The organism is Paenibacillus marchantiophytorum (assembly GCF_014640555.1).
Lineage (GTDB): Bacteria > Bacillota > Bacilli > Paenibacillales > NBRC-103111 > Paenibacillus_E > Paenibacillus_E marchantiophytorum.
The window spans coordinates 1-57,671 of the sequence record NZ_BMHE01000023.1 but is presented as its reverse complement, the minus strand read 5'-3'; the positions used below and the strand labels follow the sequence as shown (position 1 = coordinate 57,671).

The following is a 57,671-nucleotide window of genomic DNA, read 5'->3' as shown; positions in this document are numbered from 1 at the left end:
GCACCGTTTGGCATTCTCCTTTTTGATCAGTTGTTTGCCATACTCTCATGTGTTTTCCTAACAAGTACTCCTTCATGAAAGAGTCGCAGGGTCTCCCAGGTTCCCGTGCAATCATTGTGTAGCATGCCTGGCTCTATGACCCCGGGGAAGCTTGATTACGCTAACCACTTTTTTTTTTTTTCGCTAAATCAAGTGTTGCCTTCCAGTGTACGCAAACTGTCGGCCTTCCCATTGCAACTATTTTCGAGGCTCCATCACTTTCAGGCCTACTACCTAACTGTCTACGCTTAGCACCCGACATTACTGGCGGTAGCCCAAGACTCGTTATTGGTGGCATGGCTTTTGCCTTTCCAAGCAGGAGTTCCACCTGCTAAATTACACGACTTTACCGCGGTCGCTCGCGGACTGTAGTTCCCTCAACCTCGCTATATTGACACTTTTGGCTAGAATAGCGCCCTGTAGTTCCCTTCCGTCCGCGCGAGGCAGCTGTAGCAACTCCGCATTCACTCCAAAACTCTTAGATTTATTCGTACAAATAAGCACCTTCAGCTACATTCAGCTGCCTGATTTGCTGCCTTGCCGCATCTTATCAAGAAAGACGGGCACAATCGATCGGATCGCCTCCCATGATTAACGTGTCTCACGATGCAGCGTATGACGCTTCAAACGGGGACAATATTTGCGCAGTTCCAACCTTGCCGGTTGGTTTCTTTTATTCTTGGTTGTTGTGTAATTCCGATCGCCGGTTTCTGTACACGCCAAGGTCACGACAACTCTCATGGCATTCACCTCCTTGGGGTTATTAACCTGCTTCTACTTCCATGATTGCGTTAGGCAGCACGTCCTCGTACTGCGCCCAGTCTTCCAGCATTTCCGCCTCGTTCAATAAACAAGCATCCAAAGATTCGGTAATTTCAGTCCGGTCCATGTCCATCCCGATAAAAACAACTTTGTTGATGCGGTCTCCATGATGCTTATCCCAGTGCGTAAGCTGCTCAGCGTCCTCCATGAGAATCGCTTCCTGCTCTTCTTCCGGAAGTGCTGCGACCCAGTATCCGGTCGGACCGAAGCGAACGGAGGGGCCTGCTTGACTTATGCTTTGGGCAAAATCATTGCGTGTTGACAGCCACATGATCCCTTTGGCTCTGACGATTTCAGCTGGCCAGTCTCTCATCCAACGCATTAAGCGCTCAGGATGAAACGGCTTAGCCCGTTCGTAGGCAAAGGAAGCGATGCCGTACTCCTCTGTTTCCGGCGTGTGCGACTCTTTGGCCATTTCCTTCATCCAGCCGGCTGAGGTACTCGCCTCATCGAAGTTAAACAGATGCGTATTCAGAATGTCCGCGGGAGCAACAGCCCCATGCTCTGCGCGAATGAATTTGGCTCTAGGCTGCAGTGTACGAAGCACGCCTTCCAATTCTTCCAGATCCGCTTCGCTAACCCGGTCGCATTTATTCAGAATCAGGACATCGCAGAATTCGATTTGATCAATGAGAAGATCTACGACATCACGGGTGTCGGTCTCATCTACCGCTTGGCTGCGATCCAGAAGCGTCTCTCCGGAAGCATAATCGTGCCAGAAGCGATAAGCGTCAACGACCGTTACCATGCAGTCAAGACGGCAAAATTGCGTTAAGTCTACGCCTTGTTCCTCGTCAATGTAAGTGAAAGTCTGCGCTACCGGCAGAGGCTCACCAACGCCTGTCGATTCAATAAGGATATAATCAAACCTATTTTCTTTGGCAAGCTTCTCCACCTCCTTGAGCAAATCGTCCCGCAGGGTGCAGCAGATACAGCCGTTCGACATCTCCACTAGCGTCTCGCTCGTCCGCGAAATGCCGCCGCCGTCACGGATCAGCTCCGCATCGATATTCACTTCGCTCAGATCGTTCACGATAACCGCAACACGCAAGCCTTCACGATTATGTAAAATATGATTCAGTACAGTCGTTTTCCCTGCCCCAAGGTATCCGCTCAAAACAGTAACAGGAATTTTCTTATCAGTTGACTTCATATCAGGTTTCAGATCTCCTTAAAACGTAATTTTTACGATTTTATCCTTCGCTTAATGCTTTCTTCAGAGCTTTCAGGTTATTTTGCATAATGCCGATATAATCGAGATTATTCTTCTTATCTTCGTCTGTTAGTCCTTCTAGCGGATTAAGCACATCCGTTTTTGCGCCAATTTCCTTGGCAATCGTATTCGCAATTTTGGGATCGACCAAGGTTTCAAAAAAGATCGTTTTCACTTGGTTTTCCTTGGCAAATTGAATGACCTTAGCCATTTTCTCTGGTGAAGGCTCCTCTTCCGGCGACAGGCCGGCAATCGGCACTTGTTTTAATCCATAATCTTTGGCCAAATAGCCAAACGCTGCGTGCTGGGTAACGAACTCTTTGCGTTTACTATCTTTCAGTTCGGATCGGAACGATTCATCCAGCTTTTTGAGCTTCGCGATGTAGGCGTCCGCATTCTTCTGATAGTCATCCTTGTGCGCCGGATCAGCTTGCGACAAGCCAGCTTGGATGGCAGCAACTTCTTGCTGTGCGAGAACAGGGTCCAGCCAAACGTGGGGATCCAGAATTTTGCCCCCATCCGCTTTCTCATGATCATGGTGCTCACCCTCTTCTTCCTCTTCCGGCAAACCTTCCATCAGTTGAATCCCTTTGCTTGCTTCTACAACTACACGTTTGTCGTTAGCTGCGCTCTCCAATGCTTTCTTCGCCCAGCCTTCCACAATGCCATTATAGACAAATAAATTAGCTTCCTTTACTTGTACCATATCCTTGGCGCTCGGCTCCCAATCATGAGGTTCAGCCCCTGCAGGAATAAGGGCGACAACATTGGCATGCTCGCCTGCCACTTGTTTGGTGAATTCATACATCGGATAAAAGGTCGTTACTACCTTTAATTTGGCGTTTGCGCCGGCTGCTGCCGGACTTAACGTCGTTGCTGTAGCACCCGCTGAAGTTGATGCTGAGTTGGATGTACACCCCGAGAGCACCACAGCAGATATAGCCGCGAACGCGAGCGATTGGTGAAGCCATGTCTTTTTCATGTAAAAGTTCCTCCTACTAGTAATAAACATTATATGGATGATTCTTTGGACAAACGAGCTACGCTATTAATAGGAGCAACTCCTGTTTCTTGGCTTAATGAATTTCTTGCTTTTCCCCATTTAACAATGGCTTTTTTCAAGCTAAGACCCACCACAAGGAAGCTTAATAGAAGCAGCGCAATCGTCCCGCCCGGAGGGGTGCTTAACTCGTACGAAGCCGTCAACCCGGCCCATACCCCAAGCAATCCGATCCCCATTGCGATCAAGAGCGCAGCCTGAAAGCTTGGGGCAATGCGTATCGCAAGCGATGCCGGCAGCACGACAAGCGCCGAAACCAGCAAAACACCGACAATAGGCATAGCAGCGGAGACGATCATTCCGGTAACGACACTAAAGCCCAGCGAAATCCAGGAAACGGGCAACCCGCTCGTCTTCGCCGTATCTTCATCGAATGTGATTTGATACAGCGGCCTCCGGAAGACATAGAAGAATGCGCCTCCGATCAAAGCTACAGCAAACATCAGAATTAATTCCGTTTGATTAACGGCAACAACGGAACCGAAGAGATACGCGGAGAACCCTTTATTGATACTTTGGTTAAGACTCATCAGCACAACAGCGGTTGATAGCCCTCCAACCATGATAATCGCCACCGAAATTTCACTATATGATTTGTAAGACCTTCTCACATATTCCACAGCTATGGCGCCCAAGGTAGCCACAACAAAGCCTGTCACAGTAGGATTCATATGCAGGTAAGCACCCGCCGCTACACCGGCAAGCGAGACATGCGACAGCATATCGGCCATCAGCGCTTGTCTGCGCAGCATCAGATACACGCCCAGAACAGAAGCCAGAAGCGCAATTAACCCACCGGCACAAAATGCCCGCTGCATGAAGTCGTAGTGCAGCATCTCCATCCCCCTTCCTCCTTTCGTTCCAGTTCAATCACACGGTCGAGATACGGCGACACCTCTGCCAGGCCGTGCGTCACCATAACAACCGTTCTTCCAAGCGCTTTGACTTGATGATTCATCAGCTCATAGAAGCCCTTGCGACTTTCTTGATCCATACCTGTTGTAGGCTCATCCAGGACTAATAAATCCGGTTCCTGCGCCAACGCCCGCGCAATGCAAATGCGCTGCTTCTGTCCGCCTGATAATTCACCGATTTTGCGATCTTTGAGCCCCCACATGCCCATCTGCTTGAGTGCCTTCTCCGTTTGCTCCCTATCCTCTTCGCTCATTTTGCGAAACCAGGAACCTTTTGTTGCTCTGCCGGATTGCACAAATTCAAGAATCGTGCTCGGGAAACCACTGTTAAACGCGGAAATCTGCTGCGAAACATATCCAACCCTTAGCTTCTGACCTTCTTTATTCGTGGCTGATAGAAAAACCTGACCATGCCATGGCTTATATAAACCTAAAAGCAGCTTCAACAGCGTCGATTTCGAAGCTCCATTAGGGCCTGTCACCGCGACAAATTCGCCGGACTGTATCTCAACGTTCGCATCTTGAATACAAGGGGTCTCACTATATCCGTATTCAACTTCTTGCATAGAGGCTAACAGCATCTCCTCACTCCTTTCCATTAAGTAATACTTACGATTATAAAATGTAATTATTACGCTTTTATCACAAAAAAATATATCGCTCTACTTCACTAATCGTAATATTTACTTATTACACCGAGAAATATATCGTTTTTCACCGCGGATGTCAATATATAAAAACATAGGTTGGTTCTTCCGGCAGCTTATACTACAGGAAAACGCCAACCTTTTCGTCGTAAATTCCATATATGTGACCTAGTTATATGAAGCCTAGTCCATCGCATTCTGACACTCTTCACAAATGCCATAGATCTCAAAGCGATGACTTGTTAGCTTAAATTTGCCAGGCAGCTTAATCCCTTGATCCATCGGGCAATAATCGAATGTCAGCGTCTTTTCGCAGTTCGTGCAAATGAGATGATGGTGGTGGTGATTCAAACAACTTGTCCGAAACTTCAAACCGCCATCCATAAAATAAAACTGCTCCAGCGCTCCCATATCACTCAATAATCGCAGATTTCGGTACACCGTATCGAAGCTTACGCTCGGATAGGATAATGCCATCTGGTCGTACACATATTTAGGTGATAAGTACCCCTCTGATTTGGCAAAAATCTCGGCCAGTGTGCGCCGTTGTTCTGTTATTCGCCAACCGCCCCGGACCATGATCTCAATCATCTCTTTGACCGTCGTTTTATCTGACATGGCACATGTTCCTTTCGACTGTTATCGCTGTGACTAGATGCCTTCGTTTTCGAATACAATGTGGCCTGTCTGCGACAAATCATACCCAAGAATGGGACGTAATTCCCTATGGAAAGCTTCTGATTTCAAAATGGCCATCACGCTTTCGATCCATTGTGCGTGTTCCGGTTTCCTTAACATCACCAGGTCATAACGTTCCTGAATGAGTGGAATGAACGCGACGCCACCGACCATGCTGGCTGCTCTTTCAATCCCGACGCCAAAGTCGGCTTCGCCTGAAGCGACCTTACCGGCGACGCCAAGGTGGTTGGATTCTTCTTGCTCATACCCGCTCAATTGCCGCGGCGAAATCCCGTGCAGCCTAAGCTGCTCATCGAGCAGCACGCGCGCGCCCGAGCCTTTCTCGCGATTGGCCACTCGCAGTCCTGGCTGCTTCAGATCCTCCCAGCCCAGTAGCTGCTTGGGATTTCCTGTAGCTACATAGAGTCCAGCCATTCGCAGAACCAAGTTCACAACAACATAGGAGTTGCCTGTAAGGAGCCGCTTGATGTAGGGAACATTATACTCCCCTGTATCTCCATCCAGAAGATGCGTGCTGACAATATCCGATTCCCCTTTATACATCGAAATAAGACTATCCAAGCTGCCGACATAGGAACGCAGCGGCCTGTGAGTGGAGATTTGCCGCTCGAGATGCTTGCTCAGAATATCTAGGCTGACATCTTGACCTGTAATAACAATTGCTGCCTTGGAAGAAGGGGTTGCAGACTGAGCCTGGACCTGCTGAATCGGCGCTTCTGGCATGGCGGCGTAGACTTTGCCGCTTTTGGCACGCATTTTGTAGGCATCAAGATCAGCAGCGTCAACGCGCATTTGCTTACCGACACGGTAGGCCGGAAGCTCGCCTTTCTTGATGAGATCATAAACCGTTAGCTTCGATATCTTTAAAAGCTTGGATATTTCTTCGGTTGTATAGGAAATGTCTGCTGTCATTGTCATCCTCCAATAAAGCGCTGCTCATTCCTTTTATTGTAGCATAAGTTGACGGAGGTTGTATTTTGGGGTCACATCACAAATAAAAGTAAAACTTAACGCCTTGTTTCGTATTCTCCACCCCGTATCGGCTTTCATGGAGATCCAGAATTTGCTTGACGATGGCTAGCCCTAATCCAGTACCGCCGGTTTTGCGGTTTCTTGATTTCTCAACCCGATAGAACCGCTCCCATATCGTCTCCAACTGATCTTCAGGAATGGCTTCGCCTTCATTCTCAATCTCCATCCGCATATGCTCGCCTTCACTTTCAATGCGAACGGCAATTTCACTGCCGACTGTCGCATGTCGAATCGCATTCATCAGTAGATTGACCAGCATCTGCTCCATTTTCACCTGATCGGCATGAACAGCATGTTCACCTATAATAACAGCAGCCACCTTAAGCTGCTTTTCATTCAGGTGATTCGAGAGTTTGTCGACGATATCCTCGAGCTGTTGGCTTAGCAGAAACGAACTTTTTCTCAGTTTGATCGATTGTGATTCTAGCTTGGCCAGTTCCAGCATGTCATTGATGAGCGCTTCCATCTTATCTGTCTCACCCAATATCACTTCGAGATACCGCTCTCGCTTGTTCTCGCCGATCCCATCCCGGATACCCTCCACATACCCCTTCACGATGCTCAGCGGCGTTTTCAACTCATGGGAGATGTCGGAAATAAACTCTTTTTGCCGCTGCTCCATCCGCAATTTGTGTGCCATATCCAACTGCAGCTGCTCATTGGCGTCGTACAGTTCCTTCAAAGTGTTGTCCAGTTTCTCAGACAAGCTGTTCAAGCTGCTGGATAAACTCCCAATCTCGTCGTTTCTTCGGATGTGCGATTTCACCGAGAAATCAAGCTTGACCATCCGCAGTGCCACTTGATTCAGTTTAATTAGCGGTTTAGACACTAATTTGGTGAAAACGAGCGAGAGCAGCACGATGAGGAGAATACCGCCAATCCCCATGTAGGTGTAGAACAGGCGCAAAGCATCATAGGCTTCACTGATTTGTTGAAGGGAGGCAAGGACGAAAATCACCTCGCTTAACTTCCCATCGCGCATAACGGGCCGGATCATAACAACGCTTCGAGTCTCGCTTACTCGATCTGTCCATTCCTCGATGATGCTGCCTCCGGCCTGCAAGACGCCTTTACGCTCTTCCGATAAGGGGAACCACTCATCCAGCGCAATATACAAAATGCCTTGCCTTGAATTCCACTGGTTGGAAGAAGGCAGCAGCACTTCTGTAATAACACCGGAAACCTTTTCCACAGGCTCATTACTATCCGCTTCTTGAATGTTTATTGCCTTGGAACCACTCTTCTGAATGACGACCGGATAGAGAAGATCCTTCGACTTCGTATCCTCAAAAACCCCCTCCGCCTCAATGTGATCTCCTAGCTTAAAATTCGCTTCCAATAACTTTCTTGAAACGGAATTAAGCATGAAGGAAAGGGAAACTCGAACCTGATTGCCGTTATCCTCCCTAATCACAATGCGAAACAAATTGTCATGCTTCATATTGCCTTCTGGCCCCAGAATCGCAAGCTGAGCTTTATTTTGGTTAATGAATAAACCGATTTCTCGGGAAAGGCGGGCGTCGTCCCAGCGCTTTTTCTCATATAACTCACTGAACGCATGAAGTTTTTTTTCTAGTGTGGCTGTTTTCTGATACTGATAAAAGCTTTCAAATAAATTGAGCTGACCCAGCAAAACGATGGCATAGAAGAAAAGAAAAAAGAAGGCTGTCGTTACAAACAGCTTCATGGTAACACTGCGTCTTCTCATTGCTCCTCCTCGAATTTATATCCAGTACGGATGATGGTGCGGATATGGCGGGCCTCATTCCCCAGCTTCCCCCGCAGCTTTTTGATATGCGTATCGACGACGCGCAGGTCACCGAAATAATCGAACCCCCATACATGATCAAGAATTGTTTCCCGTGCAAGCACAATGCCCTCGTTTCTCGTCAAATACAGCAGCAGCTCGTACTCTTTGGGTGTCAGCTCAATATTCTGCCCTTCCACTTCTACATGATGGGATCTTCGATTAATCGAAATTCGGCCATAGTTCAGAAGATGTTCTTCTTTCCCCACGGTCCCCTCTACACGCTTCATCAGGCTGACTGCTCGGGCGACCAGCACCTTGGGGCTGAACGGCTTTGTTACGTAATCATCAGCTCCCAACTCAAAACCAAGCATCTTATCGTCATCATCGGATTTCGCGGTTAGAATAATAATCGGCATCGCCGAGTTCGCGCGTATCCGCTTGCATACGCTCCATCCATCCAACTCAGGCATCAGAATATCCAAAATAACGAGGTCCACATTCAGACTATCCAGCATTTCCAAGGCTTTCAAGCCATTCTCTGCCTCATAGACGATCCACTGCTCTCGCATGAAATAATCGGCCACGATTTCGCGGATCAAGCTTTCATCTTCAATGAGCAATACTTTGCGATTCATACTGCTAGCTCCCCCCTTTGCTATTCAAATCGTATAAAGCAAGAATAACGGAACTTTGTGTTTTTCGTGTGTTTTTAGCTAGGGAAAAAGGGAAGACACATGAAATACACAACAGATCACTATAATCAGGTTGGAGACTATTGAATTTGAAAGATTGAAAGGATGTCGCTAATGAATTTCTTGGCTATTATGCAGAAAAGCAGTGTCCAGCGCTTTGCCGTATTAGCATTGTTTTGCCTTGTGCTATTTTTTATTCGCAGCATGCTGAATCTTGTTCTATTAACCTTCCTGCTGACGTTTCTGATGAATCGACTGCATCAATATAGCAAACGATGGATTGAAAAGGTGGTTCCTGTCAATTCCAAACTGCTGCTTGCTCTCATCTATGCGGCCCTGCTGGCAGTCGTGATCTTCGCTGGAGCTAAATTTTTCCCCGCCTTGGTCAACCAAATCGTCCAACTGTTCGAGCTTGTCAAAAAGCTCTATGAAGATCCTCAGAATGAAGCCGTTGGCTACTTGACCGTATGGCTGGACAGTCTCGACTTTCCCAGCATGGTGAAACCTGGGTTTGATTTTATGATCAAAATCGGAAATCTGGGATTTCAAGCCTTTCTAGCTTTGATGCTAAGCCTTTTCCTGCTTTTGGGCAAAGAGAACGTGATTCGCTTCACGGCCCAATTCCATACCAGCAAGCTGGGCTGGTTCTCCAAAGAGATCGCATTTTTCGGTAAAAAGCTCGTCCAGACGTTCGGGAAAGTGATCGAAGCCCAACTGCTGATCGCTCTGATCAACTGTCTGCTGACCACTTTTGCCCTGTGGATCATGGGCTTTCCTAATCTGATCGGACTTGCCCTGCTCATCTTTGTCTGTGGGCTCATACCTGTGGCTGGCGTGTTCCTGTCGCTCCTTCCACTAAGTATGATTGCGTTCAGTTTGGGCGGCTTCACTTATTTCATCTATCTACTTATCGCGGTCACGGTAATTCACGCCGTAGAGGCCTACGTGCTCAATCCCCGGCTAATGGCGTCCAAAACGCATTTGCCTGTCTTTTACACCTTCATGATTCTGCTCTTTTCCGAGCATTTCTTCGGGATATGGGGATTGATCGTCGGCATTCCAACCTTCGTTTTTTTACTTGATGTTCTGGAAGTCAATCGGGAAGGCCCCCATCTTCCAAAGCCTAACATTGAATGATAAGGAGTGTTCCCATGCGGGTTCTAAAGATTCCAACTTTGCTTACGATGGTTATTCTCGGTGCGGGGATAATGTCCCTGCTTTTTTCCTTTCACAACAAGCCCGTCCAAGCGGTGTTATGCATCATGCTAGCGGCTGTGCTGGCTGGCGTTGACGGTTATATCGTGAATAAGCTGCAACTGGCTGACGAGTTCGGCAAAGAGTTCCGTTCGCTGGCAGATCTCATTTCTTTCGGCGCCGCTCCAGCTTTGAGTGCTTATTTAGTCATTTTACACAAAATGCCCGTATCCGGGCTCTTGCTGGCTTCTTTCTTTATTATTTGCGGAGCGCTGCGCTTGGCTCGATTCAATATTGCAACTTGCGTGCACCACTATCATACAGGGTTGCCCATCCCTGCCGCCAGCTGTATCCTGGCCTTGTTTCCGCTTTGCTTTCCTCCTCACAAGAGTGTGACGGTGATGCTCGTTATCGTACTGTGCCTGCTGATGGTCAGTCGAATCAAGATACCCAAGATGACCAAACCAAGTCTCGTCCACACCAAAAGCTACTAAGGCAATCGTTTTTATCACAGAGGGCGAACGCAACTAGTCTTTGTCCCAGTCAATCAACTTCTTTTTGAATATGATAACTGGAAGTTTATTGAGACTAATGCGAGGTGCAGCTATGTCAACGAGTCGAGCAAGTACCGTGGGAAGCAAATGGGTTAAAACAAAGGTGCTTTTACGCAATAAAGAGCTTCGCAAATTTGTTCCTGAGACAAGGATCTACACGCAAGCGAACCTTCACTCGATGATAAATAGGTATAAAATGGTTTATATTAAACCAATGAATGGATCATTCGGACAGGGCGTTATTCGTGTGGAAAAGAGGGATAAATACGTCTTTCAATCTGGTGAAGTCGTTAAGACTTTTCAAACGTTTCTTGACTTATTCGCTTCGCTTAACAAATCCAAGTTAAACAGGACCTATTTAGTACAACAAGGAATCCATCTCTTGACCCATCAGAACCGAATTTTTGATACAAGGATCATGGTTCAAAAGAGTCCCAAGAAAACATGGGAAGCTACGGGATGGATAGGCCGTGTTGCCCATCCTCACAAAATAGTCACTAATTTTCATAACAGCGGCAAACCCTTGCCACTCGGCTTATTACTTAATCCCTATCTGAAGAACAAGAAGAAAGAGGCATATATCCAAAGCTTGCGACTGCTAGGATACCAGATTGCAAAGCATTATCAAAGGTATTATCCGGGTTTCAAAGAAATTGGGGTTGATATCGGGATTGATAAAGCACTCAAGCCTTGGGTTCTCGAAGTTAATACAGCACCGGACCCGTTTATCTTCAACCAATTAGCAGATAAAAAAATGTTCTTCAAAGTTCTGCGTTATACGCGGGCAAATGGTCGATTCTTACCCATCAAACGCAAGTAATTCCTAGCAGCAAGAACCTCCACTCCTACGAAAGGGAATGGAGGTTCTTTGCTTTGTCAAGTGTTTTTATCCTTTTCAATTCTCATCGAATTCTAATAATCGCAGTCTAAGCTTTATTGGCTAGTGCTTTCCCTTTTCATTGGTAATCAATGGGTCTTCTAGATGTGTTAAGGTTATCCCAGGTGGAAACCTAAAACACGATCCTGAAGGAGGATATCCAATCATGATAACCATGAAGAAGAATCGCCTGACTAAATCGCTATTAGGAATCACACTTAGTGTATCCTTATTTGCATCAGCTAATCTAATGATAGCGCCGCAATCAGCGCAGGCTGCAAGCAGCGATTCTACAACTGCTGCAACCACTGCAACTGCATCCAAATCAGGGAAAGCAAATCTGATCATCTCTGCCGGCAAGCAATATCTAGGTGTCCAATATCAATATGGCGCCCAGAAGGGCCGGACCATGACCTTTGACTGTTCGTCGTTTACGCAATTTGTATATGGCAATCTCCCACGCTTATCTAAGGAGCAGTCGAAAGTCGGTACCTATGTGCCTCGGAATCAACTGCAGCCTGGGGACCTTGTCTTTTTCTATTCACCGATTCATCATGTCGGTATTTATATAGGCAATGGTCAAATCCTTCACACGTATGGAAGTCCTGGCGTAACCATTTCGGATATGAATTCCGGTTGGTGGAAAGATAATTATAAAACCGCTCGACGTGTTATTAACTAAGCAGCTTTAGTATGCTTGTATGGCACTTTCTCCATTCACAAACATCTCTATATGGGCGTCCTTCAGCACCTTGTCAGACAAACTTGTAAGTTCAAACAACTGGTCAATATGATAAACACCATGCGGGAATTTGCTGCTATAGACAGCGTCCGCTACATAGCTCGCTACACGAGCAGTCATCTGAGATTGATCACTGCCTTGCAGCAAGCATGCAACCGTGGTTTGCCTGCCGCCTTTTTCGCCATGTGCTTCTACCTTCAGGGCAAATTTATCTATCCCAAAATGCAGCTTGCTGAAGCCGCGCACTGTGGCATTCCGAATTCCTTTGAACTTTAGAAATCGGAAAGTACCCGTTGCGCGCAAGCCTGCCATAAACGCTGTAGCTAATTTGGAGTCAAAACAAAGACGTGTGGATACCGATGGAACATTAAGCGTACGCGGCAGCGTTTGTTGGTCTGAGAATGGGAAGCGATAGGCTCTCTTACGCCCTAAATGCGCCCCGAAATCTGTTGCTTTCCCATCTGTGAAGCTATCAACGGTTATTTGACGGGCATTCTGCGTAATGGGAAAGCTGACACTCAGATTATCCACCGTCCATTCAATGGCTGCTTTGCCATGCTGATCCCCCAGACCAAGCATAATCGACAGTTCAAGGGATTGGGTGTGATCCAATAAGTTGTGCGCATGCCGGGCTAGCAGATTCGTTAACCCGGGGGCAAGCCCGACGCTCAGAACCGCTGTTGCATCGTTCGCTTCAGCTTCAGTCGTCCAATACTCAACTTGGTTCAAAAAGCGGCCATCGGCCGAAACATCGATATAATGCGTGCCGCTGCGAAAACAAGCACGAACAAAAGCCGTATCCGTCTGATCCAAGCACATGATGACAAGTTTAACCTGATCGAAGACACTGGCAGCCACCTCATCTCCGATATCCAATTGCATGGGCAGAACGCTGCCGCCAGTTTCTCTGCTGAATTTCTCTGCGCTTGCAAGATTTCTGCCTGCTGCATACACGAGACCAGGGTATTGGGCGCCTAATTCTCTGCAAATGGTTTTTCCGACATGCCCATATCCGCCTACGACGACTATTCTATTTTTCATCGGAAAGCCATCCATCCCTCAATCAAATAGGAACCGAAATATCGGGTTGCTTGTTTGAAACCAGCCTCTAACAGCAGTTCATTAATCACCGATGAGGATACAGGCTCCGTTTCGTAACCAACGGAAGCTGCAAAGCGCTCCCAATCCTCGAGCGAAATCCCCTTATCAAGCATATGGCTTTTCCAGGCTTTCATTTGGATTTCAAAAGCAGCCGAGCCCGGTTCCCCATTAATCGCTGCCAGGCAAATCGGCGAGCCCGGTTTAAGACGCTCGGCGATTCGATGAAGCAAATCTTGTTTCTGCGCCAATCCTTTGACAAAATGAAGCACGAGCAAACAAGTTGCCGCATCGAAAAGTGGACCCGCTTCAAGCTGTTCAATTGTCCCTTGGACGTAAGTGATCTGCTGTTTGAGCGCCGCTTGTTCTACACGCAGCTTGGCAATTTCCAACATGCGCGAAGACGGATCAATGCCTGTCATCTTCCAAGCTTCATGGCGTTTGCCGAATGTCACCAGTTCCTGCCCTCCGCCTGCCCCGATAACGAGCAGTTCCACAGATGCAACATTCTCCAAGTGTGCGGCTATCAGGCGATCCGTCATATCGTACAAATGGAGATAGCCGGGTATTTTTAAAGCGATAGTTTCTTCATAGCGATATACGTCGGGGTCATCCCAGCTCATTGCTTTTTTTATATTCGTCATCCTCTTAGCTCCTCTCTATCTGTAGACCTATCATCGATGATGGCCGCGGGGGTTCCCCCCAATACAATGACACGGTTGCCCAATGCAAACGCTTCTTCTTGGTCATGTGTAGCCAGCAGCACCGTTGGCTTCTCCTTGTTCCACAAGAGAAGCAGCAGCTTCTGCATCTCCCTCTTTGTCCAGGCATCAAGACCTTGAAACGGCTCATCCATAATGAGCAGCTGTGGGCTGGATACAAAGGCTCGCACAATAGCAACCCGCTGCTTCATACCTCCGCTGAGTTGATGAGGATAGTCATGCAGAACGTGAGTCAGACCAGCTTTTTCTAATAAGGATAGTGCGTATCTGTTTGTTTCTGTATTTCCTTCTCGGTCGAACACCCACTGTACATTCTCTAATACGGTTTGAAAGGGCAGCAGCCTGGGCTCTTGGAATACAATGCCTATGGATGTCTCCATGCGATGAATCATCCCGCCAGATGGCTGCTCCAGGCCTGCTGCCATGCGCAGCAGCGTTGTTTTCCCGATCCCAGAGGCACCCATGATGCATGTGATCTGCCCTGCAGTCAGGTCCAATGAGAAATCCTCAAAAATGGTCCGATGATTCCCGTATTTGACGGTGACTTGCTTGAATTGCATCTGCTAAGCGTCCTCTCTTATTCACGGTATATTTGCGCGCCAGAGCTTCCAGGACAATCCCCAGGAACGCTACGACTAGCGTCCAAGCCATGACATCTTCTGTTTTCACATAAATTCTCGCCGTATTCATCGCCGCGCCGATCCCCGTCTGACCGCTAATTAATTCCGACATCACCACGGTTTTCCAGCCCATTCCGATGCTAACGGTCAGCGCGGCTGACCAAAAAGGGGCAATGGCAGGCCAAACAATATCCCTCAGTCTCTTCATTCGGCTTATTCCAAAGACCGCTGCCATCTCCAGTAGATCTCGAGGGACCTGCCTTATCCCCTGAATCGAATTGAAGAAAAATACGGGGAGCAGCGCAATCGTCACGACCAAGATTTGCGCGCCTCCTTGTACGCCCAGCCAAAGAATCGCCAGCAGCATCCAGGAAACAGGAGGAACCGCTTGGAGCAGCGTTATGGCAGGCCGGACAAGCTTAAAGACAGTTTCATTCCTGCCAGCCCCTATGCCGAGCCCGCCACCGAGTACTAGTGAAAGGCCGAACCCCGCGGCAAAACGCAGAAACGAATGAACCACTGGCTGCCAGAAGCCCCCTTTGGTGACGAGCGCAGCTAGCGCATGGAGGGTCTCGATCGGTCCAGGCAAGATGACGGGCGGATAGAGACGGGCAATGCCTTCCCATAAGAGAAGAAGCATGGGGTATATTAAGTAATGCGACCATTTGTTAGAAGCCGTAGTAAAAACCTGCATCCGGCAAAGAACCCCCGATCGAATCTGGATCAGCTTGCAGCAAAATGTTGAAATAACGCTCCACTTCTGGTTTCGCTTCCACTGCATTTTTGAAAATCAAAGAAATGTGTGGCATCGCTTGTACAAGTGCTGCCTCCGGCAGGCCGAACGCTCCCTCTGCTAATTTCAGCGCCGTCCCCGGTTTTTTGACCATTTCGTTCAGCGCTTTTTGATACTGTGTTTGGAACTGAGCAATTTCAGTTGGGTGCGCTTTGGCCCATGCTGGATTAACGAACACGCCTGTCTGCGGCAAATCTTCCCCGAAGCTGGCTCGCCAGCTCTTCTGATAATCGATAACTTCAATCAAGGAATTGGCAGATTTCAGTCGCAGACCGCTAAGCACCGGTTCCGGCAGCACCGCATACTTGATGGTCCCAGCAGCCAATTGCTGCATGATGTCCGGTATGACGCCGTAAGCGAGCTTAATTTGACCTTCGAGTCCTTCTTTTTTGATCAAATAACGCGTCAATATATCAGGAGGGCCGCCTTGGCCGGGGATATAAACCGTTTTATTAGCCATGTCCGGTAAGCTGTGTACGTTGGGATCGAGCGAGATCAAATACATCGAACCCCATGTATTCACGTGAAGCAGCTGCAGGGGCAGTCCTTTCTTGTAGATATTGGCCCCTACATTGAGCGGGGCAGCGATAAACTGCGCGTCGTTGTTTTGAATACGGGCCAGCAGTTGTTCCATTGTGTCCCACGTCTCCACCTTGAGCTCTATGCCAGCCTCTTTCTGCTGTTCCACCAGCAAGGCTGGCAGCAACGAAGGCGCCTTGGGCGAGACCAATGTAACCTTGGCAATCGGAGAAATCGGCCCCTGTGAGGGAACAACCTGATTGCTGCTATTTGTTGTGGAGCAGCCTGTCAAAGCGGTAATTACAAGCAAACCCATCAAGAATGAACGAAACAAGTAACGGGGTAAAGATCGCATATGGTCTTTCCAACTCCTCTCGTATCCTGTAAACTTAGATTAAGAATCATTCTCAATTATACGGATGAGGATGGAAATCACTATCCCACAAATGTGGGATTTGTCCCTAGCCTACTTTGGATGAACAACATAGACATAGGAGAATGATCCACTATGAAAGAAGAATGGGAAGCTATCCGAAGGAAGATACGCAATCTGGAGAAAAGCACGAGCAGTTCGCTGGCATACAGATCAGCATTACTTGGTATATTGCGAGAGTCTCTGCCCTTTGACGGTGCCTGTTTCACCACCGTTGATCCGCAGACCCTTCTATGCACAGGAGCTGTTACAGAGGAAGGCATTGAAGCGATTCATCACCTTCTGTTCGAATATGAATACTTGCATGAGGATATTAATGCCTACAGTCAGCTGGTACTGGCTGCTGACCCTGTAGCTACGTTGAGCGGCGCGACGAATGGGCAATTAGAGCGAAGCACCCGCTACAGGAATGTGCTGCTCCCTGCCGGATACAAAGATGAATTGCGGGCAGCGCTCATGTACCAAGGGGCTTGTTGGGGATATTTGACGTTATTTCGCTATGACGATCGTCCGCTGTTTAGTGAGAACGAGCGTGGATGCATCGCTTCCCTTGTCCCTACCATCGCCTTCCATCTACGTCAACGAAGCCTGGAGCTTCCCTCTGAGGAAACCATCCAGATGAAAGAGGAATCGGGGCTAGTGATTCTATCCGACCATCTTGCTATGCTGTCTTCCAATACAGTCGGGGACCGCTGGATGGCACATCTTCGGCAATGGGAGGGCATTGATAACGAGACGCTGCCTAGACCTATCCGTGCTGTTAGCTTCCGAGCCTTATCGGGCGTTGCCGATGCAGAAGAACGGGGCTTCACAGCCAAGGTGCGCATAAGAACGCCAGAGGGTCCTTACCTGAGCATTCAAGCCAGCATTCTCCGGCATACCTCCTCATCCGTCCAAATTGCCATTTGGTTCGAACAGGCCAAGCCCTCCGATACATTACCGCTCATCGCGGAAGCGTATGGGCTATCTGAACGCGAAAAACAGATCCTTGACCAGATTCTGCGCGGATCTTCTACCAAAGAGCTGGCGAATGCCCTCCATATTTCCACCTACACGGTGCAGGATCATCTCAAATCAATTTTTCTTAAAACAGGCGTAACGAGCCGCAGAGAGCTCATTTGGCTTTTGTTTTCCCGATTTAGCCTGCGTTAAGCGGGATGAGCTGTGCCTGCCCAGTGCCCAGATGACCTCGGGGAGTGCCCGGGGGCTGGGGAGTGATCGGCAGTGATTGGAGCCTGGGAGTGCTCGGCAGTGCTCAGAGCCGGGGAGTGATCGGCAGTGCTCAGAGCCGGGGAGTGCTCCGGAATGACCGGGTGCCCCTTACGAACTCCACAACCCTTATATGAGCAAAATAGCTGCCATTAGATAAGCTATCGAATTCCAGACGCTTTATTTCAGATAAATGACCCGCATTCCGCCAACATACTGCTCAATAACGCCAATACAATTCGTTAATTCGCCCCAAGTACCCTTTTTTCCAGCTTTAAGCATCATACAGTTCGTTAGAATGATAACCTGTTTCTAGGGGGATCCGTGTCGCTCAAAATGGGAGCTCCTTCCCTCTATAACGCTGAATTTCAGCGTTAACTCACCTGAAAAGCGGCCCAGCGGGGCTCTGCTCTACTTGTAACGCTGTTTTTCAACGTTACTGATCCCACTTTGGGCTCCCTTCCCTCCATAACGCTGAATTTCAGCGTTAACTCACCTGAAAAGCGGCCCAGCGGGGCTCTGCTCTACCTGTAACGCTGTTTTTCAACGTTACTGATCCCACTTTGAGCTCCCTTCCCTCCGTAACGCTGAATTTCAGCGTTAACTCACCTGAAAAGCGGCGCAGCGGGGCTCAACTCTACCTGTAACGCTGTTTTTCAACGTTACAGCCTCCACTTTGGGCTCCCTTCCCTCCGTAACGCTGAATTTCAGCGTTATCTCACCTGAAAAGCGCCCAGCGGGGCTCTGCTCTACCTGTAACGCTGTTTTTCAACGTTACTGATCCCACTTTGAGCTCCCTTCCCTCCGTAACGCTAAATTTCAGCGCTAAAAACCTAGCCTGCGGCCGCAGGCTAGGTTCTATAAAATTTGTTATATTCGGGGGTGATCATGCGATGAATAGGCAAGCTATATGAGCTATATGTGCTTATTCTCGCTAACTTCGCGGTTTATCTTGTAACAAGACCACAGAACGTTTAAGACGCATAGAAAATTTTCATGTGCTAGACAAGATCAACGCACAATATGGCCCGTTCGGGTCATACTAAGTTCAGAATACTGGGTGCAAAATAAAGCTTATCAAACGCGTTTGACATAATTATCAAATCGGCATATTATATGAATATGTACTCATATATTCATGAAAGAAGGTTTGTCTAATGAATGAATATCGCGTAAAAGGCCTTTCTTGCGGTAATTGTGCAATGGGGCTAGAGCAGCAGATCAAAAAGTTGGACTACGGTGAAACTGCAACACTTAGTTACAATTCTGGAAAGTTAAAGCTTGATTCACGTGTCTCTTTCCCAGATGTAGAGCGAATTCTTAAATCAGATAATGCTTATATTGATCGTACTCACGATCATAACGATCATGATCATAGCGGCTCTCACAAGCATCACGATCATAGTCATGGTCACGATCATGGAGATGGGCATACACATAGTCACGAGCACGGCAGTTCAAAAAAAATAATGATACTTCTCATTGTTTCAGCTGTTATTTACGCCGCAGCTTTCATTTTCGGCAATCAATTAAACGCTACTCTACAGATCGGCATGTATGTAATTGCCATCTTATTAAGTGGATACTCAACTTTTCTAAAAGGGCTTAAAAACTTATTCGCGTTCCGGTTCAATATTGATACGCTAATGACGATTGCTCTTATTGGCGCTGTTTCAATTGGTGATTGGAAAGAAGCCACGCTTGTAGCTATTCTCTTCGGTCTGAATGAACTGCTCGAGGGGCTAGGCATGGAAAAAGCACGCCGGTCCATGGAGACTTTGCTTAAAGTAGCTCCAAAAGAAGCCCATATATTGAACAATGGAATAGAGTCCGTTGTCCCCATTGCCTCCTTAAAGGTTGGCGATTTAGTCATTGTAAAGCCAGGCGAGAAAATCCCGTCCGATGGTACGGTAACAGCAGGAAAAAGCTCGGTCAACGAAGCTGCTATAACAGGAGAATCTTTACCCGTTGAAAAGTCCACTGGAGAACCCGTTTTTGGAGGGAGTATTAATAACGAAGGTGTCCTTCATGTTGCTGTAGATAAGGCATATAAAGATTCATCATTGGCTAAAATATTGCATCTTGTGGAAGAAGCACAAGAAACAAAAACACCTACGGAACTGTTTATCAATAAGTTCGCGAAATACTATACCCCGATTATTATGGCTATATCTGCCCTTGTCATCCTAATTCCTCCCCTTTTACTTGGTGGTGACTGGAGTAAATGGGTTTATCAAGGCTTAGCCGTTTTAATTGTAGGTTGTCCGTGTGCTCTTATTCTATCTTCTCCAATTGCCATCGTCTCGGGTATTACCCGAAATGCACGCAACGGTATTCTGATAAAAGGCGGCGTGTTTCTAGAACAACTAGGTAAAATCGACACGCTTGCTTTTGATAAAACAGGCACTTTAACCAAAGGCGAGCCGCATGTTGAACAAACCATTGTATTTGACGAAGAACGGTTCCTTATGGTCGCGGCATCAATCGAGAAATCTTCCTCCCACCCTCTAGCCAAAGCAATCATGAAGAAAGTTAACGAAAGTCCGATGGATGTTCCAGCACCCGATGACATCCAAACCGTTTCTGGCCGTGGTATCGAGGCTCGCGTTCAAGGAAATCAATATTGGCTAGGCAATGAAAAAAGTATGGAGCATATTGAACTCTCTGCTGACATTCAAAAGCAAATTAACGACCTTAAAGAGCAAGGGCTGACACTAGTCTTAGTGGCCGATAATCAGCGAGTTCTCGGCATGTTCGGAATAAGCGATGAAATCCGCGAGGAAAGTAAATCTGTCATCGAAGAACTGCATAAAGTAGGTATCAAACGTACGGTTATGCTAACTGGCGATCATCAAAAGACTGCTGAGAAAGTAGCCAACTTGGTAGGCGTGACAGCCTATTATGGCGGTCTTCTCCCCGAAGATAAAGTAAATAAAATCAAGGAGTTAGCGAAAAATGGCCGTGTTGCGATGATTGGCGATGGCATCAACGATGCCCCTGCCCTGGCATCCGCTCAGCTTGGCATCGCGATGGGCAAAGGCACAGACAGCGCCATTGAGACTGCGGATATCGTGCTCATGCAGGATCATTTGGGCAAACTGCCTGAAGCCGTATCTATCGCCAAAAGAGTTAATTCCGTCATCCGTTTTAACATATCCGTCGCACTTGGATTAAAACTTATTGCTCTGCTGCTTACGATTCCTGGATTGCTTACATTATGGATTGCTATTTTGTCCGATATGGGAGCAACTATCTTTGTTACACTAGTCAGCCTCACGATACTGATACAAAAAAAATCATAAACAATACTGTCTTAAAAACGAGCATATAGGAGAACGACTATTCGATGATTTATGTAACGGAAACCCTGTTATACATCTGCTTTTGCATCATCACTGGAGCGCAAATCCTAAGTCTAATCCCACCAGATAAACGTCCCTCAATCGAAATACCGAATTGGTTGATCATTTTATGCACAGCCGGCATTGCGCTCTTATCTTTTGCACCTGTGTTTAAGATCATTGACTTCTTCGCAAAGGACTTTGGGGAAAGCTATTGGGTTATAGGTAAAGGCGTTCTTCTTGATTTTAAAATGGGGCATGCATGGTTATATACGCTCTTTTTCTCTTTTGCCGTCATTTTTATTCGGATATTGCGCGGTTCCAAGAAAGAGCCCTTAGTGGATATTATCGGCTTAATTTTCACTGTAGGGCTGATTGGAGCTTTTGGCTGGGCAAGTCATTGCGCATCCAATTTTGCAATAAAAGGATTTCTTACACACAGTTCTCACTTTCTTGCTGTCTCTGTTTGGATAGGCATCTTGATAAGTGTTGCTTGGTTCTCGAAAGATCAGCAGCATTGGCAGACTTTTTTCAAATGGTTTAGCCCGGTTGCATGGATTTGTGTATCCGTAACCATGGTGGCAGGACTTATTCTCATGAACTTTATTGTTCCTGAGTATTTGAATGCCTGGATGATAACGTATGGTCAAACCTTGCTAATCAAACATGTACTGATTATTCCGCTATTCGTTATCGCCTTTATGAATGGTTTCCTAACAAAGCGCAAATTCTTATCCAATCCAAACTACGACCCAAAGCCTTGGCTGCGAGTTGAAAGTATTATGGCCATTTTTGTTCTGTCGGCTACATCCGTAATGGGACAACAAAATCCGCCTCATGAACTAAGTATCGCAAACACAATAAAACTAACCCAACCATCCAGTTTATTTACAAGATTTAATCAACTCCCCGCTGATTTTATCGTTAAAGTCGGCGTTAATGTATGGAGTATTGCTCTCATACTTCTGGCCGCCCTACTGGTAGCTACGATGCTCATCGTATTTGTCAAAAGACAGAAAGCTTCCCTGAGTGTCATCTGTATGGGTCTGATTCTTGCAGTAGTAACCTATGTCGCAGTAATGGTAAGTGTCATATAAACAAGCAGCAGCTAGACTACTGCAACCATCAGAGCCATATATCCAAGAATAACGAAAAGCAGCACCGCAACAAACGACCACATTGGTCTCTGTTTTCTCCAAACCCACAACAAACCAACAAGTAATGATAGGAAAGCCGCGGCTGCCAGGCTCACACTAATCGCGTTTGGAACGATATTAAGATCTATCCCACGGTTCAAATCATAACCAGTAATCAACATAAACAAGGCAGAAGGCGATCCTTCGTCAAGTAATTCTTTAACATCATCGTGAGGAGGAGCCTGCTGCCCCATAAACGCTGTTACTGCCAGTAATAAGATAACAACTATACTTTCTACCCTCAGCCATGACAAGGTCTTAACAGACTCTTTATGCAGCAAGAACGAATTAATCAATGCCACTGCAATAATTGGAACAATTAATAAGTGCTTAATAAGCATTGCTTGTCCGTAAGACGTAATCCATGAGCTTACATACTGAGGAGAAAGTCTGCTCATTAGAAGTAACCCCGCCAAGATTGCAACTATTACACACACAATGGCTAGAGGTGTGAACCACCTCAGGAAGGCTGCCCAGTTTCGCATTTCAGACGTGCACCAGCCGATAACCAGCATAACCCCAATCCAAACCATTGCGCTGATAAAATGAGTCGTATGTGCAGCAAACCCAGCCCATCCATAGATCGAAGCCGAATGACTGGCATATCCGAATGTGATGAGTTGAATAACTGTTAATATTGGAATGGCCATCCACTTATACTTTAGTGCTTTAGAATTCGGCTTTAATCCCAAAAAATATAGCATAGCCATAGCCGTAATGACTGTAATAAACCAAGCCTTTCCTACATTGTAGTCACCTAGAACTGTAAAAATAAGGTACGAAAGCTCGTAATCAAGATTTACCTTATAGAAAATAATGAGCTTAATAATCTGCAACGAAGATAATGCAACAATCCCGGTTATAACCCACGTCAATGCATTGTCTGAAACATGATAACGCGGTTTTTTATTCTCTGGAACAAGAGCAAGTACACTTATACCTGTTAATATAGCAAAACAAACATAGAGCAGCGCCTCTGAGACAATATAAATCAACTACTTTTTCCTCCTAGTAATCATCAGAGCAACAAGTGCGATAATCATTACTACCCCGATACCGACCCAAATCAAATAATTATTTGATGCCGGTTTGGCTTTCGCTGGCTCAGGTTGCGACTCCACTTTTGTTGTAGGCGTACTTGAAGGTGAAGGTGAGTTAGAAGGTTGAACTGACACTGATGGCGTAGGAGTAACTATCAATTCGGTTTGAGGCTGTTTCACTTCTGCCCTTTGCACAGTAAAGGAATACTTCCCTTGAATGGGGTGTCCATCCTCACCGACAATCGTCCATTGCACTTCATAACTGCCGTTTGCCAGTGGTTGATTCAGCTGTCTCGTCATTACCTTTTCTTTCAGCGTAACAGTAGCTAATTTTACTTCCTGTTTGTTGGTATCGAACAACTTGAAAGTACTTAAATTCTCAAGCTTGCCTTCAAAAGTAAGCGTAATTTCTTTCAGTTCTTCTGTAACTTCTATGCCAGCTTTGGGATTTGAGCCTTCAAGTCCAGTATGAGCAAAGACATTTTTGGAAAGCATCATGGTCAAACCGAGAAGCAAAACACTTGATATCGTTAGTAATTTAATAAACAACTTATTTCCATGAATAATAGACATAGGATTTCCTCCAATAATTTTAATTTTTTACTGCTCCTCAGTTTCCTCACTGCGCTCAATACGGTACCAACTAAAAATTATGCCGCCTATGGCAACAGCAAAAGCACCTTCCTGAAAGATCTTCATAATAATGCCTCCCAATTGCTGGTCAGCCAATGGCGTTAAAAAACTAAAAATTTGATGGGCTTCCTTCGTACTGCTATAGATGAGATCATCAGCAAAAATCATCAGCGCGCAGGCTGGATATAACAGCAAACCATTCAGTACAACATAACCAATTTTTTTCAAATGATTCAATCGATCCAGTTCAGGCTCTGGACACGTTACAGCAAACCACATCAGCATTGCCGAAAAGAATAATATGACGTGAGATAGGTACATTACCATGGGATATTCGCCTGACATGATGACATCATAAATGATTGGGAAATGATAAAAAGACAGTAGAACATTGAAAACCACAACCGATACTAAAGCATTCGTCATTAAAGGAAGAACCGATTTTCTTATTTTTTCGGTACATATGGCTCTGAACAACCAAGTTGGAATTCCCTTCCACAACAGTGGCGGAACTACAAAATATAGTACTGATTGCTGAAGCATATGCGCACTAAACATGTGATGCGCAAGCATGCTTATCGGACTTCCAAGTGCTAATCCGCAGGTTATAATCGCAGCAATGAAATACATTTTTTGCTTCGAAGAAACTCGTGTACCCTCTTTAAAGTTTGCATAATAGCGCCCCGTTAAGAGCAAATAGCTGACTATGACAATTAAGGCAATGATCCAAGTTTTTAGTTCCCAACCATGTAATATTGAAATCATGCTGCTCATTTCCAATCGTCACACCTCTTTCCTCTAAAAAACTACAAAGCGTCGTTTTTAACTTTAAGATACAGAGCTATTACTGTCAACACGTTAAATGAATATGTGCTAATATGTTCAATAATTTGAGAACAAAAAAAGAGGCTATATTAGCCCCCAGAAAATTTCCGAACCTGAAAATATATCCTCGCTTTTAACTTCAGCTAACTACAGCTAACTATTACGATTGATGTGAAGAGGATTCCCACTGCTACTGATGACCACAACGCCTTCTTTGAACAATACGCTACATCTAATTGCTCTTGCAAATCTAATACTTGCTTCAAACGATAATTGACTGCCGTTTTCCCAAAATCAGCCGTCATGGGTGACATCCTTGTGCTGCGTTGAGCATGATTAATTATTTTCACTAATGCTGAGGCAAGATATGTCTTATTCCTCATTTGCTCTATGGCATAGCGGTCTGCCAGAAGCTCAATCCAAATCGAGTAATAGGCCGTTAATCCTTTTAACATTGGAACGTACATGATCACATGCGATAAACGTCTCAGAAACCACTTTTTCACTGGGTGATAATGAATTCCGTGATATGCTTCATGTAAAAGTACAGCTTTCAATTCATTATCTGAGAGTGATTTTACAAGACAGCTTGAAATAATTATCCGCGGAGTGAACATACCTGAAGTTACAGCGAACAGCTCCGCATCATTAAGCACTGAGATTGGAAAATGCAATTCTTCATATTTTAGATTCAAAAGTGTAGTAAGGTCCTTGCTTAACTGATGTTTAATAAACCGATTCCATTGGTATTGACGGTACATATCTTTTATTCCGTATATCATAAGTGACACAAAAGTAAATAAAGCTACTAACACTAACAAGGATTCCCCTAATGCATGACCGTATCTGAAATCAAACCAAATATCACTCGTAAACTGCAGCAAATTAGGCATCCAGCTAACATCTTGTATATGATGAAATAAAGCCCATATCAATAAAAAAAATAAGGCAAATACTACGATCGAGTATAGAGTGAATGTCTTATTTGCTTGATTTAGTGTTGTCATCGCTATTCCTCATTTTGGCCTCTTGCAGCATCTGTTCTACTTTTCTCAAAAGATCGGGGTCAAGCTCTTCCACAACATCCATCATATGCGCAACGACAACTTCGCCGAAATCCTTGATGAGTCCTTCCGTAACATTTCTGGTTTGTTCCATGATGAAATCTTCTCTGGACACCATAACCTTAAAAAGGGCAAGTTTATTCCGCCCTCTTCCAGCTGCATGCTTATCTAGTATCCCCTTATCCGACAATCTATTTAAAACCGTCATGATTGTGTTTACGGAGTAAACCTGTTCAGACTTTAAACTCTCGCGTAGTTGCTGAACATTCATCCAGTCTCCTGACTCCCACATTAGCTCCATGATCAAAGATTCCAGTGAGCCCAGAAAACGGTTTACACCTTCCTCCTCCATGCGATAGCCCATTCTTTTCATGACCTTATTTCCCCTTTAATCGTGTTTCACATGCTGAAGCATCTGTACGAAAATTTGCTCGATATGACCATCATCTAGTGAGTAAAATACCGTCTTTCCAACTTTACGCCGTTTAACGATCCTAAGATTACGAAGATATCTCAACTGGTGGGAAATAGCGGATTGGCCCATTTCTAGGACTTGGGCGATATCGTGAACACAGAGTTCTTTATTCAACAAGGTGTAAATAATTTTGAGTCTTGTGGGATCCCCAAGCGCCTTGAATACTTCTGTTAATCCTGTAACCGTTTGATCTGCTAACATTTGTTCTTTCAATACATCAATATTTGAAGTTCCATTACAAGTATCTTCACATTGATCTTGTACAGGTTTTGACATGATTTCTTCCATAGTCGCGCTCGCTTTCTGATGATAATTCTTACGATTTACTTTTCATTATACTATAACTCATAAGGTAAATCCTCTCTTATCATTTAGTCCTCAAACCCTATAAGCTCGCATCGCTTTGCGCAGCTCGCGCCAGCTAGGACGCTTGCCGTACATCAGCACTCCGGTGCGGTATATTTTAGCGGCAACCCACGCCATTGCTACAATTGATGCCAATTGAATCAAGATAGACAGCCCTATTTCCCATAGCGCAGGACTGCTCATTCCTATGCGCAGGAACATAATGAGCGGCGAGACGAAAGGCACGAAGGACATAATAACGACGAATCTGGCATTCGGATTGGATAGACCGAATATCGCGACCATAAAGGCTGCTACAATAACCATAGTAACTGGCATGATCGCCTGCCCCACCTCTTCGGTCCGGCTTACAAGGGACCCCACTGCCGCGAAGATAGTCGCATAGATAAAGAAACCCAATAAGTAGAATATCAAGAAGTAAATCACGAGCGAGACTTGAATATCCGCCCAATTGAGGTGCAGCTCTTCGATTAATTTACTGCTGCTGGACAAAGTAAAGTTTATGATGGCAACAACGATGATCATAGCCACTTGAAAAAGGGCGAGTAGACAAATCCCAATGATTTTGCCGAACATTTGCTTGAGTGGAGAAACACTCGTAATCAACAGCTCCATGACTCTGGAACTCTTCTCCGCTGTAATTTCCATCGCGACCATGTTGCCAAAACCAATAACACCCATATAGAGCATAAATAGCATAGCGTACACGAGCGCATACGACATCACCATCTGTGACTCCGTCTTGCCAGAGACGGCCTCATTGTTCGTTGAAATTTGCAGGGTTTCCAAGGAAATCGAAGCTTGTATGTTCGCTTTTTGATCGGCTGCAAGTCCAATACTTTGCAGAGCAACATCTGTTTTTATGAGCTGAAGTGCTGTTTGAAGCTTGTTTTTTAGCGAGAATTCCATCGTGCCTTCGGATTTATAGATCATTTTCGGAAAGCCGCCTGCCATCTCATCTGAGAACTCCAAATAACCTTTGATGTGCTTATCAGCAATCTGCTGCTTGGCAAAAGCCTCATTTGAACCACTACTTCCAGCATCCTGTAACGGTACGATAATGATCTCGGGATTCATCTGATTTTGATAAAAGGCTGCCAATTTGCCGGTCAGATCCGCTTGTTTACCACCAACGACACCGATCTTGATTGCATCATGCGATGAAAGTTTATCAATGAGCGTAGGTAAATGAACCAGAATAGATAATAGCAGAATTAATATGATGCTCATAACCCGGAACGATTTCGACCTGAAACGTGACATGAATGTAAATTTGATGACGGTCATTGTACTATTCATGTGCTGTTCCCACCTTTTGAATAAAGATTTCGTTCAATGTAGGTTCCATAATTTGAAACCGTCTGATACTGGATTTCCCTATCGCATAGTGAAGAATTTCCTGAGCAGCCGCATCCTTATCCAAACGAATGTCATACCCATTCATCAGCTTATCTACGCTTGTAACACCAGCCAGTAGTTCCAATCCATCTATGAGCTCTTCTGTTTCAAGAATCAGTCTTTCTTTGGGGAAAGCAGCTTTAATATCCCTTAAATTCCCTTGGAGAATCGTATTAGACCTGTGCAAAATACAAATATGCTCACATAATTCTTCCACATGATCCATGCGGTGACTGGAGAATAGGATGGTTTTCCCCTCATTCCTCAGGCTTTTGACCGTCGTTTTCAAGAGTTCGACATTGACTGGATCCAATCCACTGAAAGCTTCATCCAAGATGAGGATCTCCGGATTATGTATGACAGCCGCGATAAACTGGATTTTCTGCTGATTGCCTTTGGAGAGCTCTTCAATCCGCTTGTTGTAATATTCCGGTACGCCAAACCGTTCCAGCCATAGCTTCAAATCAGCATCCGCCTGTTTGCGAGATACGCCGCGAAGCTCAGCTAAATATATAATCTGTTCACACACCTTGATTTTTGGGTACAAGCCACGTTCCTCCGGCAAGTAGCCCATTAGACGTCTAAGTTCTTCTCGATATCCTTGATCTTTCCACAAAATCTTCCCTTCGTCGGGATAGATAAGCCCAAGAACCATACGCATAGTCGTGGTTTTCCCTGCTCCGTTAGCCCCTAACAACCCATAGATTTCACCTTGCTTCACGCACAGTTGGATCTTATTTACTGCTGTCTTATCCCCATATTGCTTGGAGACATGTTCTAGAATTAACGGATATGTCATGAGCAGCCTACCTTTCTATACATCAGATCTATCTCATAGTTTACACTTAGTTGGAAATAAATGAAAACTTATTCATCTCTGTGAAAAAAAAAGCCGAACACTGTGACACGCACAGGTTCAGCTTCCTTTTCTACAATCCAAAAATGGCATCAATCACAGGCTTCGTCGTGCCGCCCGGATACATAATATATAACAAAATGTAAACCAAAACGCCCGTTGGCGCTGTCAGCAACCATACAATAGCTGCGACTCGCCCTATTTTCTTGTGCTTCAAGAATTTCTTTTTATAAGCAAACCATAGCGTCACCAGTCCAAGTACCCCACCAATTGTCGCTAAGGTTATATGGAAAAACAGGAACAAATGATACGGCAGCTTCAAACTTTCAGGTCCACCGAATGCCGTGTTTCCTTCAAATAACGTGCGTGACATATATATGATGAAGAACGCCAGTGCAAAGATAGCGCCGAAAACCATCAACTTTTGATGTGTTTCACGGTGCCCTTTGACAATATGGTACCAGCCGAAACCGACAAATATAGCACTGATGACGATAAACATCGTAGAAATCGTAGGTAGTATGTGCATCTTCCTAAATCCTTTCTCTAAGCGCGATTCCAATTCCCGCCTTGATTATTCATGCTCTCTTGATTCTCTAACGCTTCCAACTCAGCATCTTCCTTACGTTCTCTACGGTACCATCTAAAAAATATATAGGCCAGTGTCGCGCCATAAACGATCTCTTGGATGATCTTCATAATAACGCCGCCTAATTGCTGATCGTCTAGTGGAGACAAATGTGCAAAAGGAACGGTTACATTCGCATACATATCATAAATGACGGAATCGGCGAAAATGATGAGGGCACAAGCAGGCGTAAGCAGAATGCCATTCCCAAAAATATAAGCCATCTTCTTGAGATCATTCAAGCTATTGAGCTCCGGAATTGGACAAAAAACAGGGAACCACATCATGAAGGCCGTAAATAGAAGTACCGTATGGTAACCTAGCAGCGCCAAATCATTTCGCATTAAGTTATCCATAACCAGTGGCATATGATAAATCGAAAAGAGCATATTGAACAAGAAAAGAGCAATCAACGGCCTGGAAAAGAAGGAGAACAAGCCGCGGAACACAACGTTCCTCATCAGAGGCCGCAATACCCAGGCTGGAGTCCCCAACCAGAAACAGATCGGGACAATCAGATAAAGAACCGTTTGCTGCAGCATATGCATGCTGAACAAATAATGATGACCGATATAGTTGATCGGACTACCCTGACCTATGTAAAAAAGTACGAGTCCGGAGTAAAAAGAAAGCTGCTGTACGACCGTGACCGGCTCGACCTCTGCAGACTTCCCATTTCCTTTAGCGACAAAGCGACGATAAACATATCCGACAACAACGACCACCAACAGTAAAACAGGATTCCACATCTCGAAAAATCCGCCAATTTGGTTCATACGTGTACGCTATCTCCTTCCAACGGTAGGCTCCTGGTAAAAAAAGAGGAGGCACTTTGTCTAGACAAAGTTGCCTCTTCCTGATTACTTACCACCACACCCAATATACGGCCATAATAACACAGGTAAGCGCTACGAAAGCTCCTCCCGCGATGAAAATTAGCGGGAATAAGTGTCCTCTTTCTTTGGCATGCATCCAGAATAACAACTGGATAACTGCTTGAACGATACCTAAAGTAACGATAAAGATTAAGATAAACGAACGATCCAGATCTCCGTAGAGCACGACAGCGAATGCAAGCATCGTGAGTAGAATCGAGACAATGTAAGACAAGTAATGGTTCAAGGGTGATTCATGCTTAACACGTTTAGGTGCAGATGTATCATGAGTATTGCTGCTCATCTTATTGACCCACCTTCCCCATCAGATAAACGACTGTGAAGATAAATACCCACACTAAGTCAATAAAGTGCCAATATAGTGCGGCAACATAAAACTTAGGTGCAGTAACAACGGTCAACCCTTTTTTCAATCCTTGCAAAACCAACAAAGTGATCCAGCAAATACCGAACGCTACGTGAGCTCCGTGGAACCCAACCAACGTATAGAAGGAAGTCGAGAAAGCACTTGTCGTGAACTTGTGACCTTCGTGCACGTATTCAACGAACTCATAAATCTCAAGACCCAAGAACGAAAGACCAAACAAAACCGTAACAACTAACCAGCTTAACAATTGACCTAGTTTATTTCTATGCATCGCGATAATCGCGAATACACTTGTCAAACTACTTGTTAAGAGGATGAAGGTAGACCAACCCACTGTTTTGAGTTTGAATATTTCTTGAGCTGTTGGGCCATCAGGAACAGAGTTCCGAAGCGCAATGTACGTTGCGAATAAACAACCGAACAACACAACCTCGGCACCCAAGAATAACCAAAAGCCAAGAACCTTATTTTTCCCTTCGAGGGTAGCCGTTTCCGGATTAGCAGGCAGTGCGCCCGTATGATGAGTACTCATGCCTTTACCCCCTTGTCATCTTCAAGCTCTTCCGGTTCAATATGCCAACCATGATCGTCATAAACGGAACGCAAGAACATCGCAATAAATGTAACTACGATACCCGCGGCTGCTACATAGTAGTTTCTGTACATGAAACCAAAACCAGCAATGAATAAGCCAACGGACATTACAAGCGGTAAAATGGATGAAGATGGCATATGAATCGAACCTACTGGTTCTGCCGGCGTCATCTCTTTGTTGCCCGCCATTTTTTCTTTCCAAAGTGCATCTAATCCGCGAACAAGCGGCGTTTGTTTGAAGTTATATTCTGGTGCAGGTGAAGGAATCGCCCACTCCAATGTACGGCCATCCCAAGGATCTGCAAGAGCCGTTTTTGGTTTTCTTTGTGTTGCAATAATGTTGATCAGGAATACCAATGTACCGATACCCATCAAGAACGCACCTACAGTGGATACTAAGTTACCTACTTCAAGATCGTATCCAGGCTGGTACGTAAAGACACGACGCGGCATTCCCATTAATCCCAAGAAATGCTGCGGGAAGAATGTCAGATGGAAACCGATGAAGAATAACCAGAAATGCAGTTTACCCAGACCTTCATGCAGCATGCGACCAAACATTTTTGGCCACCAGTAGTATAGGCCTGAGAACAAACCAAGCACTAGACCACCAACGATAACATAGTGAAAGTGAGCGACGACAAAGTAAGTGTCATGATACTGGAAGTCGGCTGCTGGAATCGCAAGCATAACCCCTGTTGTACCACCCATTACGAAAGTCGGAATAAACGCTGTTGCGAAAATATTCGCAGTCGTGAAACGAATTTGTCCGCCCCACAGCGTGAACAGCCAGTTAAAGATTTTCACACCTGTCGGTACAGCAATCGCCATCGTTGCAATCGCAAAGATTGAGTTAGCTACTGGACCCAGACCTGATGTAAACATGTGATGTACCCAAACCATGAAGCCCAGGAATCCGATCAACACCGTCGCGAAAACCATGGAGCTGTAACCGAAAAGACGTTTTTTGGAGAACGTAGAAACGATCTCTGAGATGATACCGAAAGCTGGAAGAATCAAGATATAAACTTCGGGATGCCCGAAAATCCAGAATAAATGCTCCCATAGTACGTTGTTGCCCCCACGGGCTGCATCGAAGAACGCACCACCGAAAATACGGTCAAACATGAGTTCAACAAGCGCAACCGTAATTGCAGGGAATGCAAGAACGATCAAACCGGAAGTGATGAAAGCTGTCCATGTGAACATTGGCAAACGCATATATGTAAGACCAGGTGCACGCATGTTAATAATCGTAACCAGGAAGTTAATCCCCCCGATTAATGTACCGATACCGGCAATTTGCAAACCAAGGACATAGAAATCAGTACCTTGCAAATTGTTCTCTATCGTCTGACCCCATCCGGTGTCCTGAATGGTGGATAATGGTGCATATCCCGTCCAGCCTGCATCCGGTGCTCCACCCAAAAACCAACTTGTGTTCATCAGTATGCCGCCCGCGAAGAACAGCCAGAAACCAAGAGAGTTAACGAATGGGAAGGCAACGTCCCTAGCACCAATTTGTAGAGGAACGATGGCATTCATGAAAGCGAAGATAACCGGCATTGCCGCAAAGAAAATCATCGTTGTTCCGTGCATCGTTGTTAATTGGTTGAATGAATCTCCGATGAAAATGTGTTGATCCGGGAATGCAAGCTGAATCCGGATCAGGATGGCTTCAAGTCCCCCTACGAGGAAGAAGAAACCGCCCGCTAGTAAGTACAGAATCCCGATTTTCTTATGATCGACTGTTGTGAGCCAATCCATCAATCCGGTGTGGTGTTTTTTTACTGGATGTGCGTGTGCCAACGTATTAACCTCCTTTACCTGAGAAGTTTATTTCAATGTCTGTAAGTATGAAACAATATCTTTAATCTGAGCGTCGTCAAGCTTCCCGCCTGCTTTTTTACCAAAAGCCGGCATTTTGTTGCCTGGTTTTTGGTCTTGCGGATCTTTGATCCACAACGCCATGTTTTCAGGAGTGTGTTCCAGGATACCTGCAAGTGTATCACGATCAGCGAAACCTTTGAGGTTAGGAGCAACACCAGGACCGTTCGCATTAACAGCATGACAAGACATACAATTTTCTTTGAAAAGTTCTTCACCCTTCTGCGCAGTTGCCGGCACAGTAGCAGGTGCTTTCATTTTGGCGACCCAAGCATCGAAATCGGCTTCTGACTTGGATGCAACCGTAAAGTTCATCAAAGCATGTGAGGCTCCGCAAAGCTCCGTACACCTTCCCTGGAAGGTTGCGATTTCATCGGCTTGCAAATAAAGCGTGTTGGTGATCCCTGGATTCGTATCGACTTTACCACCAAGCGACGGTACCCAGAAAGCATGAGATACGTCAGCGGAAACAAGTTCGAAGGCAATAATTTTATCCTTAGGCACAACAAGCTCTTGAGCTGTAGCAATACCAAGATCCGGATATTCAAACTGCCACCAGAATTGATGCGCAGTTACTTTAACATGCACTGCAGCTTTATCCTTCGTGTAATTGGTCGAATGCTTAAACGTGTAAGATACTGTAGGCACCGCAAGCACTAACAGTAAAAGAATCGGGACAACCGTCCAGATAATCTCAAGCACATGGCTTCCTTCAACCTGTTTAGGTATGCTGTCATCGCCCGCTTTTTTGCGGAAGCGAATTAAAACATACACATAAATTGCAAATACGACAATTACGACAAAAACCATGATAAAGAGACTTAATTTCATTAGGTACAGCTGCTCGGAAGCAACAGGCCCTTTTGGCTGTAAAGCAGACAAGGTTGGGTCTCCACACCCGGTTAGCAAGAACGTCATCACCGCTATTAGGGGTAGCAGACGCCACAACTTTTTCATTCCACTCATTGTATCAACCCCACTTTTAAAACATTATTTTTACCACGAAGGCCATGCCCATGTCAATTCACTTTATTAACTATAAATTCGTGAAAAGTTTTTGTCAATCGCTGGAGGGAAGTTCACAAATTGTTCTTAAAGCGCTCTATGACGATATATTTTCCCTTCATGGTTATTTCCATACAACCACCTCTTTATGCACGAATGCCTATATTTGCGAAGACGAATAAAAGTACGGAAACATCCCATCCTAAAGACATTACACACTATATGGGAGGTCATCTCAGATGCTTAGGAAGTTAGGTTTTCCGATTTGTGGAATGATATTCCTCATGCTCGCATTCAGTGGTTGTGCAGAAAAAGGAAGAGAGTATGGGAAAAGTCCCGACCACACGAATTTTGGCGCCCCTGTCGAAAAATCAGATGAAAACGAAAGAGCGTATCAAACCCAGCAGCTTTCTGGACCTGTTACACACAACAACACGAAGCTGATCTACAGCCAGTTCCTTTCCAACCAGCTTAATGCTATGAATGGCGTGAACACCGCTATTGTGATGACAACCGACCAGAATGCTTATGTAGCTCTTATGATTGACAGCAGCGCAATCGGTACGAAAGGGACAACGAAAGAAACGAATAATCAGGGAACAAATAAAGGCTTTTATAACGATAAAGCTCCCTTTGATGATTATTTGCCCTCCAACGAATTAAATAATGGCTTTAACAACTATGAAACAGCCGTTCATCACGACCTGTTATCCCACCGTTTCAAACAAGCGATGGCGGAGAAGATTCGTCTCCTGCAGCCCAACATCATGGATGTGTACATTTCAGCCAACCGTGATTTCCTTAATCAAATGAACAGCTTCGCCCAAGAAAGTTGGAAAGGCAATTCCCTCATGCCTTTATTGCCAACGTTCAATCAGACCGTTACCCGCGTGTTTGGTACTGCACAACAACTGCCTAATAAATAGAAGAAAATGGACTTTTCAGCGAATTACTTCTATATATAGAGTAGTTTTTTACTGCTTGTTGGCCGGCTCCTGTTTTCATTTGTCTGGCATTCCTGTACAATGAGGGAATCGTCTTTAACAAGGAGAGATTTTGGTCTATGACCAAAGTCCCTATATTAAGCAGGAAAAAGGGAGCTGGCCAATTTACCATGTCAAATGGATTTGCCTCATTAGGAATTAGAGATCGCCTCGTTCAAGTTTTACAAGCTGAGGGAGTCGTAGAACCGACGCCTATTCAACGGGAAGCTATTCCTGTTTTATTAAAAGGTACGGATGTTATTGCGCAGGCACAAACAGGTACGGGGAAAACCCTTGCTTTTGTTCTTCCTATATTAGAAACAATTGATGTAGAGAGTTCGGACGTACAAGCCTTAATTCTTACACCGACTCGTGAACTAGCGATTCAGATCAGCAACGAGCTGAAAACCCTTGTCCCAGTAACTGGCGCAAAGGTGCTGGCCGCTTATGGCGGTCAAGATGTAGAAAAGCAGCTTAGAAAGCTTCAAGGAAACATACATATAGTAGTAGGAACTCCGGGAAGATTGCTTGATCACCTTCGCCGCGGCTCTATCAATTTCTATAAATTGAAAATACTCGTATTAGATGAAGCGGACCAAATGCTGCACATGGGCTTCTTGCATGAAGTGAAGGACATTATTGCGCAGTGCTCTCCTTATCGCCAAACGCTGCTGTTCTCAGCAACAATGCCGGAGCAGGTGATGAATTTATCCAAAGCTTATATGAAAGAAGCAAAGGAAATCAAAATTCAAAGCAAACAAGTCACTTTAGCTGAGATCGAACAAATTCTTGTTCCAACCACAGATCGTCAGAAACAAGATGCCCTGATCGCAGCCATTAAACAATATAAACCATATTTGGCGATGATTTTCTGTCGAACCAAAGCTAAGGCTATCGCTTTAAATGAAGTTTTACAGGAAATTGGACTGATGTCCGATGAGCTTCACGGCGATTTATCCCAAGCCAAACGTGAACAGGTTATGAAACGATTCAGAGAAGGTCGTATCGAGCTCTTGGTCGCTACGGATATCGCAGCCCGCGGATTAGATGTGGAAGGTGTCACCCATATCTTCAACTTCGATGTGCCGCAGGATGCAGAAAGCTATATTCACCGAATTGGTCGTACGGGCCGTGCGGGCGAATCCGGAGTAGCTGTTACTTTCGCGACACCGCGAGACATGGATACGATTGAATTGATCGAAAAAGGCATCAAAATGTCCCTTAGAGGCGGCGAGCTCGGACAAAGACGCGTACGTTCGAACTCAGAGGACAACTTCGAAAGCGAAGGCAAAGGCTCCGCACGCAGAAGTGGGAACGCTCCTGCTCGCGGCGGTCGTGGCGAACGCAGCGGCGCATCCTCGGAGCAACGCGGAGGACGCGGTAGATCCGGTGGTCGCGCAGACCGAGCTAACGTCCAGTATGGCGGCGCTAGAAGTTCATCTGGTGCCCGTGGAGACAAATTCGGCTCACGCAGCGATGCACCAGGGGTTAATCGGACGGGCGCACGTCCTGCCAAAGTGAATTCGGAACGCAATCCGAACACATGGGGACGGGCTGTCGCCAAAGAACCTGCCATCACGCAAGCCGGTACGGGCCGCGGTGACAACATGAGTGCTGCTAAAGCGCGTGTAACCAAGTCCTATGGCAGTGGCGGAGATGCAGAACGCGCTCCGCGCACAGCTGGTCGCGCCGATGGCAAGCGTTCGGCTCCACATGGCGATAAGTCTTACTCGCCATACAACAAGTACGCCGGCACGGGGCGTGACGACGCGGCAAGCGCGTCGCGCACCATTCGCGGCGGCGGCAAAGGCCGTGGCGACAGCGCTCCCCGCGGGGACAGCGCTGAGCGTGGCGCGCGCGGTGCAGCACCGCGCGGCGATAATTTTGGTGCCCGCGGCAGTGCGCCTCGCGGCGACAACTTCGGGGCACGTGGCAGTGCGCCTCGCGGCGACAACTTCGGGGCACGTGGCAGTGCGCCTCGCGGCGACAACTTCGGGGCACGCGGCAGTGCGCCTCGCGGCGACAGACCCAGCGCGACGCGCGGCGGGCAATCCGGCGGCGAACGCGCCGGCGGAGCACGTGAACGCGGCGCAAGCTTTGGCGCGCGCAGCTCTGCACCGCGCAGCGACAGATCCGGTTCGCCGCGCGGCGGCCAATCCGGCGGATCACGCGGCAGCGCGCCTCGTGGCGGCGGTCGCGGCGGAAAGCGCTAAGAAAAAAAGCGCTTTCTCAACAAGTCTTTACCGAATACGCCGAACGTTGTAAAATAAAGATACGGTTTAACGCAATCCTACTTGATTGGTCAAAAATCGTTTCATACCGTTGCACGCACGTAGGATTTACCCCCCACTGTTCATAAAATAAGGAGGTATGTTCCATGTACGCATTGAAGGACAAGGAAATGATTTTTGTATTCACAGGTCCTCACGGTGCTGGTCGTAAGACGGTCGCAGAAATGTCAGGATCTACACTAGGCATGAAGCAAGTTATCTCTTACACAACAAGGCCGCCCCGGGCTACTGAAGAAGATGGTCAAGACTATCAGTTTATCTCGCCTGCTCAGTTTGTTCAGGCGCAAGCCAATGATGAATTTATCGAAGTCACTACGGTAAATGATCATTTGTACGGAATCAAAAGTGCGGATATTGAACAGATGTTCGAGCTAAGCGGAAGCATCTATTTAATCTTGAACCGTTTTGGTGCCGAAACTCTCAAAAAGCTGTATGGTGATCAGGTCGTATTGATCTTCATCTATGCGGACAGAGAAAAGCTTGAGCAACGGATGAAAGATAGTGGAGACACGGAAGATATCATCGCGAAATACCTCTCGTACTACGAAGAGGAGCTCGATTTCCGTGATCAATGCGATCATGTGTTTGAGAACGTAGATCTTGCCCACACGGTGTTTGATTTAACCAAAACGTTGGATCTTTACTTAAATCGCAACCTAGTTGATTTGGATTAACACGGCATAACTGCCTATAACAGGCCTGGACGAAGTCATCCGTCCGGGTCTTTTCACGTAACGTAATACAATTTCGGCTATGATGTTCTTCGTGAAGGAGTTGTTCCACTTGAAAATTATATCCATAGAACCTACACCCAGCCCGAATTCGATGAAACTGAATATGGACGAGTCACTGCCAGCCAGCGTACGAAAAACGTATACCAAAGCTAATTTGGCAGAAGCCCCGGAAGCTATTCAGCAGCTGCTCGCCGTTCAAGGCGTAATCAGCGTCTTCCATGCCGCTGATTTCATTGCCGCCGATCGGACGTCCAAAGGGGACTGGCAGTTTATTCTCGCCAGAGCACGTGAAATTTTCGGCGAAGCCCAGCCTTCTGCGGATGGCGGCTTGCCGCCAGAGCAGGCACAGGCTGACGCGGCCTTCGGAGAGGCGCAAGTCCTCGTGCAGATGTTCCGCGGCATCCCGCTCCAGGTGCGGGTTCGCGCAGGCGGCGAAGAAGTGCGCTCGGCGATGCCGGAGCGCTTCACCGAAGCCGCAGTCCGCGCAGGTACGGCATCGCCGAACCTGATCAAGGAGCGGAAGCTCGAAGAGCTCGGCGTGCGCTACGGCGAGCTCAAGGACATCGCGGGCGAAGTCGTCCAGGAGCTGGACGCTTCTTACGACGACGCCCGCGTCGAAAGCTTGGTCTCCCTCGCGATGCAGGAGACCCCGGAAGCCTCTGCGGAGGAAACCGCCGCAGAGGCGCTGGACTTAGACGCAGCCGCCGCGCAGCTGCGTCACAGCGACTGGAAGCAGCGCTACGCCGCGCTTCAGAAGATCCAGCCGTCGCTGGAGACGCTGGCCCTGCTCGTCCACGCCCTGCAGGACGAGAACACGTCGATCCGCCGACTGGCGACCGTCTACCTCGGGGATATTAAGGAACCCGAGGTGCTGCCTTATCTGTATCGTGCGCTAGAGGACGCTACCGCTTCTGTTCGACGGACGGCTGGCGATACGCTGTCCGACATCGGCGACCCTGCCGCCATGCCGGCAATGGCCAAGGCATTGAAGGACCGCAACAAGTTGGTCCGCTGGCGCGCAGCACGTTTCTTGTACGAAGTTGGCGACAACACCGTGCTGGGCGACCTTCATGAAGCCGGTGATGATCCGGAATTTGAAGTCCGCATGCAAGTGAAAATTGCCTTGGAGCGCATCGAAGGCGGTCACGCCGCAGAAGGTTCCGTGTGGCAGCAAATGACACGTAGAAACGACTAATTTCTAACCACTTTATATATAATCCACATAAGAATGCATGCTTCACATAGGAAACCCGGCTTCACAGCCCCGAGGGATGAGCCTCATATTAGCGACAAATCCTATTAACGGAACTACAGGACCTTATTTGGGCAAGTATCAGCGATGCTAAGGTATACGCGGAACTACAGGGTCTTATTTCCTCGAAAAGCGCTGGATTTCCCATGAAAAAGCAAAATAGCGCACTGTAGTTCCCTCTAGCTATCGAGAATGACACTTTTTGCTATAATAGCGCACTGTAGTTCCCTTTAGCGTGACGTGCTGCCGCTTCGCCTAAATCATTCATGTAGTTCCCTTTCGCGTGACGTGTTGCCGCATCGCCCAAATCATCCAGCTACTCTACCTTTCTGCTACTTCCAGCTTTCTCCCAATCTTCTATTTAACTCATCCAATATGAGCGTTTTAGCCCTAGAGGGAACTAGGTCTCGAAAACAGCAGCTATTCAAAAAATAAGCATCTCCAGTTGGTCTTATTTTGATGATCCAGCAGGTAATAAGCTCCATTATCGCAGACACTCCGAATATGGATACACACCCAGTATGAAATAACATTTACAATAATATCAAGAGGCCCATGCTCAATTGCATGGGCCTCTTGCAGTCTCGCATAGTGGGAGCTTCTCCCCGGTCGGAATCTATGGCTACAGCTATAAATTTCGCTAAAGCTTATTATTCTAGATTAACAGTCTTATCCCCGGAGCCTAAATGGGCATTTTCTATCTTTAAGCGCCTAGGACAAACGAACTAATTATAGGCAAAAATACTTATTTTTTTATAATTTCATATATTTTACAACAAAATCCAAATTTTTCTGCGATAATCAAGGTACATCTTATTGCGAAGGGGACTGATCTGCACGAGCGAATTCAAGTCGGATGACTAGAGGCTCATTTTCGAAGGAATGTACCCTGTTCCACTCGACGAAGATAGCCTTTATCATAAAAAAACTAAGGAGGAATTTTTGATGGGCACAACCGTATTACAAGGAAGGAAACATGGCATGCGGCTTCTGGCTGCGGCGCTTCTTGCCGCATCAAGCATGGAAGCATTTCCCGAGAGAACGTTCGCTGCGGACGATTACTCCAAGACGGAATCCTTCGAGGCGGCTGCGCTGCCTTCGACCTGGAGCGTGGAGAACGGCGGCACCAAGATGCTGTCCAGCAAACATTACAAACACGGAAGTCAGTCCATGCAGTGGACGTGGTCGAACGGTTCCAAGCTGCGCGACACGCAGCCTGCCAATCTGGCGACGGCGAATGTCACAAATGGCGGTATGAAACTATGGATTTACAACGAGAATCCGGTTAATGATCAAGTGACATTCAATTTCGGCAAAACCACCGAAATCAACAGCGGCATCTTTCACTACACCTTCAAAGTGAATCTGAATTTCAAGGGATGGCGGGCCGTCTGGGTCAGGTTCAGAGCAGAGGGCATGAATCCGGCCTATACGCAAAATCTGAACGAAGCGCTTGAGACGATGCAGATCGTTCCGCCCGCATCGGTGCCGTCGGGAAGTCTATATTTCGACAATCTGGAATTTTCGCCTTCTATGGTTCAGAGAAGGTCGGCTGATTATCAAATGCCTAAACCCGGCATTAGCGTTGGCGGCAGCACATGGGATAATGTCTACTACTACAGCCAACAGCAGCCAACGATCCCGCTGCCAGCGACCATTACGCAGCAGGAAACCGACGGGTTCAATGCGATCTCAACCAAGTACGAGAAGTGGGTTTACGGCGATGCGCTCCAGTATGCGAACTTGAGCGGGCCCCTGAAAGCGCGTTATGACGGCCTCCAAAAATTCATTCGCAATGGACTTGCCGCTTACAATGCGCTGCATATCGTCAGACACCCCGGTGGCTCCATTACCGGAGAGGCACTGTATGCCAACGCTGACCCGCACTCGCCCAAATTTGGCGACAATGTTAGCAAAACCGTGCTGCTGCCGCTCGTCTTGGATTACAAGATCAACGGCAATGCGACAAGCAAACAAAAGGTGCTCGACGTGCTCGATTATATGAACGACCAAGGGTGGGCCGAAGGCAGCTCGATCGGCACGCAGGATCATGAAACGAACAACAACAGCGGGTATTTCCATGCTGTTTATCTCATGCGCAATGAGCTGAAGGCGGCAGGGATTTTCAATCGGGAGCTGAACACGATCTTCTGGTACGCCAATTTCGGCAAAACGTTCGACAACTCCGTCTATGTGGAAACGACAGCGGACGAAATGCGAACCAAATTCATGTACGATCTGCTTTATGTTCTGGGCATGGATAATACGCCGAAGAAGGTTCAGTACATGAAGGGCCTGGTCGGCTTGTATGAGCAAGCGCTCCAAATTGCGCCTGGACTCGCTGATACAATCAAGCCTGACGGGACGCTTTTCCATCATCAGGGAGTGTACTTGAATGCATATGGAGATCATGCGATACACACCACAGCCCTGATCGCTTACTTCCTGAGCGGAACCCCTTACGCCCTGTCCGACAGCGTATTCAATAATATCAAAAAAGCACTGCTCACACTGGAGCTGGCATCCAATAAATATGTTATGCCCGTCGGTGCGACCGGACGTTTCCCCGCTGCTACCAGCCCGCTTACAAGCCTGCAGGGCTACGCCTATCTAGCTATGGCGAAAACTCCAATAGACACGGAGCTCGCCTCCACTTTCATGAGACTGTGGGACCCGCAATCCAAAGTGCTGCAAGGCCTTTTCCGAACATCCGACTCGTACGGCGTTGAGTATCTGGACACGCTCGGCGGCCTGCAGCTCGCTGACAATCTGGCGACGGAAGGTTTCGCTGCGAAGGCAAATCCGCAAGGGTTCTGGGTCATGCCGTATGGCGCAATGGCCGTTAACCGAATTAATGACCGTCTGGTCGGGATTAAAGGTTGGAGCTACTATGCCTGGGACTTCGAAGCCGCTGACAATCAAAATATATACGGCCGATATCAAAGTTACGGCAATATGCAAATCCTGCAGAATGGACTGACGTCGGGAATTGTCGAAAGTGGGATAAATGTAGAAAACGGTTGGGATTGGAGCCGCTGGCCAGGTACGACGGTGAAGCACTTGTCACTTACTGAACTTGCTTTGACTAACGGTCGGATGAACTCTTATTCGGACAGTAAATTCGTAGGAGGCGTATCCTCTCAAAACAAATACGGTGTTTTCGCCATGAAACTGCACGATACCATATTTGATCCAAGTTTGCGCGCGAACAAATCGGTCTTCTTTTTTGGCGATAAAATAGTCAGCTTAGGCTCGGATATTCAAAATACGGATTCCGCGCACAATACGGAAACCACCTTGTTCCAATCCTACATGCCCAGCACCTCGATGCCATTTTGGTTTAATTCTACAACACCTGTTGTCAGCGCGACGTATACGAGTACGATCACGAGTCCAACTCCGGCCTGGATCGTCGATCCATACGGCAACGGATATGTGCTGCCAAATGCTTCCGGCACTGTGATTACGCGCGGGGTGCAAAATTCCATGAACAACGCGGGCACTAAAAATACGTCCGGCAATTACACGACGGCCTATATCAATCATGGTACTGCTCCGGCATCTGCTGGCTACGAATATGCTATCAAGATAGCAGCAGGCGCCCAAGGGACGGCCAATTTCGCGAACAACACGCAATACACCGTTCTGCAAAAAAACAGTAATGCCCATGTTGTTAAAAACACGGAGCCGGGCAAGGATATGACCGGTTACGCCATATTTAACAGCAGTGTGCCGGTCAATCAGGGATTGATTCGAAGCAGCAGTGACCCGATTATAGCGATGGTTCATTCAATAAGTACGAAAGAAGCCGTGCTGAGCGTGGCCGATCCCGATCTGCGGATTGCCACAGAGCTGACTCCGAGCGCAATGAAGAAGGACACGCTCATACTAAACGGCAAATGGCGTTTGAAAGCCGCTAGCAACGAAGCACGCGTAATCAGCACCAGCGGGACGACAACGACCGTAGAATTCGACACCGTACACGGTAAGTCGATTGACATCACGCTAGTGAAATAAACACAAAGGGCCTGCCCTAAGCCATGTGATACATGAGCTGTCGGGCAGGCCTTTTATTTTCCTTGTGGCGTCGCAAACTTACATTAATGATCAAACTGTTCAAAATAACGAATCCGCTCCATAATCGTCGGATGCGAACCCCGAAACCACTGCACCAGCTTAGGTTGTGTAACAGGACTCAGGTTAACCTTGGCAATCTGCTGAAATGCGCGAATCGCCGCGCTGCCGTCGCCAGTCATTCGCATTGCATACACATCAGCTCTGTGTTCAATCTCGCGAGAAAAAGCATTCTGGGCAGGAGCCGATACGAAGCTCATTAGGGTAACAATTAGCAACAACACAGGCAGTGCTGCCAGATCCTGCTCCCCTTTAATCCCCCATATGCTTCCCCATCTTCGTATAAAGAAACGATAGGCAAGAGAAGCAAGCCAAAATCCTACAAAACTAAGCGCAATCCCATAAAGGAGGCCCAGATAAATATGACGCTCAACGTAATGTCCCATCTCATGAGCCATTACCGTTAATATTTCGTCCGGCTGCAGCTTCTGCAGCATCGTATCCCAGAGGACAATACGCGCATTTCCTCCGATCCCATTGACATAGGCATTGATCGCTGAAGTCCGTTCTGACATATTCACTTGGTAAACCTGATCAGCAGGAATATGCGACTGTGCAGCAAGCTGCAAAATCTGCTGTTTCAAAGCCTGGTTCTGAAGCGGCTGGAAGTCATTATACAGAGGATCCAGCACAACGGGTTGGATAAAGGTTATAAATAAAATAATCGGTATCGAGATGAACCAGAACCCTATCCACCACCGCCGGGGGCTTCTTCGAAGCAGCCATCTAAATAAGCCTGCCATCACAATCGTACCCAGAAGATTCACTACAAAATCTTTGCCCTGATCACTCCAAAAGATAGCTAGTGTTTCGGTCGAAATCCCGTATGCCCGATCCATTCGATACAGGAAGAGATCTACCGGAAGGAAGAGCACGTCCATAAGGAGACTGAACAAAAGAACGAAAGCAGCCATTTGCAGAAATGATGCTCTGAACAGCTTTTCCACGCCATTGCGGAATCTAACCGCAGCACCGAGCAGAACGAGGGTTAACCCGATTTGCAGTGGAGAACTTACAAAGTAAGCCAGTGAGCGTATCCGGGATAACGATTCTGCCTTTGCGATTTCTTCATTCGTCATGAAGGTATGCGGATCTGCCTGCGTGCCTACCATTTCAAGCGGAATATGAAATAAATCCCCTTTTAACAAATACACAACAAAAGTTAACACATAGACAGCAAATATCGCGATTAGCCCTACATACAGACGTTTCATTGACTACCTCCACCAAGTTAGACACTTGCCAGCTTTTGGTTCATGAATCGGACAATATTCCCGGCATCCAGCGGTTTGCTTAAGAAATAGCCTTGAATTTCATCACAGCCTAGCTGAGATAACAGCTCCCACTGTTCGAATTCCTCCACACCCTTGGCAATGACTCTTTTCCCTAGACTATGCGACAAGGCAATCCATCTATGTATAGTAGCTTGATCCATTTCACTCTTCAACATATCCCGGAGGAACGTTGGATCCAGTTTTACAGCATCGAAAGGCAGCTTATGCAGCAAGAATACGGAGGGAAAGCCGGCTCCCACGTCATCGATGTTAAGCTTGACCCCATAATTCTGAATATTTTCGAAAATTTGACATGTTAGGTAGACGTCAAGCAGCGCAGTTTGCTCTTTGATCTCCAAGCAAAGGTGAGCAGGTCGTACTTTCGTTCGTTCAAGCACCTCCTCTAGCCTGTCCAGAAAATGGGGATCCAAAAATTGCCGCTTCGATAAATTCACAGAGACTGGTAATGGGGACAATCCTTCCTGCTCCCAGCCTTTCAGTTGTTCACAGACTCTGTTCAACACCCAGTAGCCGATTTCCAAAATGCTCCCATCATCTTCAGCAGCAAGCATGAAAGCATCAGGAGGCAGGAAGCCAATGCCTGGTCTTACCCAGCGTATCAACGCCTCCGCCCCGATAATGTGACCTGTCTGCATTTCAATGAGAGGCTGATAGTGAAGCACGAATTCCTCCTCATCAATGCCTTTTTTGATGCCTAGGCTATGCAGATAGCGGTGCTGCTCCACTTGTCGAAGGGAGGGTTCATAGATAACGAAATCACCAGGCCCTTTGCTTCTTGCTTCGTACATCGCCATATCTGCATACTGCATCAGATCTTCAGCATGTTTGCTATGAAGCGGTGAAAGGCAAATCCCCATGCTTGCGGTGACAGCAAGGTCTTTGCCATCAAAATGAAATACATGGTTGCATACATCCAATAGGCTTTGAGCTAATGATTCAAGTTCTTGCTGGTTACTTATTGCAGGAACGATTAGAGCGAACTCATCTTCGCCTATTCGTGATATTAGCGCACTTCGCGGTGCTGTTTGCTGTATCAAATCAGCCATATGCTTTAGCAGCGAATCTCCTGCACCGTAGCCAAGCGCAGCATCCACTTGTTTGAACTTATCCATATCGAGCAGGATGACGGCGAAGGCCTGAAAACTGTCATTAACCAAATAATTTTCCAAATGATAAAGAAAGGAACCTCGGTTCAAGAGTCCGGTATGAGCATCATGTTCAACCAGATATTGAACTTTATCATCCGCTGCAACATCTTGTTTCATTTCCGTCAGAAGCACATAATGCAGTGGGTCTCCTCGCCAAATCATATCATGGCTCTCTGTTTTTACCGATTTCACTTTGCCGCTCCTTGTAATGACGGAACATTCCACAGGCAGTGTTTGGTAATAAGCCCCTCCGCTCATCGTATTCTCTTCTCCAACGAACTTTCCAATAGGCTCCAGCATCAGTTCGTTCGGTAAGCATTCTAATAGCTGCGCCGCTTGAGGATTTAAATCCACAATGATCCCCTCCTGATTCACCACGATAATGGAGACTGGGGAAAGATCATACAGCATCTGATACTTTTGATTGATAGAAGGCAAGAAATCGTATTTCATTACCGCATAACGCAGAAAGTAACCAAACCAGAGCATAGAAAGCATCGCAAGATCCGGATAATTAATCGTGTTCAAGAGGTCATGCGCTTCATCAAAGACTGAAAAAAATACGCCCCATAGATAAGTCATTACATAGCCAATGCACATGATGCGGATTTGTTTGCGTTTCAATTGTAAATCATACCGTTTTACATAACGGAAACCAACTAGGAGCAACATCAGGCAAATGGACATCGCATATACGCTTGTACCTAAAGTTAGAAATTGAAGGCCACGACTCCATTTATCTATTTCCCAGGGACCCCGATGAATAAGCTCGACGGAAAACCAGGAAAGCGGCAGCAGCAAAACAACACTTGGTACTAAAGACCCATAACATAACAAAAACACTGATATTTTCGACATTTTTCGAAATCTGCCCGTTAGCCTTAAAGCGAAATGAACCATAAAACACATCAGAAAAAAGGAGGGGACGTCCATCAGTCCTAGCACAATTGGATAGGTATAGGAAGCTGGTACCCAACTGATTAGAAAGTTCCCTATGTAAGGAATAATCGCTACTAGAAAGCTGATCGCCGCTATCTTATTGAGCGAACTGTACCGATTCCGTCTGTATACTTCCAACGCCATACGAATCAAGAGCAACATCGGTATAGCATAAAGCAATGCGGATATCACAACTATTAGCATGGAGAAGGCTCCTCATCATTTCGTACTTTTCCATCCAACAAAAAAAAGAAACCTTGCTTGAAGGTTTCTTGATCACCTAAAAGCGGAAACTGGCTGGCATTCGACAAAATCGAGTAGCCCCTCTAGCTTTGCGTCCTTGACTTTCATCAAGTTTGCCCTTATCTCTTTTACGGAATATTCTTTTCATTACTTCTGGGACTTTATTCCTATTAACTTTATATCATGCGAACGTATTTTTCGTCAATGTTAGTGGACAGGATTGCTTTTACAAGTTTCACATGGTGTAATGGAAAGAACGATGAATTCGAAAGTGAAACAACGATGAAAAAATGGTTATTTATTTTTCTTGTACTTTTCTCCATCTTTGATATCGCTTATGCCAAGATGACCTCACCAGCTACTGAGCATACATCGGCTATAGCAGCAATTGAGCCTCAAACCGAAGTACGAATGGATGCCCTCCCCGTCATGCAACCTACACCAAGCATCCTCCCAACGCCCACTCCCGAAGAAGCAGAAGACAACAGGATCATCCCTGCTCTTTCCCAGCTGCCTGAGCTTCCGAATGGCTGTGAGGCGGTAGCCGCAACGATGCTGCTTAATTGGGCTGGACTTCCTATTACCAAAGAAGAGATGGCGGACAAACTGCCTAGAGGCCCCATGCCTTATGAAAATGAAGATGGCGCCTTTATTGGCGGCAATCCCAAAGATGTCTTCGTTGGCGATCCTTATCAAGCGGGATACGGGATTTATCACAAACCACTGGCCAAGTTAATGGATGGGTTGCTGCCTGGGCAGGTGAAGGATATTTCCGAATCTTCATTTGAGAATTTGCTAAGCGTCGTCGCTGGCGGGAATCCCGCTATGGTTTGGGCAACCGAACATATGAATGCTCCTTATCTGGACCTGGAGTGGCAGGACGAGGAAGGCGAACTTGTTGAGTGGTATCAACCGGAACATGCCTTGCTCCTGACTAGCTGGGATGCTGACTATGCGTATATGAACGATCCTATGACTGGCCGGCAGGAATCTTACGCGTTAGCAGACTTCAAATATGCGTGGGAACAGATGGGCTCACAGGCAATTATCATCAACAAAAAAGCATGAACAAGTTCAGTGAATCTGAGCTTGTCCATGCTTTTTTCATAGCGGATCTAGTTGTACCGCAGCCTGCTTGCCACTAAGCTGTATACCTGTTTGTTTACGCCCGCTTGCGCTTAGATCTTTCACCAGGTTCTCAAGCAATTCTTTGGCTTTGGCCCCTTCTTTGCCGGAAATTTTCACGACAAGCATGACGGCATCTCCAGCTTTGAGGATTCGTTCTGCTTGCTGCCTTTTGGTATCCAGGTCGTGATCCTCAATATGCGGCGTTAGGCGCAGCTCCTTGACCTTGAGCGGCTGATCCTTTTTGCGGGCTTGCTGTTTCTCCTGAAGCGCCTCTTGCTTGGCTTGGCCGGAGCCGATCAGCTTGCAAGGCGGCGGACTGCTCATCAAGGACGTGCAGATGAGATCCACTTTGAGCTGTTTCGCCAGAGCAAGAGCTTCCTTCGTGGGCATCGTGCCCAAATCTTCGCCATGCAGTCCTGTAAGATGAACCTCGGATGCTTTGATTTTCTCATTCTTAATCATTGTGAATACACCTAATCTTTCGCTATAATGAACCCATCCCTATATGAGGCTGGTTAAGGAGCTGTTTATGTACTTATGAACAACAAAGAATTAGAAGAGCAAATGATTGAAAATTACAAGCGTGAAGAGCATATGATGATTCTTGTGTTTGCTCAGTGGTGCATTAATCACCAACTGGATCCTGCCGCGCTTTATCATAGCGCTTACCCGGATCAACCGAACAATGAGTCTTTGCAGAAAGCACTCGAACTGACCGTTCCTAGAGAGGAAGCCGGTGAAGTTCCTGACGATACGGTGCTGGGTGTCTTGTCGTTATTCGGCAACGAGGAGCTCGCGTTCATCGTCACACAGGAAATAGAGAAACGCCCGAGATCAAGACGGGAATAATGACTACTTCATGTTGAAGGCATCGGCTAGCAGCTCAATCGTCCGCAGTCTGGTTTCCCAGTGGTAACCGCCGGCAACGATCATGACTTCATCGACTTGGTAGCTTTCCGCCAAACTCAGCAGCTGCTGCTTCACATGCCCTGGGTCGCCTACGATCATACGCGACCGATTGTCCTGTACTCGGGTTTGATCCCAATCCGAGTATCCATAATCTGCAGCTTCTTCAGGCGACTTCACTCCGGTGAATTCGCCTTTTTCCATTTGCAGAATGCGCAAATCGAGGGAAGCGGCAAGCCCCTCTGCCTCCGCCTGCGTCTCGGCGCACAGCACATAAATGCAAACTGTCGCCTGCGGCACGACGTTCAGCGCGGACGGTCGGAACGAGCTGCGGTAGCTGCGCACCGCTTGCTGCCCTCCCGCTCCGTTAATGAAGTGCGCGAAGCAGAACGCTGCGCCTGCCTGCGAAGCGTAAACCCCGCTCTGCCCGGTGGAGCCGAGCAGCCATACCTGCGGCACTCCGGCCACCAACGGGGTGGCGCGGATGCCCTCGAACACATGCCCGGGTTCCACCGAGTCGGTGAGGAACCCGAGAAGATCTGTGACTTGTGCGGGGAACCGCTCCAGTCCCTCGAACAGATCCGCGCTGACGCCGCGCAGCGCCTTGGCCGTATGCGGCGTGCCTCCGGGCGCACGCCCGATGCCAAGGTCGATGCGGCCTGGATACAGCGCCTCGAGCATGCGGAAGTTCTCAGCGACCTTGTAGGCGCTGTAATGCGGCAGCAGGACGCCGCCGGAACCAAACCGGATGCGGCTCGTACGGGCAGCCAAGCTGGAGATCAGCACTTCCGGCGATGAACCTGCAAGCCCCATGGAGTTATGATGCTCCGACGCCCAGAATCGGGTGTAGCCGAGACGATCAGCAGCTTGCGCCAACGCGATCGTTTGTTGCAGCGCATCGCTATGCGTATATCCGGACGAAACCGGTGATTGATCAAGGATACTTAGCTTCAGCACATCCATACCTTCTTTCTAAATCATCTACCAATCTTGATTATACAACGCACAGCCAACAAAAGAAAAAGGACAAACCCCTAAAGGCATTGTCCTTTATACATCCGTATCCTGCATCCCACATTGTTGCTTACTAAAAGTGTATGGCAGACGACTGGCTTTATGACAGCATTTTTATTTACGCTGCATCCTTTGCTTTCTCACCCTGCTGTCTCTTCTTGAATAGCAGAGGGATAAGCGCAAACAGAGCATACATGCCAACCGCTGCATAAAACTTTACCGATCCGATCTCTTGCAGAGACGCGCCAAATACGTTGTATACCACGGCGCCCGGAATGATGCCGATCAAGGTGCCCCAGGTATAATCCCAGAAACGGATCTTTGATAAACCCGCTCCATAACTGATGCCATCGAAGGGAAAGAAAGGCATTAGCCGCATATAGAGAACGACCATGAACCCTTTCTCCTCAGCCTTTTGATCAAACGATAACAGCTTTTTGCTTTTAAGTATGCGTTGGAAGCTGTTGCGCCCCCACCTGCGCGTGATGTAAAAGGAAAGCAGCGCACCCGCTCCCGCTCCAATGATATCGTAGATGGTTCCCCAGAAGGCACCGAAGACATAGCCCCCATATAAGGTTAACGGCGTGGCCGGAAACAGCACCAAAGGACGAAGCGTATAGACAATGATGTACAGCAGACCTCCGATCGGCCCCAGCTCCCGCAGCCATTCGGTGATGCCATCCAAATCCAGTTCATCCCAAACGCCGGTCCATTTCAAAATAAGCAGTCCAGCTCCGGCGGCCAGAAACCAGCCAACCAGCACCCAAAGCGACTTCGAACGCGCCATGGCTCCCCTCCTCTGTACCGAACAAAGTAACTTCTTCGACGCCCTGTATATGCTTTCCATCTTACACAAATCTGGTGGCACATATCAACACGCAGGAAACCATTGATGGCAAAGAACAGATATGATAAACTGCTCCCATCTCCTGTCCATTATTTTCCGAACTTTATTCCTTGCCGTTCTGCCTATTTCGCATCTACTGGAGGAATTTCACATGCTGCTGCGACGCAAAAGCATCTTCTTGACGTTATGGCTGTCCTATATTCTCATCTTGCTCATTCCTGTTTCAGGCACCTTCGTCCTTTATACGAATATGGAGAAAAGCATGGTGGACAACGCCAACCGCTCGAATTTAGCTATGCTGGAACAAGCTCGTCAGGTCGTGGACAGCAATTTGCAAGAACTTGAACAGCTTGGCATCCAAATTGCCACCCAACCGAAACTTCAAACCTTATGGACCCTCAAAGACAGTGAAAAATATATCCAATATGAGGAAGCCGTCCGCGCGTTAAAAACGGTACGCCATGGCTCTCCTTTTGTTGATGATTTCTACATCTATTTGCGTAACGAAGATACCGTTATTTCCCCGAATTTAAAAACGGACGCCACTACCTTTTTCACCACTCTATATCCTCTTCCAGGTATGAGCTTGGATCAAGTCCGTTCTAAACTTCTAACCGGCTATCACTATTTAAGCTATTGGCCGACGTCAGCACCAAGCCCAGATCAAACAACCAAAAATGTTGTCGCCAGCGCCATATCTCTGCCTCTAGGAGAGAGCAGCAATGTGGAAGGCACCTTAATTATGCTGATCAACGAGCAGCAAATCCTCGATCTATTGAAAGGTATTCAATGGGTAAACAGCGGCTCCATGTTTATCCTCGATGCGACAGGCCAAGTGATCGTATCTACTAGCAGCCAGTACAAGCTATCCCCTAGTTTGCTCGCAGAAACCGAGAACTCCAATGGGTACAAAAGCTATGATGTTGAAGGTAAACCGCAAATGCTTTCCTATACGACCGGTAAAAGCGGTTGGAAATATATATCGCTCGTTCCGAAGAGCGTTGTGTTGGAACGCGTCAACGAAATGAAGACATGGGCCTTATTCTTGCTGGTACTTGTTGTTGCAGCAGGAAGCGCGGCAGCCTATTGGATGGCTTATCGCAGCTACAGCCCGATTCGCGATCTCGTTTATAGCCTGAATAAAGGAAAAAGCGATCCGCGTCCGGGCATTGCGAACGAATACGAATTCATCCGCAATTCCATTGCCGAGTCCGTTGCTGAAGGCAAAGCGCTTGAACAGCAATTAGCAGGGCATCTTCCCGTTGTACGCGCGACTTTTCTGACAAGGCTGCTCAAAGGCGAAGTGGAACAAGCGGAGATCACCGATGACTCCCTTGCCTTCATGGGCGTAGATCTGCCTCATCCTTATCTTGGCGTTATTCTCGTTGAAGTCGATGACAGCAACGAATTCCGAATGGAAGAGAGCGATCGTGATCGCGCCCTTGTGCGTTTTATTCTGTTTAATTTAAGCAGCGAATTGATCGGCAATTCCGGTTATGTCACAGAGACCGACAGCAATCGCTTAGCGCTGCTCCTGAATGTCCCAGATGATTCTGAGGAAACAATCCGCAATCGCGATGCGTTAATTACCGAGCTCAAAGACATCATCGAGGGTCGCTTTCGGATGAAGATCACCATCGCAACCAGTTCCTTCCAAAGCGGCAGACTGGAAGCTTCACGCTGCTACAACGAGGCTCTCAACGCCCTTGATTATCGGATTATTCATGGAATCAGCTCCGTCATTCATTACAATGAAATCCGTATCCAGGAACGAACGTACTATCACTATCCGATGGAAATCGAGGCACAGATCATCAATTGTCTCAAAAGCGGCGAATATGACCAAGTCGAACGTTTGCTTAACGAACTGTACAAGCACAATATGGGGACGCGCGACACGACACCTGAACTAGGCAAGCTGTTATTTCTAAACTTGCTGTCAACGGTGCTGAAAGTAACGAATGCGCTCAAAATTGACGAGAAGCAATGGCAGGTCGGTGCCGCCGACCCTGTCAAACTGATTATTAACAGCACCTCGGCTGACGATATGCTGAAAAAAGTGAAAGAACTGTGTTTATTTATTTGCAACAGCGTTCAGGAGGCTAGATCCGAGCATAATGAACGTTGGAATGAACGAATGAAGACCTACATTGATGAGCACTACGGGGATCACTCCCTTAGCTTAACTTCCATCGCTGAACATTTTGGAATGACACCGCAGTATATGTCCGGATTGTTCAAGAAACAATATGGCATTAACGTGACCGACTATATGATTGAGGTGCGGATGAAAGAAGCGAAGCGCTGGCTCGAGGTTCCAGGTATGACGATCCTGCAAGTTGCCGAGCAAGTCGGCTATTCGACCGATATTGGCTTCATTCGCGTTTTCAAGAAAATGGAAGGAATTACGCCTGGGAAATACCGCGAAATGCAGCAAAGAAGCGATAATCTGAAAGACAGTTAGAGGGTATGAAAACTGGTTTATCCTTGATCTGAAGCGGTGTTTATCCTTCATTAGAACGTATTGTAGGCAGCAGGAGTCTGTTCTTCTATATTGAAATTGCGGACAGCGATAACCGTAAAACAATATGCACAGGAGGGTCACCCAAGCATGAACAGAAAAAAAAGCGCGATTCAGTTTACCGTGATCACAGCTACAGCTCTCTCTTTGTTGCTTGCAGGATGCAGCAGCGAAACGGCTAAGCCATCCCCGGCAGCAACAGGAACTTCCACAGGCGCAGCATCCTCTGCAGTCCCGGAGGTGAAGTATCCTACTTCCTTCAAGTACTGGGTTCCTATGAACGGCAATGCGGCCGCTGTGATGAAAAACTACAATGAGATGGCCGCCTACAAAGAGATCGAGAAGAAAACCGGCACTAAGGTAGAATTTCAACATCCACCAACGGGTCAAGAAAAAGATCAATTCAATATCATGTTAGCCTCTAACAGCTTACCTGACGTAATTGAGTACAATTTCGCATCCGGGATGGGGCAATCGACTGCCCAAAGCCCAGATTCACTCATTAAAGGGAAACAAATTCTTCGTTTGAATGAACTGATTGAGAAGAATGCACCCCATTTAACGAAAGTGCTGAAAGATCATCCAGAATTCCGCAAAATGATTACAACGGATGAAGGCAATATTTATGTGATGCCTTTCTTGCTTGGAGACGAGCAGTTGAGTGTTGTCAATGGACCTATTTTCCGTCAAGATTGGCTGGATAAATTGGGCCTCAAAGTACCGACGACCATCCCTGAGTGGGAAACCGTATTAACAGCGTTCCGTGATAAAGATCCGAACGGCAATGGCAAGAAAGACGAAATCCCTTTCTATATGAATTTAAGCGGCGATTTCGATACCAACAATCTCCTCGTCGGAGCATGGGGGATTACAACCGATTTCTATAACGACAAAGGCAAAGTAAAGTATGGCCCTATTCAGCCTGAATATAAAGAATTTCTAGCTACACTGGCCCGTTGGTACAAAGCTGGCCTCATTGACAAAGATTATGCAAGCATTACAGATGCCAAGCTGAAAGATGCCAAAATCACCAATAGCCAGGTAGGTGCCTACTCCGGATATGCAGGTTCCGGTCTTGGCCGTTACTTATCTTTGGTTCAACCGACCACGCCAAGCTTCTCCTTGGTAGGGGCTCCTTATCCTAAATTAAAAGAAGGCGCTGCGGCTTCGCTTGGGCAATATACAATGCCTTTCACAGGGTATGGCGCTGCTGTTTCTACTCAAGCCAAAAACCCGGATCAAATCATCAAATGGCTTGACTACAAATATAGTCAAGAAGGCGCCCTGTTAATGAACTTCGGTATTGAAGGCGAAAGCTACAAAATGGAGAATGGCTATCCGAAATATACCGACCTCATTATGAACAACCCGGATAAACTGCCAATCACGCAAGCTATGGCCAAATATTTCCAAGCAAGCTGGAGCGGTCCATTTGTTCAGGATAAACGCTACATTGAGCAGTACTATACGATCCCTGCACAACGTGATGCTCAAAAAGCATGGACGGCAGCCGATCATACGAAACAAATGCCTGGCATCAGCTTAACAGCCGATGAAAGCACGAAGACAGCCTCCATCATGAACGATGTGAAGACATATCGGGATGAAATGTTCAATAAATTCGTGATGAATGGGGAACCAATCGAGAATTTCGACAAGTATGTGCAAACGATGAAAGGCATGGGCATCGAAGAAGCTATTAAAGCACGTCAAGCTGGTTTGGATCGCTTCAACACTCGCAAATAAGGATACCGTTAGACGCTGACTCACGGTGAGGAAACAAGATTCCTCGCCGTGTGGCGTCTTCTTGCACCCATTTTCACCGACTCAATAGCTGAAGGAGGGCCAGGCAATGCCCACAACACTCAAAGAACAGACCGGCTCCGTGAAGCCGGCAGTCAATAAGAGCGGGTTCACATATCGTTTTATCCGCGATGCCAAAATCAATAAATATGTCTATATCATGCTGCTTCCTGTAGTCGTCTACTACATCCTTTTTTATTACGTCCCGATGTATGGACTGCAAATCGCTTTCAAAGATTATGCACCGGGTATCGGCATTTTGCATAGCCCCTGGGTTGGATTCAAACATTTCCATGACTTCTTTTCCAGTTTCTACTTCTGGCGTATTTTACGTAATACCCTGTTAATGAGCTCTTATGATTTGCTGTTTTCCTTTCCTGCCTCCATCATCTTGGCGCTATTGCTGAATGAACTGCGCAGCAGGTTCCTCAAAAGAGCCGTCCAAACGATAACGTATATGCCCCATTTTATATCCATCGTTGTTATCTCAGGCATGCTCGTTGATTTCTTGGCCCGTGACGGGTTAATCAACAATATCCTAAATTCCTGGTTCGGCTTTACGCCGCTCACGTTCTTGCAGGAGAGTGGATGGTTCCGGTCCATCTATGTGTCCTCGAATATTTGGCAAAATGTAGGCTGGGGCTCCATCATTTATTTATCAGCCATGTCAGGCATTGATCCTTCCTTATACGAAGCTTCCAGAGTAGATGGTGCCAATCGCTGGCAGCAAACCTTTAACATTACCCTCCCGGGTATCATGTCCACGGTTGTCATTCTGCTTATTCTGCAAATCGGAAATTTCATGACTATCGGCGCCGACAAAATATTGCTCTTATATAACCCAACCACCTATGAAACTGCCGATGTCATTGGGACATTCGTCTATCGCAAAGGGATTCTCGAATCAAACTTCAGCTACAGTTCGGCTGTCGGACTCTTCAATTCCCTCATTAATTTCACGCTGCTCGTTCTGGCCAATACACTAAGCCGACGCACCAGTGATAATAAGCTTTGGTAAAAGGAGGCTGCAACCATCATGAGTAGAAGTTGGGGAGAACGCATTTTTGACACTTCTAATTCCATTTTCTTGATCCTGCTATCTTTAGTTACACTCTATCCATTTCTGTTCGTTCTAATCGCCTCTCTGAGCGATCCAGCTTGGATCGTACAAGTCCGCGGGCTGATCTGGTACCCAAAGGGATTTAATTGGGAAGCCTATATCATGGTGTTCAAAAACCCCTCCATTATAACCGGTTATTTGAACACCATCCTGTACGTGATACTCGGTACCTCGCTGAATATTCTTATGACATCGCTTGGCGCTTATGCGCTTTCCAGACAAGACGTCATGTGGAAAAATCCCGTCATGTTTATGATCGTGTTTACGATGTTTTTTAGCGGCGGCTTGATTCCAACTTACCTGCTCATTAACGACTTGGGCATGGTAGATACCCGCTGGGCTTTACTGATTCCTACTGCTATGAGTGCCTACAATTTAATTATTATGCGTACCTCCTTCCAAGCCGTTCCTGTGAGTTTAGAGGAATCCGCCAAGCTGGATGGCGCCAATGATTTTACGATTCTGTTCCGGGTTATCCTTCCGCTCTCCATGCCCGTGGTCGCAGTGATGGTTCTCTTCTATGGGGTCTCCCACTGGAACGCCTGGTTCAACGCGCTTATCTATTTAAGAACCCGTGACCTTTATCCACTACAACTCATCTTACGAGAAATCTTGATCACGAATAGTACCGAGTCAATGACGACGGGTGTCGGTGGTGCCGATAAGATGCCCATCGGAGAAACGATCAAATACGCCACAATTATTGTCGCAACAGCTCCCATCCTGCTCTTATATCCTTTCCTGCAAAAGTATTTCGTCAAAGGTATTATGATTGGCGCGATCAAGGGGTAACGAAATCTGTCGAAGAATTAAATCAAACGAATATCAGCCATAAAGAAGAACGGCTTCGCCGCCCTGAGAGATCAGCCTCTTAGTAGCGACAAAACCTGTTAAGGGAACTAGAGGACGCTATATAGGCAAATAGCAGGGATGCTAGGGTATTAGCGGAACTACAGGGTCTTATTTCCACGAAAAACGCTGAATTTGCCAGAAGCTTTGCAAAATATATGACATGATAAGGCATTGTGCTCCTTAGCGGCTGATTCACCTTTACGGAGCACATGCCGACTAGGAGGAAATTCAAAAAAATTTATAATAAGGTTTATATTTACA

Annotated in this window: 51 protein-coding genes and 1 riboswitch; of the genes, 18 read left to right on the top strand and 33 right to left on the bottom strand. The window is 46.8% G+C overall.

Features of this window, described 5'->3' with window-relative positions:
- Positions 1-630 precede the first annotated feature (630 nt).
- The 9 genes from rpmG to IEY34_RS20590 all read right to left on the bottom strand — a co-directional run bounded on the left by rpmG (position 631) and on the right by IEY34_RS20590 (position 8,811).
- On the bottom strand, positions 631-780 hold the full coding sequence (rpmG, locus tag IEY34_RS20630; RefSeq protein WP_189014650.1) for a 50S ribosomal protein L33: 150 nt from the start codon (positions 778-780) through the stop codon (positions 631-633).
- 22 nt (positions 781-802) lie between these two features.
- Positions 803-2,014, bottom strand: a complete 1,212-nt coding sequence (locus tag IEY34_RS20625) for a GTP-binding protein (protein WP_189014648.1) — start codon at positions 2,012-2,014, stop codon at positions 803-805.
- A 40-nt stretch (positions 2,015-2,054) separates the two neighbouring features.
- On the bottom strand, positions 2,055-3,056 hold the full coding sequence (locus IEY34_RS20620) for a metal ABC transporter substrate-binding protein (protein ID WP_189014647.1): 1,002 nt from the start codon (positions 3,054-3,056) through the stop codon (positions 2,055-2,057).
- A 29-nt stretch (positions 3,057-3,085) separates the two neighbouring features.
- A complete protein-coding gene (locus tag IEY34_RS20615; protein ID WP_189014646.1) occupies positions 3,086-3,976 on the bottom strand; it encodes a metal ABC transporter permease in 891 nt (296 codons plus the stop codon).
- Positions 3,922-4,629 (bottom strand): metal ABC transporter ATP-binding protein, encoded by a 708-nt coding sequence (locus IEY34_RS20610; protein WP_189014645.1) that lies wholly within the window; start codon positions 4,627-4,629, stop codon positions 3,922-3,924. The genes IEY34_RS20615 and IEY34_RS20610 overlap by 55 nt, the downstream gene beginning before the upstream one ends.
- 249 nt (positions 4,630-4,878) lie before the next feature.
- The gene (locus IEY34_RS20605; protein ID WP_189014644.1) at positions 4,879-5,313 is read right to left on the bottom strand and encodes a Fur family transcriptional regulator; all 435 of its coding nucleotides are present in this window, start codon (positions 5,311-5,313) and stop codon (positions 4,879-4,881) included.
- 33 nt (positions 5,314-5,346) lie between these two features.
- The gene (locus IEY34_RS20600) at positions 5,347-6,306 is read right to left on the bottom strand and encodes a substrate-binding domain-containing protein (protein WP_189014643.1); all 960 of its coding nucleotides are present in this window, start codon (positions 6,304-6,306) and stop codon (positions 5,347-5,349) included.
- Between the two features lie 76 nt (positions 6,307-6,382).
- Positions 6,383-8,134 carry a sensor histidine kinase gene (locus tag IEY34_RS20595; RefSeq protein ID WP_189014642.1) on the bottom strand — a complete coding sequence of 584 codons (1,752 nt, stop codon included), beginning with the start codon at positions 8,132-8,134 and terminating at the stop codon, positions 6,383-6,385.
- Positions 8,131-8,811: a response regulator transcription factor gene (locus tag IEY34_RS20590; protein ID WP_189014640.1), complete on the bottom strand. Its 681-nt coding sequence runs from the start codon at positions 8,809-8,811 to the stop codon at positions 8,131-8,133. Before IEY34_RS20590 ends, IEY34_RS20595 begins: the two co-directional genes overlap by 4 nt.
- A gap of 171 nt (positions 8,812-8,982) precedes the next feature.
- Here IEY34_RS20590 and IEY34_RS20585 point away from each other — a divergent pair, with 171 nt between their 5' ends.
- The 4 genes from IEY34_RS20585 to IEY34_RS20570 all read left to right on the top strand — a co-directional run bounded on the left by IEY34_RS20585 (position 8,983) and on the right by IEY34_RS20570 (position 12,175).
- On the top strand, positions 8,983-10,005 hold the full coding sequence (locus tag IEY34_RS20585; RefSeq protein ID WP_189014638.1) for an AI-2E family transporter: 1,023 nt from the start codon (positions 8,983-8,985) through the stop codon (positions 10,003-10,005).
- A gap of 14 nt (positions 10,006-10,019) precedes the next feature.
- Complete coding sequence (locus IEY34_RS20580; RefSeq protein WP_189014636.1) at positions 10,020-10,556, top strand: CDP-alcohol phosphatidyltransferase family protein; 537 nt, start codon at positions 10,020-10,022, stop codon at positions 10,554-10,556.
- Positions 10,557-10,668: 112 nt separating this feature from the next.
- Positions 10,669-11,436 carry a YheC/YheD family protein gene (locus IEY34_RS20575; RefSeq protein WP_189014634.1) on the top strand — a complete coding sequence of 256 codons (768 nt, stop codon included), beginning with the start codon at positions 10,669-10,671 and terminating at the stop codon, positions 11,434-11,436.
- Positions 11,437-11,668: 232 nt separating this feature from the next.
- Positions 11,669-12,175 carry a C40 family peptidase gene (locus IEY34_RS20570; protein ID WP_189014741.1) on the top strand — a complete coding sequence of 169 codons (507 nt, stop codon included), beginning with the start codon at positions 11,669-11,671 and terminating at the stop codon, positions 12,173-12,175.
- Between the two features lie 6 nt (positions 12,176-12,181).
- Here the strand turns inward: IEY34_RS20570 and IEY34_RS20565 are convergent, their stop codons facing one another.
- The 5 genes from IEY34_RS20565 to IEY34_RS20545 are packed head-to-tail and all read right to left on the bottom strand — an operon-like array spanning position 12,182 to position 16,342.
- Positions 12,182-13,276, bottom strand: a complete 1,095-nt coding sequence (locus IEY34_RS20565) for a saccharopine dehydrogenase family protein (RefSeq protein ID WP_189014632.1) — start codon at positions 13,274-13,276, stop codon at positions 12,182-12,184.
- Positions 13,273-13,977, bottom strand: coding sequence for a class I SAM-dependent methyltransferase (locus tag IEY34_RS20560; protein WP_189014630.1), 705 nt, complete (start codon positions 13,975-13,977; stop codon positions 13,273-13,275). The genes IEY34_RS20565 and IEY34_RS20560 overlap by 4 nt, the downstream gene beginning before the upstream one ends.
- Positions 13,974-14,615, bottom strand: a complete 642-nt coding sequence (locus IEY34_RS20555) for an ABC transporter ATP-binding protein (RefSeq protein WP_189014628.1) — start codon at positions 14,613-14,615, stop codon at positions 13,974-13,976. The genes IEY34_RS20560 and IEY34_RS20555 overlap by 4 nt, the downstream gene beginning before the upstream one ends.
- Positions 14,563-15,369: an ABC transporter permease gene (locus IEY34_RS20550; RefSeq protein ID WP_189014626.1), complete on the bottom strand. Its 807-nt coding sequence runs from the start codon at positions 15,367-15,369 to the stop codon at positions 14,563-14,565. The genes IEY34_RS20555 and IEY34_RS20550 overlap by 53 nt, the downstream gene beginning before the upstream one ends.
- Complete coding sequence (locus tag IEY34_RS20545; protein ID WP_189014624.1) at positions 15,344-16,342, bottom strand: ABC transporter substrate-binding protein; 999 nt, start codon at positions 16,340-16,342, stop codon at positions 15,344-15,346. Before IEY34_RS20545 ends, IEY34_RS20550 begins: the two co-directional genes overlap by 26 nt.
- 153 nt (positions 16,343-16,495) lie before the next feature.
- On the opposite strand from IEY34_RS20545, the gene IEY34_RS20540 reads away from it, so the two are divergent.
- The 3 genes from IEY34_RS20540 (at position 16,496) to IEY34_RS20530 (ending at position 22,067) form a co-directional block, all read left to right on the top strand.
- Positions 16,496-17,572, top strand: a complete 1,077-nt coding sequence (locus IEY34_RS20540; RefSeq protein ID WP_189014622.1) for a helix-turn-helix transcriptional regulator — start codon at positions 16,496-16,498, stop codon at positions 17,570-17,572.
- 1,214 nt (positions 17,573-18,786) lie between these two features.
- Positions 18,787-20,931 carry a heavy metal translocating P-type ATPase gene (locus tag IEY34_RS20535; protein WP_189014620.1) on the top strand — a complete coding sequence of 715 codons (2,145 nt, stop codon included), beginning with the start codon at positions 18,787-18,789 and terminating at the stop codon, positions 20,929-20,931.
- A gap of 44 nt (positions 20,932-20,975) precedes the next feature.
- On the top strand, positions 20,976-22,067 hold the full coding sequence (locus tag IEY34_RS20530; protein ID WP_189014618.1) for a CopD family protein: 1,092 nt from the start codon (positions 20,976-20,978) through the stop codon (positions 22,065-22,067).
- 11 nt (positions 22,068-22,078) lie between these two features.
- Here the strand turns inward: IEY34_RS20530 and IEY34_RS20525 are convergent, their stop codons facing one another.
- The 14 genes from IEY34_RS20525 to coxB form a co-directional block, all read right to left on the bottom strand.
- A complete protein-coding gene (locus IEY34_RS20525) occupies positions 22,079-23,161 on the bottom strand; it encodes a CopD family protein (RefSeq protein ID WP_189014617.1) in 1,083 nt (360 codons plus the stop codon).
- Positions 23,162-23,779: a copper resistance protein CopC gene (locus tag IEY34_RS20520; protein WP_189014615.1), complete on the bottom strand. Its 618-nt coding sequence runs from the start codon at positions 23,777-23,779 to the stop codon at positions 23,162-23,164.
- A 27-nt stretch (positions 23,780-23,806) separates the two neighbouring features.
- Positions 23,807-24,613, bottom strand: coding sequence for a cytochrome c oxidase assembly protein (locus tag IEY34_RS20515; protein ID WP_229757752.1), 807 nt, complete (start codon positions 24,611-24,613; stop codon positions 23,807-23,809).
- 194 nt (positions 24,614-24,807) lie between these two features.
- Complete coding sequence (locus IEY34_RS20510; RefSeq protein ID WP_189014611.1) at positions 24,808-25,671, bottom strand: M56 family metallopeptidase; 864 nt, start codon at positions 25,669-25,671, stop codon at positions 24,808-24,810.
- Positions 25,646-26,101, bottom strand: a complete 456-nt coding sequence (locus IEY34_RS20505) for a BlaI/MecI/CopY family transcriptional regulator (protein WP_189014609.1) — start codon at positions 26,099-26,101, stop codon at positions 25,646-25,648. Before IEY34_RS20505 ends, IEY34_RS20510 begins: the two co-directional genes overlap by 26 nt.
- Positions 26,102-26,116: 15 nt before the next feature.
- Positions 26,117-26,479 (bottom strand): ArsR/SmtB family transcription factor, encoded by a 363-nt coding sequence (locus IEY34_RS20500; protein ID WP_189014740.1) that lies wholly within the window; start codon positions 26,477-26,479, stop codon positions 26,117-26,119.
- 102 nt (positions 26,480-26,581) lie between these two features.
- The gene (locus IEY34_RS20495) at positions 26,582-27,868 is read right to left on the bottom strand and encodes an ABC transporter permease (RefSeq protein ID WP_189014607.1); all 1,287 of its coding nucleotides are present in this window, start codon (positions 27,866-27,868) and stop codon (positions 26,582-26,584) included.
- Complete coding sequence (locus IEY34_RS20490; protein ID WP_189014605.1) at positions 27,861-28,766, bottom strand: ABC transporter ATP-binding protein; 906 nt, start codon at positions 28,764-28,766, stop codon at positions 27,861-27,863. The genes IEY34_RS20495 and IEY34_RS20490 overlap by 8 nt, the downstream gene beginning before the upstream one ends.
- Positions 28,767-28,896: 130 nt before the next feature.
- Positions 28,897-29,352, bottom strand: coding sequence for a DUF420 domain-containing protein (locus IEY34_RS20485; protein WP_189014603.1), 456 nt, complete (start codon positions 29,350-29,352; stop codon positions 28,897-28,899).
- Between the two features lie 17 nt (positions 29,353-29,369).
- Positions 29,370-30,227, bottom strand: a complete 858-nt coding sequence (locus tag IEY34_RS20480) for a cytochrome c oxidase assembly protein (RefSeq protein WP_189014601.1) — start codon at positions 30,225-30,227, stop codon at positions 29,370-29,372.
- Positions 30,228-30,315: 88 nt separating this feature from the next.
- The gene (locus IEY34_RS20475; RefSeq protein ID WP_189014599.1) at positions 30,316-30,630 is read right to left on the bottom strand and encodes a cytochrome C oxidase subunit IV family protein; all 315 of its coding nucleotides are present in this window, start codon (positions 30,628-30,630) and stop codon (positions 30,316-30,318) included.
- Between the two features lies 1 nt (position 30,631).
- Entirely contained in the window at positions 30,632-31,246 is a 615-nt protein-coding gene (locus IEY34_RS20470) for a cytochrome (ubi)quinol oxidase subunit III (protein ID WP_189014597.1), read from the bottom strand.
- Positions 31,243-33,075 (bottom strand): cytochrome c oxidase subunit I, encoded by a 1,833-nt coding sequence (gene ctaD / locus IEY34_RS20465; RefSeq protein WP_189014737.1) that lies wholly within the window; start codon positions 33,073-33,075, stop codon positions 31,243-31,245. Before ctaD ends, IEY34_RS20470 begins: the two co-directional genes overlap by 4 nt.
- A gap of 69 nt (positions 33,076-33,144) precedes the next feature.
- On the bottom strand, positions 33,145-34,161 hold the full coding sequence (gene coxB, locus IEY34_RS20460) for a cytochrome c oxidase subunit II (protein ID WP_189014595.1): 1,017 nt from the start codon (positions 34,159-34,161) through the stop codon (positions 33,145-33,147).
- Between the two features lie 278 nt (positions 34,162-34,439).
- On the opposite strand from coxB, the gene IEY34_RS20455 reads away from it, so the two are divergent.
- From IEY34_RS20455 to IEY34_RS20435, 5 genes are all read left to right on the top strand, one after another.
- On the top strand, positions 34,440-35,126 hold the full coding sequence (locus IEY34_RS20455; RefSeq protein WP_189014593.1) for a hypothetical protein: 687 nt from the start codon (positions 34,440-34,442) through the stop codon (positions 35,124-35,126).
- 137 nt (positions 35,127-35,263) lie between these two features.
- The gene (locus IEY34_RS20450) at positions 35,264-37,396 is read left to right on the top strand and encodes a DEAD/DEAH box helicase (protein ID WP_229757747.1); all 2,133 of its coding nucleotides are present in this window, start codon (positions 35,264-35,266) and stop codon (positions 37,394-37,396) included.
- A 164-nt stretch (positions 37,397-37,560) separates the two neighbouring features.
- Complete coding sequence (locus IEY34_RS20445) at positions 37,561-38,148, top strand: guanylate kinase (RefSeq protein ID WP_189014591.1); 588 nt, start codon at positions 37,561-37,563, stop codon at positions 38,146-38,148.
- A gap of 109 nt (positions 38,149-38,257) precedes the next feature.
- Positions 38,258-39,403, top strand: a complete 1,146-nt coding sequence (locus IEY34_RS20440) for a conserved virulence factor C family protein (RefSeq protein ID WP_189014589.1) — start codon at positions 38,258-38,260, stop codon at positions 39,401-39,403.
- Between the two features lie 1,002 nt (positions 39,404-40,405).
- A complete protein-coding gene (locus IEY34_RS20435) occupies positions 40,406-43,477 on the top strand; it encodes a chondroitinase family polysaccharide lyase (protein ID WP_189014587.1) in 3,072 nt (1,023 codons plus the stop codon).
- Between the two features lie 83 nt (positions 43,478-43,560).
- Here the strand turns inward: IEY34_RS20435 and IEY34_RS20430 are convergent, their stop codons facing one another.
- Complete coding sequence (locus IEY34_RS20430; protein WP_189014585.1) at positions 43,561-44,808, bottom strand: M48 family metallopeptidase; 1,248 nt, start codon at positions 44,806-44,808, stop codon at positions 43,561-43,563.
- 17 nt (positions 44,809-44,825) lie between these two features.
- Complete coding sequence (locus tag IEY34_RS20425) at positions 44,826-47,180, bottom strand: EAL domain-containing protein (RefSeq protein ID WP_189014583.1); 2,355 nt, start codon at positions 47,178-47,180, stop codon at positions 44,826-44,828.
- 81 nt (positions 47,181-47,261) lie between these two features.
- Positions 47,262-47,347: riboswitch (cyclic di-GMP riboswitch) on the bottom strand.
- A gap of 154 nt (positions 47,348-47,501) precedes the next feature.
- Between IEY34_RS20425 and IEY34_RS20420 the strand changes: the two genes are divergently transcribed.
- Entirely contained in the window at positions 47,502-48,287 is a 786-nt protein-coding gene (locus IEY34_RS20420) for a C39 family peptidase (protein WP_189014581.1), read from the top strand.
- Positions 48,288-48,323: 36 nt separating this feature from the next.
- Here IEY34_RS20420 and infC read toward each other — a convergent pair whose 3' ends face one another.
- The gene (infC, locus tag IEY34_RS20415) at positions 48,324-48,809 is read right to left on the bottom strand and encodes a translation initiation factor IF-3 (protein ID WP_189014579.1); all 486 of its coding nucleotides are present in this window, start codon (positions 48,807-48,809) and stop codon (positions 48,324-48,326) included.
- Positions 48,810-48,884: 75 nt separating this feature from the next.
- Here infC and yxiS point away from each other — a divergent pair, with 75 nt between their 5' ends.
- Entirely contained in the window at positions 48,885-49,196 is a 312-nt protein-coding gene (gene yxiS / locus IEY34_RS20410) for a protein YxiS (protein ID WP_189014577.1), read from the top strand.
- A 3-nt stretch (positions 49,197-49,199) separates the two neighbouring features.
- On the opposite strand, the gene IEY34_RS20405 is transcribed toward yxiS, so the two are convergent.
- A complete protein-coding gene (locus IEY34_RS20405; RefSeq protein ID WP_189014733.1) occupies positions 49,200-50,210 on the bottom strand; it encodes an LLM class flavin-dependent oxidoreductase in 1,011 nt (336 codons plus the stop codon).
- Between the two features lie 175 nt (positions 50,211-50,385).
- Positions 50,386-51,054 (bottom strand): TVP38/TMEM64 family protein, encoded by a 669-nt coding sequence (locus IEY34_RS20400; RefSeq protein WP_189014576.1) that lies wholly within the window; start codon positions 51,052-51,054, stop codon positions 50,386-50,388.
- A 211-nt stretch (positions 51,055-51,265) separates the two neighbouring features.
- Between IEY34_RS20400 and IEY34_RS20395 the strand changes: the two genes are divergently transcribed.
- The 4 genes from IEY34_RS20395 (at position 51,266) to IEY34_RS20380 (ending at position 57,350) form a co-directional block, all read left to right on the top strand.
- Positions 51,266-53,578 carry a helix-turn-helix domain-containing protein gene (locus IEY34_RS20395; RefSeq protein WP_189014574.1) on the top strand — a complete coding sequence of 771 codons (2,313 nt, stop codon included), beginning with the start codon at positions 51,266-51,268 and terminating at the stop codon, positions 53,576-53,578.
- Positions 53,579-53,725: 147 nt separating this feature from the next.
- Positions 53,726-55,381, top strand: coding sequence for an extracellular solute-binding protein (locus IEY34_RS20390; RefSeq protein WP_189014572.1), 1,656 nt, complete (start codon positions 53,726-53,728; stop codon positions 55,379-55,381).
- Positions 55,382-55,487: 106 nt separating this feature from the next.
- Positions 55,488-56,456, top strand: coding sequence for an ABC transporter permease (locus IEY34_RS20385; protein ID WP_189014570.1), 969 nt, complete (start codon positions 55,488-55,490; stop codon positions 56,454-56,456).
- 18 nt (positions 56,457-56,474) lie between these two features.
- On the top strand, positions 56,475-57,350 hold the full coding sequence (locus IEY34_RS20380) for a carbohydrate ABC transporter permease (protein WP_189014568.1): 876 nt from the start codon (positions 56,475-56,477) through the stop codon (positions 57,348-57,350).
- The last annotated feature ends 321 nt before the right edge of the window (positions 57,351-57,671 follow it).

Coding starts and splice junctions, on each gene's coding strand:
- rpmG (WP_189014650.1), bottom strand. CDS start 780: ATGAGAGTTGTCGTGACCTTGGCGTGTACAGAAACCGGCGATCGGAAT.
- IEY34_RS20625 (WP_189014648.1), bottom strand. CDS start 2,014: ATGAAGTCAACTGATAAGAAAATTCCTGTTACTGTTTTGAGCGGATAC.
- IEY34_RS20620 (WP_189014647.1), bottom strand. CDS start 3,056: ATGAAAAAGACATGGCTTCACCAATCGCTCGCGTTCGCGGCTATATCT.
- IEY34_RS20615 (WP_189014646.1), bottom strand. CDS start 3,976: ATGGAGATGCTGCACTACGACTTCATGCAGCGGGCATTTTGTGCCGGT.
- IEY34_RS20610 (WP_189014645.1), bottom strand. CDS start 4,629: ATGCTGTTAGCCTCTATGCAAGAAGTTGAATACGGATATAGTGAGACC.
- IEY34_RS20605 (WP_189014644.1), bottom strand. CDS start 5,313: ATGTCAGATAAAACGACGGTCAAAGAGATGATTGAGATCATGGTCCGG.
- IEY34_RS20600 (WP_189014643.1), bottom strand. CDS start 6,306: ATGACAGCAGACATTTCCTATACAACCGAAGAAATATCCAAGCTTTTA.
- IEY34_RS20595 (WP_189014642.1), bottom strand. CDS start 8,134: ATGAGAAGACGCAGTGTTACCATGAAGCTGTTTGTAACGACAGCCTTC.
- IEY34_RS20590 (WP_189014640.1), bottom strand. CDS start 8,811: ATGAATCGCAAAGTATTGCTCATTGAAGATGAAAGCTTGATCCGCGAA.
- IEY34_RS20585 (WP_189014638.1), top strand. CDS start 8,983: ATGAATTTCTTGGCTATTATGCAGAAAAGCAGTGTCCAGCGCTTTGCC.
- IEY34_RS20580 (WP_189014636.1), top strand. CDS start 10,020: ATGCGGGTTCTAAAGATTCCAACTTTGCTTACGATGGTTATTCTCGGT.
- IEY34_RS20575 (WP_189014634.1), top strand. CDS start 10,669: ATGTCAACGAGTCGAGCAAGTACCGTGGGAAGCAAATGGGTTAAAACA.
- IEY34_RS20570 (WP_189014741.1), top strand. CDS start 11,669: ATGAAGAAGAATCGCCTGACTAAATCGCTATTAGGAATCACACTTAGT.
- IEY34_RS20565 (WP_189014632.1), bottom strand. CDS start 13,276: ATGAAAAATAGAATAGTCGTCGTAGGCGGATATGGGCATGTCGGAAAA.
- IEY34_RS20560 (WP_189014630.1), bottom strand. CDS start 13,977: ATGACGAATATAAAAAAAGCAATGAGCTGGGATGACCCCGACGTATAT.
- IEY34_RS20555 (WP_189014628.1), bottom strand. CDS start 14,615: ATGCAATTCAAGCAAGTCACCGTCAAATACGGGAATCATCGGACCATT.
- IEY34_RS20550 (WP_189014626.1), bottom strand. CDS start 15,369: ATGCAGGTTTTTACTACGGCTTCTAACAAATGGTCGCATTACTTAATA.
- IEY34_RS20545 (WP_189014624.1), bottom strand. CDS start 16,342: ATGCGATCTTTACCCCGTTACTTGTTTCGTTCATTCTTGATGGGTTTG.
- IEY34_RS20540 (WP_189014622.1), top strand. CDS start 16,496: ATGAAAGAAGAATGGGAAGCTATCCGAAGGAAGATACGCAATCTGGAG.
- IEY34_RS20535 (WP_189014620.1), top strand. CDS start 18,787: ATGAATGAATATCGCGTAAAAGGCCTTTCTTGCGGTAATTGTGCAATG.
- IEY34_RS20530 (WP_189014618.1), top strand. CDS start 20,976: ATGATTTATGTAACGGAAACCCTGTTATACATCTGCTTTTGCATCATC.
- IEY34_RS20520 (WP_189014615.1), bottom strand. CDS start 23,779: ATGTCTATTATTCATGGAAATAAGTTGTTTATTAAATTACTAACGATA.
- IEY34_RS20515 (WP_229757752.1), bottom strand. CDS start 24,613: ATGAGCAGCATGATTTCAATATTACATGGTTGGGAACTAAAAACTTGG.
- IEY34_RS20510 (WP_189014611.1), bottom strand. CDS start 25,671: ATGACAACACTAAATCAAGCAAATAAGACATTCACTCTATACTCGATC.
- IEY34_RS20505 (WP_189014609.1), bottom strand. CDS start 26,101: ATGAAAAGAATGGGCTATCGCATGGAGGAGGAAGGTGTAAACCGTTTT.
- IEY34_RS20500 (WP_189014740.1), bottom strand. CDS start 26,479: ATGTCAAAACCTGTACAAGATCAATGTGAAGATACTTGTAATGGAACT.
- IEY34_RS20495 (WP_189014607.1), bottom strand. CDS start 27,868: ATGAATAGTACAATGACCGTCATCAAATTTACATTCATGTCACGTTTC.
- IEY34_RS20490 (WP_189014605.1), bottom strand. CDS start 28,766: ATGACATATCCGTTAATTCTAGAACATGTCTCCAAGCAATATGGGGAT.
- IEY34_RS20485 (WP_189014603.1), bottom strand. CDS start 29,352: ATGCACATACTACCTACGATTTCTACGATGTTTATCGTCATCAGTGCT.
- IEY34_RS20480 (WP_189014601.1), bottom strand. CDS start 30,227: ATGAACCAAATTGGCGGATTTTTCGAGATGTGGAATCCTGTTTTACTG.
- IEY34_RS20475 (WP_189014599.1), bottom strand. CDS start 30,630: ATGAGCAGCAATACTCATGATACATCTGCACCTAAACGTGTTAAGCAT.
- IEY34_RS20470 (WP_189014597.1), bottom strand. CDS start 31,246: ATGAGTACTCATCATACGGGCGCACTGCCTGCTAATCCGGAAACGGCT.
- ctaD (WP_189014737.1), bottom strand. CDS start 33,075: ATGGATTGGCTCACAACAGTCGATCATAAGAAAATCGGGATTCTGTAC.
- coxB (WP_189014595.1), bottom strand. CDS start 34,161: ATGAGTGGAATGAAAAAGTTGTGGCGTCTGCTACCCCTAATAGCGGTG.
- IEY34_RS20455 (WP_189014593.1), top strand. CDS start 34,440: ATGCTTAGGAAGTTAGGTTTTCCGATTTGTGGAATGATATTCCTCATG.
- IEY34_RS20450 (WP_229757747.1), top strand. CDS start 35,264: ATGACCAAAGTCCCTATATTAAGCAGGAAAAAGGGAGCTGGCCAATTT.
- IEY34_RS20445 (WP_189014591.1), top strand. CDS start 37,561: ATGTACGCATTGAAGGACAAGGAAATGATTTTTGTATTCACAGGTCCT.
- IEY34_RS20435 (WP_189014587.1), top strand. CDS start 40,406: ATGGGCACAACCGTATTACAAGGAAGGAAACATGGCATGCGGCTTCTG.
- IEY34_RS20430 (WP_189014585.1), bottom strand. CDS start 44,808: ATGAAACGTCTGTATGTAGGGCTAATCGCGATATTTGCTGTCTATGTG.
- IEY34_RS20425 (WP_189014583.1), bottom strand. CDS start 47,180: ATGCTAATAGTTGTGATATCCGCATTGCTTTATGCTATACCGATGTTG.
- IEY34_RS20420 (WP_189014581.1), top strand. CDS start 47,502: ATGAAAAAATGGTTATTTATTTTTCTTGTACTTTTCTCCATCTTTGAT.
- infC (WP_189014579.1), bottom strand. CDS start 48,809: ATGATTAAGAATGAGAAAATCAAAGCATCCGAGGTTCATCTTACAGGA.
- yxiS (WP_189014577.1), top strand. CDS start 48,885: ATGAACAACAAAGAATTAGAAGAGCAAATGATTGAAAATTACAAGCGT.
- IEY34_RS20400 (WP_189014576.1), bottom strand. CDS start 51,054: ATGGCGCGTTCGAAGTCGCTTTGGGTGCTGGTTGGCTGGTTTCTGGCC.
- IEY34_RS20395 (WP_189014574.1), top strand. CDS start 51,266: ATGCTGCTGCGACGCAAAAGCATCTTCTTGACGTTATGGCTGTCCTAT.
- IEY34_RS20390 (WP_189014572.1), top strand. CDS start 53,726: ATGAACAGAAAAAAAAGCGCGATTCAGTTTACCGTGATCACAGCTACA.
- IEY34_RS20385 (WP_189014570.1), top strand. CDS start 55,488: ATGCCCACAACACTCAAAGAACAGACCGGCTCCGTGAAGCCGGCAGTC.
- IEY34_RS20380 (WP_189014568.1), top strand. CDS start 56,475: ATGAGTAGAAGTTGGGGAGAACGCATTTTTGACACTTCTAATTCCATT.